The organism is Alteromonas sp. OM2203 (genome assembly GCF_048517045.1).
GTDB classification, from domain to species: domain Bacteria; phylum Pseudomonadota; class Gammaproteobacteria; order Enterobacterales; family Alteromonadaceae; genus Alteromonas; species Alteromonas gracilis.
Genome location: NZ_CP183209.1, coordinates 1,209,134 through 1,266,804, shown reverse-complemented (window position 1 = coordinate 1,266,804; position 57,671 = coordinate 1,209,134). Strand labels below are relative to the sequence as shown.

The window sequence follows — 57,671 nt, the reverse complement described above, 5'->3', positions numbered from 1 at the left end:
CATTGTAGATTTTAAGGTTTTCTGTCTCATCTACTGTTTGACGATACTCAACAAGTAGTTCTTGAGACTGTTCAAACAACGTGTTGATTTTTTCTTGAGATTTCGCTGCAGCCGCGTGGATTTTCGCTTCTTCTTTATGAAGATCTTCAAGCGTATCTGCAGAGACTGCACTACCTGTTAGTGCGAATGCACCCATAACAGTAGAAGCAATAAGAGTTCTCTTGCTCATTTTGGACATAGTTCCCAACCAAATTTCTTATTTGAATCCTCGCCGATAAGGAAAATATTCGGGCAAGGGGCGTATAAAACTTTCACAATTTTGTTTCAGGGATGTAGCGCTGACGTCAATAGTCAGTACTACGAACGTAGTATACTCACATGGAATGTTACGTTTAGTCAAGTAACTCCCTATTTACACTTAACAGTTAGACTGCTATCTGCTGGTTTTACAATCATTTTTCAGCGAAGTTACAATTGAGAGGGATTGTAAACATCCGTATATTACTTAATCGATTAATATAAAACTTTCGCTATTTCACTGTCGTTCTGATAAAAACCGGTGTGTTAAATTGCTTTAAACCAACCTGTTAGGGCATAACGCGGTTGCTGAGCGAAAGGGGTAACATAACTCACGCTGTGAATGTGTTTAACGTCAAAAAGACTTAATGTGTTGAATTCTGGAGCCCAACTTTCAGTGGTCGTACCATCATCTTCGTAAAATTGTAACAAACCTCCCCAGTCTGGATGCCATTGTGGTGCCAAATTAACCACATAAGCAAGGCGGCGTTGCTCTCGTTCAACTACATCTTGATGGCGAGTAAGAAATTGGCCTGGTGTATAGCGGGTTGCTTGGACACTTGCTGTACGAATATCGTCGAAGCCACTAAGCTCTCTCGCCCATTGAAGTACTGCTTCACTATTAATCCAGTCGTAAAACTTACTCATTGCGGCAATACGTTCTGTTGACGTTACTAGATGTCGCCCGTACACAAAGCCAATACCTCTAGCCGCATTAGACATTACTTCTGTATTTACTGCCTGTTTTGCTTGGTTATCCATTGCCTTCCAAGCGCTTTGAGAGATTGACTCGTAGCGACCACCGCGTACCAACGCCATCTCAAAGGGTACGTCGTTCGTTAAGCTCAATAAAAGCTGTTCGGCATGCTCCTGCGTTAAGAAGCTTTTTACTCGTACTTTTCTTTCTTTGTCGAAAGAGGCTTTTATATCAGCTTGAAGTAGCTGACTATTCATACCGTCAATCATCGATTTTCCTGTTTCATTTTGAACTGTTACGCATTTCTTGCGAAGCGTTTTTTCTTACGATAGCGTTGGATTGTACAACACAATTTGATATTAATGACGCCATAGTCTCATAGAAATAGAATTAACAACAATATCATGGCAAAACCAACTTACAGTCATCACGTAGATGAGAAACCAATATGGGTTTTCGATAATTTATGTTCGAAAAATGAAGCAACTACTGTGTTTAAGGGTCTTGAAGCCAGTGCATTTCGTCTTAACGAAGTCGCACGGCCAGATACAGCAGAATATAAACATTGGGCCGTAGGGTTAAGCGAACCACAGATAGCAGGTTTGCCCGTTTACCAGCGTGCTATGGCGCAAATAGCTGAAACAACAGGGAAAAAATATAGAGCTTATCGAGAATTTGTTAATTTGGCACAATATCAAAAGCTACAGTCATTCTCTGACTTTCAGTCTCAATGGGGTTGGTCCCATGCCATAGGTATGAGGGAAAGAAAACAACGGTACCAGCCTCTGGTTTAATCGCATAATCTTCATCCATAGCAACGCCGTTTATATCAGGGCGACCAAAGCATAGCCATCCATTGCCCCCTTGATTAACTTCTTCAGGAACGTCGACATAAAGCACGCCACTCAACCAGCCCTCAGAATGATAATGAGATTTGTGAAAACCCGACCGACGAAGGCGTACAGACCAGCTTCCTATAAAATTTAGATTATCACTTAATCGAGAAAGAAAGGGGTGTTTCTTCTCGGATTTCAAACTGCCTATAAATTCCTGCGCCCTTTCTTCTAGAACGCGTCTTAACGTTTGCAATAATTGATGTTTGCTGTCTAACAAATTCTCGAACGTTTGCGAGCCGTTTCTTAAAGATTGCCCAATTGGGTGTCTTTCGTTGTTATGTAACGTTGAAAGGTAGTCCTTCAGGTCCTGTACAAAGCTATTATTTGCTGCGCTGTCTGTCAGAAGCTTAGTAGCGTGGACAAAGCGCTGATAATCACACAGATTTTTGTATTTGTTACTATTGCCGTTCGCCTTGTACGCTGTAGAAAGCAGTGTCCAGTACCCTTGATTGAGTGGGGTCATACGACAAACCTTTTCAAATACTACAATTGCTTCTTTGTATTTTCTTAAGCTTAATAGCGCGTATCCTTTTTCAACGAGAAGTGCGACGTTGTCGCCTTGTGTCTCTTTCAATTTGCTTTCACTTAACGTTATTGCAGCTTCAAATTCGCCTAAATCTCTAAGGGCACTACTTAATTGAGCAGTTGCAGCAATGCTAATACTCTTATCTGTATGGCCTACTAACTTTTCAAGCCAATAACGCGCTTTTGATGGTTCGCCAATACGTAACATCAACTCACAATATACGAGTACAAGTTCTGCATTTTCGACCGACAATTGTTCTTCGAAAAAAGCAAAAGGCGAAGAAACGTTCTTTATCCAGGCAAAATGAGCATATTGTTTGTTCAATTCGCTGTCGGTGGGAAAACGCGACAGCCCTTTTTGGTACACCGCTAATGATGAATCAGTATCACCATTGAGCCCCATAACCGCAGCTAAGTTCTGATAAATGAGTGGTGTATCGGCATTGGCCTGAACCGCATGTGTTAGCGCTAGCTCGTAATGGCTAATTGCTTCCACGAGTTTTCCCTGCCCTCGCTTCAGGTTGCCTAAATTATTCAGGGCTGTGACATTACGGTTATCGATATTGAGAACTGAAATTAAATAGGCTTCGGCATTGTCTATGTTGCCTAGTTCAACCTGAATAGCAGCTAGTAGGATACGTAATGAAATATGGTTCAAACGGACCTCTAATAGTTGCTGTCCTAGTTGCAAGGCCTCACGGTATTTCTTTTCAGCATAAAGGGATCTTGCAAGATTGTATCTATAATCGAAAGACGACGCATTTATGCTGCTCGCCTTTCTAAAAAGCTGTGAGGCTTTTACTGCATTGCCGCTGTCTAAGAGAAAGTTACCAAAGCTATTCATTAGGTCAGTAGATGAAGGATACTTTTTTAACCCTTTCTCAAAAACTTTCGCTGCTTTCTCATGCTCTGCCAGTTTGCGCAGCGAGCCACCGTATAATTGAACGACGACAGGATCCACATTAACAAGCGCTGGCGATGCTTCTACGGCCTTAACAATGTTTGCAAAGTCCCCTTGCTTAAATGCATTAATAAGCTGGGGAATCATAATATTAGGTTGGCCTTGCATGATGTTAGTAAAACCTCTTATCCAAAACTGCTAGCGCACCAAAATGTGCGGACCAATTTGCATATTCGCGCATCAGCATTTGTATGTCTTGCTTTTCTACTTTGGTCAAATGGGGGTTCCAAATATCGATGATCAATACCGCTCGTGCTTCGTCAGCTGGATTCTCCGCACTATGTACAAAGCTATCGTCAAACAGTAAAGCTTCTGTTCCTGCCTCCCACATTCTTTTCTCGCCAGCGACGTCTAAATAAGCATTGTCGTTAACAACAAGCGGGATATGGAGTGTCCACTTTATATTCGAGATACCGTAATGGGGAGGAATATAGGCTTTTGGCTTTAAAACCGAAATCACGACTTCAGGTGCGTGCGTTGGGCAATGTGCTAACAAAGGCGAATTAAACAAGGACACAACGTCGTGCGGGAGACGTTTGGCATGTTCTGTAAAGTGACCTCCTTTCATCAAATGCATGGAAGACCAATTTTCACTCAGTTTTTTCCAATCATCGGACGTAGGAACCTCTCCTATCTCATGAACATAGTTATCGTTTGCATGTTTTACACAAGAGAGAAAGGCTTCCTTAGATGAAGATAGCTTATTAACTAAATCTTGAAGCCCATCCACTTCGCTAATTTCAGAAAATGGCGATGAGGGTAAATCAGGTATAAAGAGAAAGCTTGGCTTTTGTGCTTTGTGTTGATAAACCTTTCTTTCAACGCCACACAACATATTCACCGCCTGCTTTATTCTGGACGTGCTCCCTATGTGATGGCAAGCATTGTACAGTGCCCTACGAGACAAGTTGGCAGCGTTATGGATATGAGTGGCCCTCGACTTCGTGAGAAGCTCTTTATTTTTGGGAGCTAAAAATTCGGGGTATTGTTTGAAAACAGACGCATAGGCCGAAAGCGCTGAATCATAATCAGCTTTATCAACCATTGTTGCAATGCTTTCAATTAATTGAGTGATGTGATTATTGTTGTTATTCATATAAAAATGGGAAGTGTTTTGCTTCCCATACTAACCTTACAAAGTCTTGAATTACTGGTCGCCACCGCCAGTTTCATTTCGACCCTGCATACGAGTCCAAGCTTCTCTGCCCGCTTCACGCATTTGCTCGCGCTCTTCAACTGAGTAACAAACACGTTGCATTCGGTTTGAACCAATTTTTTTCTCTAACTTACATACCATGCCATCGTCTTCAGCATTGGTATCAGCTTTTGCATACTGAGAACTTTGATTGCTGGTTGAACCACATGCACCTAGTGTTAAAGCAAGGCTTGATGCAATAATTATTTTTGTTACTTTTTTCATCCGTGTTATCCCTTAGTATGAATACCGTAAACTACGTTACCATAAATGGTTGTACATTCTCTAATCCATTTTGTAACTAACCATTTATTTTCTGAAATAGATGGCGCACCAGCATGATAGCTGTTTAACAATAGCTCTCCATGCTCGTCCGTGTTAGAAAAAACAACCATATTTCCGATTGTTGGCGCTATGCTAATATCTAGTTTTGGAAAGAGGGTTTCTCCACCCTCTTTGACCGTGTTTAAATAAATAAGCGCAGTCTGTATGCGCTGTTTGCCATCTTTAAACATTAGCGCATCGTTTTTTTCGTTTAATCCGTCATAGTGGGGTTTGTACTGCTGACCCGGTTCATACCTCAACAAATTCAATGCTTCACCATTACACCTTGGTGTGTTCGTTACCTGTGATATTACTTTGTCTAGCTTGCGGGTAATCCAGTCGCAATGGTTAGGTGCTATTATCGCTACATAACTTGTTCTGACACTATCAACCCTACCCTCTCCCGTTAAAGGATCTACAACCATTGAAGGTTGCAGCAGCGCGCTAAACTTCGTGATCAAATAGTGACATTCGTATTCAGATAGTATGCCTTCGTACATTTCAATAGGTAAGGATTTATCTAACACTTTTGAAGGCTTATTTTCTCTATCAAGCGATTCGGACAATTCCTCAATGACTTGCTGGTCAATGTCTTTGTCAATTTCACCTTGCGTTGGTAAAGCCAGATTAAGCTGTTTACTGATATTCGGTGCTAGGTGACACACCTTGCCTGCAATGTAAGAAAATGTAGCGCTTTTTATCGATAGGTAAGATAGCGCAACTAAGTAAGCCTCAATAACACCTTTGTTGCCAAGTGTAAGTAGCGTCTTAGCAACTTCACTGGTATTCGTTGTCACTTCACCAAAATAGCCAATCTGCAATTTATGAAATTTAACAACGGGGTTGTCTGCACAACTTACACCATCTAAGAACTCCACCGATTCAGCTGGGTTCTCCCCTGACTTAAAATAGGCATAGTCTAGTGCCGCATTAAGATCTCCCAAGCTACCTGCTTGCTTTAGCCATCTCATCGCCTCATCGGTATTCCCCGACGAGTGGGCTTCGTTAGCATTCTTGATGCACTGTCCTATATTCATTTCTTGTTGTCCACACAGCAAAAAAGCCTCCGAGGAGGCTTTTTGTTAGTTCATTCTACACTTCTATTAGAAGGTCACGTTTACGCGTGAGTAGAAGAATTGTCCAGGGATTTCATACATAGACGGGTCGAAGCTGTTAGCAAACGTCGAGTAAGAAACTTCTGGATCAGTATCGAACAAGTTGTTCACACCTACAGTAATGCGAAGGTTATCATTAACTGCATAGCCTAACGATACATCGTGATAAGCCATTGCTTCTAGCTCGTTGAAGCTATCGCCTTCTTCTGCAGTTGGATCAACCGGATCACTACATAGCTGCTGGTCAAGTGCACCGCCGTCGATTTGACATAGCTCAGTCGTGTTACCGATGTAACGCACTAACCAGTTAGCTGTGAAATCGTCGTAGTTCCAAGTAAGTGCCAAGTTAGTACGTAGACGTGGAACAACGTCACGGTCACCCGCTTGACCTGCATCGTTAAAGGTCTCTGAAGTACCGCTTACTGGGTCAACAACAATCAGTGAACGCTCATCAATGTATGTACCATCCCAGTTTATACGGAAATCACCGTATTCAGTTTCGAAGTTGTACGCTACGTTGTAATCGAAACCAGAAGTCGTTTGACCACCTAGGTTGATTTGACCGTTAAATAGGTCAACAACGTTACCGCCAGCACCACGAGTGATTAGTGAACAGAGTGTTTCACCTGTCTCAGCACACGCGTTAAGGATAGTTTGCGCACCTACTGAAGATACAGCCCGGTCAACTTCAATATCGAACACGTCAAACGTGATTGATAAACCTTCAATTTGCGCAGGTGAGTAAACGAAACCATAAGTAAAGCTTTCAGCTTCTTCAGCCTGTAAGTTCGCGTTACCACCAACGGTGATACGAATCTGTGAGTTAGGCTGAACATAACTTGCTGGAATACCCGCACAACCAGGAAGGTTAGGGTTACCCGCTGCACCGCCGTTACATGGATCCGTTAGTGGTGGGAATGCATCGCTGTTACCGCTAAACAACTCGTCGATAGAAGGTGCACGGAACGCTTCAGACCATGTACCACGTACAAGTAGATCTTCGTTAATACGCCACTTCAAACCAACTTTAGAGTTCGTTGTATCACCGAAGTTGCTGTAGTCAGAGTAACGAGTCGCTAGTTCTAGGTCTAGTTGCTCTACACCAGGCATATCTGAAAGTAGAGGAACTGCAAGTTCTAGATAAGCTTCCTCAACACTGAACGCACCAGAGGTAGGTAGGCGCGCGTTACCAGAAGTGATACCCGCAGCAATGATTGCATCAGGCTGATCGTAACCTGACTGCCAGCGCTTCTCGTAACCCGCAGCAAATGCTAGGTAGCCCGCTGGTAGTTCGAATACTTCACCAGAGATGTTTGCAGAGTAGCTCTCAAGTGATGAGTTAAGCTCATCTTGTGCAGTAAAGGTAATGTAATCAAGCATTTCTTGCGTGATTGTGCCTTCACCGATAACTTCAGGTGCACCGCCAAATAAGTTCAATGGAACGCATTCGCCAGTACAATTAGCAGGGTCACCAAGTGCGCTTCTAACGCGGTCCATGTTAAGTAGGCCGTCGGTAGATGTGTTCTGAGTGATATCTGCATAAGTATAGTTTACATCCCAGAAGAACTCTCTGTCAGCAAACTCAAATACACCTTCAAAACCACCGTTGAACTGGAACTGGTCAACGTTTTGCCTGAAGCTACGGAAACCCGCTTCCATCATACGACGACCGAACAAAAACATCTCTGATGCATTTGGATCATAAAGCGTTGGGTCAAGACCTAGCGTGTCGTAATTCGGCGTAGTTTCTGGATTCGTGAAATACGAAGCGTCTGTCGTGATTCTGCGGTTAAACGGATTGAACGGGTGATTAGCGGCCAAAGTAGCATTTTCAGCAAACGCGGTACCCAAAAACAGTGGCGTTGGTGCTAGTGCCTGCTCTGACTTACGATTGCCGTAGAAGCCCGTTACGTTAACAGATACGTTATCTGTAAGCTCATAACGTGCCTGAGTATAGATGTTAGTACGTTCTTGCGGCGTAGAAAGATAGTTAAACGGCGCGAAGTTGAATCGGCTAGTTGGTTCAACCCATGGCGCTAGTCCACCATTGCTATCCCCTTCGTTATTGTTAGAAAGGAATTGAGCCGAGTCTTCGTCTAGCGGATCAAAATTTGGATTTTGGTCAAAAACGTGGAAACGACCTTGAGGAGGAGCCGATGAACCACCAAAACCTGCAGGCGTACCGAAAACTGGTACTGAAGAAATCTCACGGTCGCCCGCTAATGTAGGCTCTTCTTCAACGTAAGAGATGTTGAAGTATACGTTACCTTTATCGTTAGCTGTACCGAAACCAATGTCCCACTGCTCTTTATTACCGTCGCCTTCACCCCACTGACCGATGTAGCCAGACGCTTGAACGCCTTCGAAGTCTTGACGAGTAATGATGTTTACAACACCCGCAATCGCATCAGAACCGTATACCGCAGAAGCACCATCTTTTAGTACTTCGATACGCTCGATGATTGCAGCTGGAATGTTGTTAAGGTCAACAGAACCGCCAATACCTGGGGCCCAACGCTTGCCGTTAACAAGAACTAGTGTACGGTTTGAACCAATACCACGGATGTTAATAGTAGTTGTACCATTACCGCCGTTGTTATTGTTGGTGTTGATAGCAGAACCTGCAGAAGGAATTGCTTGAAGAACGTCACCGATTGATGTAACACCGAACTTTTCAATATCAACACGTGACATCACTGTAACTGGGTTGGCACCTTCGATATCGGTACGACGGATACGAGAACCCGTTACTTCGATTTTTTCTACTGCGTCCGCTGCTTCTTCGGTTTCCTGTGCGTTAACTGCACCAGTGAAGCCGATAGTTGATGCAGCACCGAATGCGCAAGCTAACTTCACTGACTTAGCCAGCTTAGAGTTTGTAAACATGTATTGTCTCCCTGGACCACTAAAACTCTTAGTGTGTGTTTCTTAAATCGTTTATATAACGAATTATTATTAGTAAGGTCAAAGCCTCACTTTGATAATAACCACATCCTAAGCACAGGGTCAACTGGGATCAGACGGGTGTTCCCTAAAAGTTCAATTTTTTTTTGTCTTTCAGCCTTCTTTTGTAAATATTAACTTACATTTAACACTTTAAGCACAAAAGCCGACCTTGCCAGTTCACTTTTTGTGCTGCTTATTAAAAAGGGCGATGTTTACCACTTCAGTATACTCTCGCCGTACCCTAAGTTTTCGTTTTACCCGTTCTTTGGAACGTTTAATTCACCATAAACAATTTCATTTCCTCTGTTTTTTACTGTAAATAAAATCCTAGCTGCTTCCGCACTGATTCGGGCAAGTCAGGCAAAGCACTCTTAGGTAATAAAAACGTTGCCATGTTAAAAAAGTCCAAATAAATGCGATTAGATTCTGTGGTTTTTTTCAGATAATGATGGCCTGATGATCCCCCCGTTCCTATCTTTGTTCCCAGCATTCGCTGAACCATCATCGCGTGGCGATAGCGCCAAATAGTGAGCTGTTCGTCGATTTCGGTCAGGGAAGTGATGAGCTGAAAAGGAAGGTTAAAAATGGGTTCTTCTGAGTACTGCTTGATAAATAGCGCCGAAAGCAATGCTTTATGACTTAAACGAAATTTATCTTCGCCCCTCAGTTTTTCAAATTTAGCGTCGTCAAACAGAGCATCGAAGTTCTCCTTAGTCGCTTTCAAATCTTTTAACTCTTGGCGCATCTCTGTCTCAGATAACATGTCGTTGGTTGAAATGGTATGATGATCATCATTTAACATTTCGTCTGTCGCATTTTTATAATATTGCCAGAAGTCGAACCCCTCGGTTTTTAAAAGTGGCATTCTCGACAGCCATTTATCTACTAGCTCAAACAAACTAGGCTTACTTTCAAGGTTTTCGAGTAGTGCCCTATCTTTGTCTGTAAGGCGGTTATAGAAGCTTTGTTTATCGAAGTCGATTCTAAAGTCTCGTTTTAAGCCGAGCGAAATCTCTAAACGTTTAAACTGGATACTTTGGAACCCAGATGCAGGGACAAGGTAATCTCGAAACGACAGAAACTGCTGCGGTGTCATGGTTTCCATGATGGCAATTTGATCGTTCATTAGTTTTTGAATTTGTATGACTCTATGTAGTCTATGCACAACCAAGGTCAACTGCTGATCTTTCACCGTTTCTTGATTGAAGGTATCAATAACCGCATTGAGCTCGTGAAGTACCTGTTTGAACCATAGTTCATAAACTTGATGGACGATAATGAACAACATCTCCTCGTGCGCCGCATTGCCGTATTTTTCACTTTGGAGGTCTTGCGCCCCCAGTATTTTATCTAACTGGAGGTAGTCGCCGTAGTAGCAGGGCTCTATATTCTTTTTCATGTCGTTCTCGCCTTTTTGCGCTTATTTAAGTCTCGCTGAGTGGGTGATTATCTATGCGGACTGGTAGTAATTCTATTATCGTCACCTCGACATCCACAGAATACAAGCTATACATTATAAGGACATACATCCAAATGCTGTGTTATACCACTGTGTGCGTATAAAAATGTGTCCATAGCTAAAAATGGATGCTGCATCTGATAAAAATTACTGTAGCTTAGGTCAAAACGACAACATTAGAGCGCTGTCAGATTTATATGGGGAAGAATCATGAAGCTAGATGACGACATTCATAATTATTATGAGCACCTGGTATTAGAACGAATTACCAAGTTAGGATTGGATACAACCAAAAGCCCTGACTACCTAGCCGACTTGTGTTGTTTGGCATTAAATCAAGTCCCACCTCGTTATATTCGATATGAGGTAGATATGGCTTTTTATTTACCGCAAAGCGAGCGTAATCAAATGGAAATGAACGTGGAGCACGCCATTAGTAAAGCACTGAAATACTTGGATGAAACAGAGAAGAATAAGAAAAGCGAAAGAACTTAAGAATAGAGGATTTTGGGTGGCAGGCCTCCAGCCACATCCCGGCACATGAGTCGTCTGCTGCGGCTGCTCCCTTCCAGGCCTGACCGAGTTCACAGAGTATCATTGCGGGAGGACCAAAAGCCCACCATAGAAAATCGCATTCAGTGCAGAGCCATTCGCCCCTGCTTGAGTGCGGGGCGCATTATGACTACTTGGCCGAGAGTTTTCAACCCTTTATAGTAAATCTCTCTTCTGCAATGACATTTGCAACGCGGTTGGTTGCTGCGCCGTCCTGCTCTGCACGCTCATAAATTTCTTTGAGCGTATCGCCAATTTGCTCTATGTGTGCGCGCAACGCTTCATTGGAACTTGATTCCATTCGCTGATGGAAAATATCAATAACACCACCTGCATTAATCACATAGTCAGGCGCGTACAGAATTCCACGCTGCTGAAGTAGCTCTCCCATGTCTTCACGGGCAAGTTGGTTATTCGCAGCGCCGGCAATGACTTTTGCCTTTATTGCCGGTAAGGTCTGGTCGTTGATAGCTGCTCCCAATGCACAAGGTGCGAGTACATCAACATCTAAGCTTAATATTTCTTCCGGTGCCACAGCTGTCGCACCAAACTCAGCAACTGCTTTCTCCACACCTTCTGGGTAAATGTCAGCAACGTAGAGTTTAGCCCCGTGTTCGTGCAGATGTTTCGCCAAACGATAGCCCACATGGCCCATACCTTGAATAGCAACGCTCACACCATCCAAGCTTCGCTTCAAACCATATTCTACCGTCGCTTTTAACCCTACAAACACCCCGTAAGCAGTTGAGGGCGCAGGGTTGCCATCAGGCACTTCGCCTGAGTAATGATATTTTGCATTAACGCCAGCGATATAATCAGATTCAGTCGCCATTGTCTGTAAATCAGTTACCGATATACCTGAATCTTCCGCGGTGAAGTATTTGCCCCCAAGAGACTCTACAAACTTACCCATCGCCTTCATCATTTCAGGCGTTTTTGCTTTTCTCGGATCACCGATAATTACAGATTTACCACCACCAAGCGCAAGGTTAGCCATTGCCGCTTTATAGGTCATGCCTTTAGATAATCTCAACACATCAGTTAAAGCCTCACTACTATTTACGTAGGGCCACATGCGACAACCACCGAGTGCTGGTCCCAAATTGGTGTTGTGCACAGCAATAATGGCACTTAAGCCCGCTTTTTCATCGTGATAGAACGCAACATGTTCGTGTTTATCGAACTCTGGGTGATCAAAAACTGACATATATTCCCTATTAAAACCGTGATGAGTTGAAACCTACCCAATATGATGCTGTCACGAAAAGTACACGCTTCCAGATTGGGCTGATATGAGAGTGTGATGACATTTTGCGTTACACTTACCGGCCACGCGAGGTTCATCAACATTTTACAAAGTGTATCCGATAATTCAGAGGACAGGCCTTGCAAAGTTTGTTAATGAAATTTACAAACTGAAACGCAATAGAATTGAATACAATTTTTCTAGGATGGCTATCCTAGATTTTTTTTTGATATATAATAAACATCATAAAAACGACGGAAACAGTGTTAATGAAATTGGATAAATTTGACCGTGAGATTTTACGCGTTCTTCAACAAGACGCCACGGTGTCAATGGCTGACTTGAGCCAACGTGTAGGCTTGTCTCATACTCCATGTTGGAGGCGGGTAAAACGAATGGAAGCTGATGGCATTATTCTTGGTAAAGTCACTCTTCTTAACAGTAAAAAGCTTAACTTGGGTGTGTCGGTTTTTATTTATGTGACGCTCAAAAACCACGACGGTGACTCGTTAACCGATTTTGAAAATGCCGTGCAGAACATCGACGAAATAGTGGAGTGTCATACCACAAGCGGCGAAAAAGATTACTTATTGAAAGTCATCGTGGAGAGTATTGAAGAATACGAGTTTTTACTGAAGACGAAATTGACACATCTTCCTTTGGTAGACCATATAAGCTCTACGTTTGCACTGAAGCAAGTTAAGAATACGACTGAACTACCAATAAAACGCCAGTAATCAAAATTATAGGGTCAGAGTACATTACTACTCTGACTCAACTATTTAAATCGCGTCGATTTGACTCTCGGGCTTAGCCAATTCAAATTCACTCAACTCGTTACAGTTTTTTGCTATTTTGCTGATCAGCGGATAGCGACTCATATCTACATTAAACCGCTGCGCATTGTAAACTTGCGGTACTAAACAAATATCAGCAAGCGTCACATCAAAATCAAAGCAATACTTACCAGCTTGGGTTTGAAGTCGTTTTTCAATTCCGTCAAAACCCAGTGTTATCCAATGGGCCGCCCATCTTTCAGCATCCTCTTGTGTTGCTTCAAAGTTTCCTTTTAAAGCGTTTAATACGCGAAGGTTTCCTATTGGCTGAATGTCACAGGCTATATCTTGCGCCAGCGCTCTTACCCTTGCTCTTTCTATGCGGTGCTCTGGAATAAGTTGATAATCGCTTTCATATCTTTCATCAAGATATTCAATAATCGATAGAGACTGATTCAGAATGATATCTTCATCTTCGTCAACGAAGGTAGGTACCAAGTGTGCGGGATTAAGACGGCTGTATTCGCTGCTATGCTGCTCGCCGCCGTTATTTACAAGATGTATCGGCACGTATTCATACTCGACGCCTTTTAAGTTAAGCGCAATGCGAACTCGATAAGACGCAGTTGAGCGCCAGTAGCCGTAAAGTTTAATACTCATGAAATAACAACACCTGTCATTGATTACACGTTAATTACAGTGCTTTAAACAATGTTACGTTTGCCTGATAAACGACTCCATTGCCTAAGCATAATCTGTCAAATCGCCGAGAAATAGCGATAGACCAGCAGTATTGAAAAAGCCTTTTGGAAACTGCCCCAGCTAAAAATATAGACTTGCCAATGCTGAGGTAGTTTCCACATGTAAAACTAACTAAGCGGTTTTACCTGCTGTTCGATAGCACCAAAAACCGAGTTTCCTTCTTTATCCAGCATTTCTATACGAATGCGATCGCCAAATTGCATGAACGGTGTAGATGGCTTTCCGTCTCTGATTGTTTCAATCATGCGTACTTCAGCTATGCAGGAATATCCCACACCGCCTTCAGCAATCGCTGAGCCATGGTCAGTGCCTTGTTTATTCGACACGGTACCTGAACCAATTATAGCTCCCGCACCTAAATTCCTACTCTTAGCTGCATGTGCTACAAGTTGACCAAAATCAAAAGTCATATCTTGCCCAGCTTCAGGCTTTCCAAACAATTCACCGTTATAGGTGGAACGTAAAGGCAAATGTACTTTGCTCTCTTTCCATGCATCGCCTAGTTCATCTGGTGTTACAGCAACAGGTGAAAAGCTCGATGCGGGTTTAGACTGAAAGAAACCAAAACCCTTTGCTAATTCGCCAGGAATCAACCCTCTAAGCGACACGTCATTGACTAACATAATTAGTCGAATTTGTTCTGAAGCCTGCTCAGGTGTGCAAGCCATCGGCACGTCGTCAGTGACCACCGCAACTTCACCTTCAAAGTCAATTCCCCAATCATCGCTAGGTAAAATAATGTCGTCTTTTGGTCCAATAAAATCATCTGAACCACCCTGATACATTAGCGGGTCAGTCCAGAAGCTTTCGGGCATTTCTGCATTGCGCGCCTTTCTTACTAGCTCTACGTGGTTAACATACGCGCTTCCGTCTGCCCACTGATAGGCTCTTGGCAGCGGTGACTCACAGCGAGATTCATCAAACGGCACGCTGTCGCAGCTATTATCGTTAAGCGCTTGATACTTCATCTGTAGCTGAGGCGCTATTTCCTTCCAGTTATCCAAAGCATCTTGCATTGTCAGTGCAATATCTTGCGCGCTGCACGCTCGAGAAAGATCCTTCGACACCACCATAAGGCAGCCGTCTCGTGTTTCATTTTTATAGGTGGCTAGTTTCATTAAAATTCCCTCGAAGATTGTCGTTCAATTGGCCTTTGCGTTTTCTTAAAGCGGCTTAGTCGATTGAGAAGTACACACTATTCAAAAGGGCCAACGAGCAACTATATTTACATAGGTATAGTTATGCCATTAGTTGATACACATTGAGAAGCATTCAATGTACGAAGTTTTATTTAGCTGTAATAAAGGGTGTACGCTGTAAGTTCGCGTAATACTCTTGCAGCCATATTGGGCAGGCGTCGAGCAGGATGTAAATTTTTCGTAACAGGAATACGAGGCGTTCGTGAGGGACTGCTAGCAAGAGGCAGGCGCGCTTTTTTTAGTGTGATATTTAAACACTAGAAAAAGCGCGGCGCGTCGTCTGCGAAAATTTATAACTTTACCGTCGCTTTGTTTATGCCGTACTCACGCAGTTTATTAGCAATAGCTGTATGACTAAGCCCAAGTTTTTTAGCCAACTGCCGTGTGCTTGGATAGGAAGGATAAAGACGCTTTAACAAGTCCTTCTCAAATTTTTTCACTTCTTCGTCTAATGTACCTTCAAAGTTTTCATCAATGTAGGTAACACTCGGTGCGCAACTTGGAAGCTGGATATCTTCTTTTGTAATTTCTTTTCCGTCCAGCAGTGACAAAGCACGATACAAGGCGTTCTGTAACTGCCTTACGTTGCCAGGCCACGGATACTGCTGAAGAAAATCAACGCATGACTTGCTCAGTTTTGCTGGGCGTCGCCCTAATTTAGTGCTGTGCTGAACGATAAAAGACTCAGCTAATGGCACAATGTCTTGCCTGCGGTCTTTTAAAGACGGCATAACCAGACTGAGCACGTTTAGGCGATAATACAACTCTTTTCTAAATCGTCCCTCTTCTACAAGTTGACCAAGGTCGCGACATGTCGTGCAGATAAATCGAACGTCTACTTTTACTGGCTCGGAGTCTCCCACTCTTCTGAATTCACCATCTTCTAAAACCCGAAGTAACTTAGCTTGCAGCTGAGAAGACATGTCGGCTATTTCATCCAGTAAAAGTGTGCCGCCTTTGGCCTGCTCTAACAGTCCTATTTTTGCATTCGGTTGATTGAAGGCACCTGCCGCATAACCAAAGAGCTCGGTCTCAGCCACACTATCCGGTAACGAAGCGCAATTTAACGCTAAAAATGCCCCTTCACTGCGACGGCTAGACTGATGGCAGGCTCGGGCTATCATTTCTTTTCCCGTACCGGTTTCCCCAAATATGAGTACTGGAGCGTCTAAGTCAGCAATTTGCTTCGCTTCATGAACCACGCGCTTCATTAACGGTGATTGAGCAACGAAACGATCAAAACTATCTGTTGGCGACTGGTGAAACGCAGTGAACTGTTGACCTAGTCGCATTTCAGATTTCAATATGACCACAGCGCCTGCCATGATCATGTTTTGATCGCCATCAGGTACGGTAATAGGAAGCATATCGGCAAGATAATCCTGCTGAATGAACTTTACTTTTGAAGATTGCGGCCCCGGAGATTTGCCGTCCATCCATTTAGTAAAGTTAAATCCCTTCACTACCTCGCCTATCTCGGTGCCCTCAATTTCACTGTATGGAATTTCAAGTCCTGCACATACGGCTTCATTGCAAAGTAAAATGTTACCTTTAGCATCGATAGAAAAAACAGGATCTGGCAAGGTGCGTAAAATAGCAGATAGCTGATTCTTCTCTCGCTCTCCTGGCATGAAAAGCGTGGTCTTAACATCATCAATTCCATCTATTCGACGAATTTGGGGCATGAGGTGTTGAAAATCGGCAAACTCAATGTTGGGAAAATTTAGGAAAATTTTTCCCGCCGGATCGATTTCTATACCGCGCAAATCAATTTCTTTATTAACGAGAATATCTAATACATCTTGAGTGATCCCAAGACGGTCCTGACAACTTATTTCTAGACGCATAGGGTGCTAAGGCTACTTTGTAAACATATATGTACAGAGTATCATACTTTTACAAAAAGATAACAAGAGAAATGTTACAGAAGTTTAAATTTTAAGGAACCAAGGCGCTAAAGCTTTTAAAGGCAAGTAAATTAGGGTCACTGAACATCAGAAACAAAGATGCCGCTCTTCTGACGCGGCATCCTATACAAAACACATTTTTTTAACAATAGTGCTAGCTTGCTTTTTGTTCTTTCGGAGGGAAAAGCGGGGAAAATAACCCAAGAGACTTTGCTTTTTCTACAAGTGCCATAATATCCATTTCGGCAAGTTCAAAAAGATAATCAAACTCAGGCAATACGTAATAAAGCGGCTGCATAATATCAATGCGATATGGAGTGCGAAGCGCGTCGATTGCGCTAAGCGGATTGCGCAAAGGCGTATCGCTGTCTAACGCATAAATTGTCTCACCAGGGGAGGATAGAATGCCGCCGCCATATATCTTCAGTTCATCTCTAGCTCTCACTAAACCGAACTCTACGGTGAACCAGTAAAGACGTGCTAGGTATACTCTGTCTTCTTTGCTCGCAGCAAGGCCTAATTTTCCGTAGGTGTGTGTGAAGTGCGCGAACGCAGGGTTCGTTAACAACGGACAATGGCCAAATACCTCGTGAAAGATGTCCGGCTCCTGAAGATAGTCAAACTCTTTTCTCGTGCGAATAAATGTTGCTACTGGAAACTGTTTGTTAGCCAGCAACCTAAAGAATTCCCCGAAATTAATCAACGCTGGAACTTCAGCGGTTTGCCAACCTGTTTGCTCCATCAATACTTTGTTGATATCCGGTAGTTGAGGAATTGCTTTTTCGTCGAGTTTTAGTAAATCAAGCCCGTCAAGATACTGCTGGCACGCTCTTTCTTTTACTAATGGTATTTGTCTGGCATAAAGTTCGGACCAGATTTGATTCTCTTCATCTGACCAATGAATGATGCCATTGTCATCCGATTGTCTCGACTGATATTGCGTAGCTTTTGGCATAACTTCTTTAACCAATAAGTGTTGTGTAACTTGGATATCAGTGTAATGAAATTCCGGACGGCGAAAAGCAGCCGGCCTAATGTGGCTTATGATTTAGCTGTAACAAGAGTTTTACAATGCAGATTTAAGGTATTGTTTTACATACTAAAAAGCCGCTTCAAAGAAGCGGCTTAAATGCGTTTAGCTTGCGAGATTTAAGACAAAATTAAAGGCGACTTATCTCTTTGTTAAGCTGATATTCTCGAGAGGTCACATATGTTTCCATTTTACGAAGACGTACTTCAGCTTTTTCAAAACGATTGCGTATGTCATGGAACGCTTGTTTCGGAGGCTCTCCAGCCTGCCACACTTTGGTCTTTACCTCTACCTTGGCGCTTTTTACCTGACCGGCGTTTGGGTTTGTCCAACCTTTCCCTTTTGAGAATACTGGCGCTGCCGCGTTACTCTGCAATCCCGCTGGTTTTTTATCGAGAATAAACCACGCGGCGATATAGGCGACAAATATGAAAGGTCCGGCTAGTAGAAAGAATCCGGTAACAACTAAAATCCTTACTAACCACGTTTCTAAACCAAAATATTCGGCAACACCTGAACACACCCCAGCTATTCGCGCATTCTCTGGATTACGATAGAGCTGCTTACCGTTTCTCATGCTCTATTCCTCCACTCAGGCGCCTCACTGTCTAGAATTGCCTCTAGCGTCTCGATGCGTTCACTCATCTTTTCAGCTTTTTCAGCTAGATCCTGTAAAGCGGCGTGCTCTTCTACACTTAGTCCTTGATTAACTTGTTTTTTACTGCGGTAGTGCAAAATAAGCCAAATCGGAGCAACAAATATTGAGAACACCACAAGGGGCATAACCAACACTGCTATTGTACCTTCATCCATCTCAATCTCTCCTACAAACTCTGATGTACTTACCCTCCTGTAAATCGAACATCAGGAGGGCCCACCCTATTCTTTTTATTCTGATTTTTCAGTGCTTTTACTTGCACCTTTTACTTTCGCTTTAAGTGCTGCAAGTTCGTCTTCTACTTTGTCGCTAGCTTCTAGCTCAGCGAACTCATCCTGCAATGTCTTTTTCCCTAAATCGTAGGCTTCGACTTGCGACTCAAGGTCATCAATTTTGCGCTCGTATTGTTCGAAACGCCCCATTGCATTATCTACTTTAGTGCTATCTAGCGTCTTTTTCACCTCAAGACGAGAACTCGCCGTCTTTTGGCGCATAATAATCGTTTTTTGACGACTCTTCGCATCGGCCAGCTTTTCTTGAAGTTGACCAATTTCATCCTGAAGCTTGCTTATTTGTTCATCGACAATTGCCAACTCTTTGCTCAATACTTCGGCAGCTTCAGCGGACTTTTTCTTTTCTTGCAGTGCAGCACGCGCCAGGTCATCCCTATCCTTACTTAACGCTAGTTCAGCTTTCGCTTCCCAGTCGCTTGCGTCGCTTTCGTACTTTGAAATCTGATTGACGATTTCTTTCTTATTGGCCAATGTCTTCGCAGATGCTGAGCGTACCTCAACCAATGTGTCTTCCATTTCCTGAATGATTAATCTAACCATTTTCTCAGGATCTTCCGCCTTGTCTAAAAGCGCATTAATATTTGAATTCACAATATCTGTAAAACGCGAGAAGATACCCATAATAATTACCTCTTGCTAAAAATAGTCAGTGTTAAAAACACCACTCGTGATAAATAGATTTCTCTTGGTATTGATAGTATTCAATATACTTGCCAACTTTACTCTCGCGCTAACCTTCTATTTTAAATAGATTTTTTTATATTCAAATAATACTCGTTTATCAATAATTTTTGCTCTACACTATTAATTGGTCGAAATGACTAACTTTTGAGGGATTTAATGAGTAGGTATCGACAACAAGATAATTTGCTTGGCCAAGCGAATAGTTTTTTAGAAGTTCTGGAGCAAATTTCACAAATTGCACCGCTCGATAAACCGGTACTCGTTATTGGCGAAAGAGGCACGGGTAAAGAACTCATTGCAGCGCGTCTGCATTTTCTATCCAAGCGCTGGGATCAGAACTACATCAAACTCAATTGTGCAGCGCTGAACGAAAGCCTGCTCGAAAGTGAACTTTTCGGCTATGAGGCGGGCGCGTTTACTGGTGCATCAAAACGCCGTGAAGGTCGCTTTGAGGTAGCCCACAACGGCACACTCTTCTTAGATGAGTTAGCAAACACATCTGGGCTTATTCAAGAAAAACTTCTCCGGGTGGTTGAGTACGGAGAGTTTGAACGCGTAGGTGGCAGTAAATCAGTAAAAACTGATGTCCGCCTTATTGCAGCCACTAACGAAGACTTGCCCGCGCTTGCTGAAGCAGGGGAGTTTCGCGCTGATCTTCTCGACAGACTTGCCTTCGACGTGATTACTATTCCCCCTCTTCGCGAACGTCGCGAAGATATCATGATGTTGGCTGAAAATTTCGCTATCAATATGGCACGTGAAATGGAGATGGAGTTATTTAGCGGTTTTACGGAAAAAGCAAAACGAACGCTTCTAGAATACGACTGGCCAGGTAATATCCGAGAACTTAAAAACGTGGTCGAACGAGCAGTATATAGAACCAATAACCCTCATTTACCTGTGCATGAAATTATTTTGGATCCTTTTGAATCTGCATTTCGCCCTAAAGGTCGAGTAAAGACCAATGACAGAGTGAAAAGCGCTGAATTGCCCCAGCACGATACCCAAACCGACACACCTATAGCAAATGCTGTTGTTGAAAAAGCTGATGTTTCTCCTCTAGCACCCAATAATCAGCAAGAAATCGTCGAATATCCCATAGATTTGAAAGAACGCTCTCAACAATATGAGATAGATATGATAAAACAGGCTCTTGCAGACAGTCAGTTTAATCAAAAGAAAACGGCTGAGAAATTGAGCCTGACATACCATCAGCTCCGAGGCTATCTCAAGAAATATAACTTACTAGATTCTTCCGCTGAAAACGTCGAGGCGTAAAGCATGTCCTATGGTTTGGTGAAGCGTTTGTCATTATGTTTGTGTACGGCGCTTGTCGTTGCATCCTGCGCTAAACAGAATAAACAAGCGTTCTACAATACGGGAATTATTTACTGCTCGGAAAGCAACCCAGTTACATTCAACCCTCAATTAGATACCTCAAGCACAACATCAGATGCCTCGTCCCATCAACTCTACGACCGTCTGCTTGACTTTGACCCGGAGACTGGACGGATAGTGCCAAGTTTAGCGAGCAGTTGGCTAGTGACTAACGACGGCCTGACCTACGCATTTCAACTAAGAAAAGATGTGTGGTTTCACAGCACTGATTACTTTACGCCGACAAGAAATTTTAACGCTGATGACGTTCTTTTTAGTATAGACAGGTGGAGACTCACATCTCATCCCTATCACTATATATCAGGCGGGCGCTATCCGTATTTTGAAAGCATTGGCCTTGCACAAAACATTGAGTCAGTGGAGCGCGTAAATGGCTACCGGGTAGAAATTACGCTTAAGCGCCGCGATAGCTCTTTTCTGGCTAATCTAGCCACTGATTTTGCGGTGATCCTTTCGGAAGAATATGCCAGCCAGCTATCGCAAGCCGGTAGCCCAAGTAAAATTGATGAACTGCCTGTTGGAACAGGCCCATTTAAGTTTGAAAGCTATCGAAAAGATCACTTTATAAAGTATCGTCGCCACGAAGATTATTGGCGTTTGTCTTTATCCTCAGAGGACAGTGAAAACGCGTCTGAACAAACTAATACTGAAATTAGCAAAGAACCTGAGAATGCCTCGCCCCCCGCATCTTCTAGCTTTCAGTCAAATGGGGGCGAATACTCGGCCGTAGAACAGCTTATTTTTGATATTACGCCTCGAAGCTCACTTCGACTAGCTAAGTTAATGACCGGTGAGTGTGATGCCACCGCCTTTCCGGCGCAAACCGAACTTGAAGTTATTCGTGCGAAGGAAGACCTGATTCTGGCAGAGAAACCGGGGTTGAATATCGGGTTTTGGGCGTTTAATACTCAACGCCCTCCTTTTAACAACCCAGATGTAAGGCGTGCGCTGGCAGCGGCTATCGATAAAAATACTTTGTTAGAGGCCGTGTACTTTGACAGTGCTATTCGGGCAAAAACTTTGTTACCCGCGGCCAGTTGGGCATTTCAAAATGATGCTGACGACACCGCCTACAACCCTGTATTAGCCCGCAAACTGCTTGCTGACGCAGGAATAGAACCCGGCTTTTCAATGACTATCTGGGCCATGCCGGTAGAGCGCGCATATAACCCTAATGCAACAAAAATGGCAGAACTGATCCAGCGATATCTAAGAGATGTGGGCGTTGAAGCAACGATTGTAAGTTACGACTGGGCTACGTTTAGGCGGCACTTACGAGAAGGGTTACACGACTCTGTGCTAATAGGTTGGTCCGCAGACAACGGTGACCCCGATAACTTCTACCGCCCATTATTGAGCTGCGGCGCTATTCCCTCTGGCACTAACAGAGCCATGTGGTGTAACCCAGATTATGATAAATTAATTAACGATGCCCTTAAGACTGATGATATTGAAGCGCGCAAAGCCATTTATCGACAAGTAAACCGACTGCTGTATGAACGTTTACCGCTGGTACCCATCGCCCATGCTTATCGTTATCAGGCGTATAGAAGCGAACTGGAGGGGTTAACTATAAATCCCTTTGGCGGCGTGCGCTTTGGTGGAGTAGAAAAAACACTGTGACCCAGATTCTCGTTAGATATTGCACGCTATTTATATTAACGCTTCTTGTATTAGCGATTATTTCGTTTTCTTTGGCCTACCTGTTTCCAGGCGACGTTTTAGAAAATCTGACAGGCTTGGTACCGCAAAATGAAATTCAACGCGCCGCGTTAGAAAAGCAGTTTAAATTAGACCAATCCTACGTACATCAGTTCTTTTACTATGTAAGCAATTTACTAACAGGTGACTGGGGGTATAGTTTTACTTCAGGCCTACCGCTAAGAGATGAGGTGGGAATAGCGATGCCAGCCACAATAGAGTTGGCAACATACGCAATGCTAATGGCATTATTTATTGGGATACCGATGGGGTATTACGCAGGAATTCGTTGTTACTCAACTTCAGATTATTTAATCAACAGCGCCAGTATCACGATTTATTCGTTCCCGGTTTTTTGGTTTGCGCTACTGCTCATCCTTGTATTCAGCTTACAGATGGACGTGGCTCCATTATCTGGCCGTATCAGCCTGCTGTATAACATTGAGCCTGTTTCAGGCTTTATTCTTGTCGATATATTATTTGCAGATATCGAAAACAAATCCTTGGCATTAAAAGATGCGCTTTCACACATAGCATTGCCCACCTTTGCTATTGGCGCAATTGCTACAGCGTCTATGGCTAGAATAACAAGGCGTTCTGTTATCGATGTGAGGCATCGCCCTTATATTGCTGCAGCAATTTCTAGAGGCCTTTCAAGCTGGCAAATATTCTTTCGCCACATTTTGCGCAACGCCTTACTGCCAATTTTGCCGTTGATGGCGATTCAGATTACCACCCTCATAACAAATGCTATGATCGTGGAGACCTTATTTTCGTGGCCCGGTATTGGTAACTGGCTAATTCAAGCCATTTATCAGCGTGACTACCCTGCCCTACGGATAGGAATGATGGCGGTTTCTACCGTTGTCATAACATTAACCATTCTCGTCGATTTGTTTAACCGAGTCATTGACCCTAGTAGAGAGAAATACGAACGTGCCGCAGTTTAGTCTATACGACGAAGAGTTCCATCCGTCGCCGTGGCAGCGGACATGGGCATCATTTAGAGCTAGCCACATTTCTATGCTAGGCCTAATTATGTTGGCGCTTTTCGTTGTATTTGCGCTGTTTGCCCCTTTGATCACGCCCTATGATGCGCTAGAGCAAAACATCGATGGTCTGCTGATACCGCCTAGCTGGATGGCAAATGGTTCCATTTCTTACCTGTTTGGTACCGACGCGCTTGGGCGTGACCTATTTACGCGGATAATATATGGCTGTCGTGTAACGCTAGGTTCGGCATTTATCACCGTCGTTCTTGCTATGTTAATGGGCGTTAGTTTGGGCGCATTTGCCGGCATGCTGCGGGGTGTTCGCTCTAGCGTAGCCAACCACCTTTTAGATGCGTTAATGGCTATTCCAACACTGCTTATTGCTATTATCATAGTAGCGATTTTAGGTACTGGCTTGGTCAATAGCATGTGGGCGATTACGCTGGCGTTGATCCCTCAGTTTGTTCATCACACACGCAGCTTCGTACGCGCTGAAATGAAGAAGGAATACATCATAGCGTCAAAACTGGATGGCGCGAGCAAATGGCAGCTTTTTGTACATTCCATTTTACCCAATATGACTGAAATGCTCGTTGTACAGGGTACGCTTGCCCTTTCCATTGCGGTTATCGACATCTCAGCATTAGGGTTTCTTAACTTAGGCGCCCAATCCCCCCTGCCCGAATTAGGCGTAATTCTAGCTGATGGTTTAGATGTTACTTATTTGGCTCCTTGGAATGTCGCAGTTCCGGGCATGGCAATATTTTTCATGGTCTTATCAGTCAACATTGTGGGCGATGGTTTGCGTTCTGCACTGAGAAAAAGAGTGAGTCATTAATATGCCGATGCTTGATATTAAAAATCTCACGCTAGAAATGCAGAGTAGTGAAGGCACGATTAAAGCCTTAGATAAAGTGAATTTATCTGTAAGTACTGGGGAGATTCGTGCATTAGTCGGTGAATCGGGCTCAGGCAAAAGCCTTATTGTGTCAGCAATTTGTGGTGCCCTTCCCAATCAGTGGCATTTAACCGCCGACAGGATGAGCTGGAATGGTGAGAACCTTTTAGGCATGTCTTCACAACAGCGTCGTGAAGTAATGCGCCGTGAAATCGCGGTAGTATTTCAAAACCCTCAGGCAAGTTTGGACCCCTCAGCCACGCTAGGAGAGCAGCTAGAAGAAAGTATTCCCGATGAGTTTGTGGAGGGCAGTTGGTTTTGGCAAAGAGCTCAGCATCGTAAAAAAATTGCTATTAGCACCGTTCACAAAGTAGGGATTAAACACCACAAACACTACTTAAGTGCTTTCCCGCATCAAATACCCGCGGATATAGGTCAGAAGTTCATGATTGCCATGGCGTTAGTATCTCAGCCTAAATTACTGATTGCCGACGATCCTACCCGCGGTATGGAGCCGACGACCAAAACTCAAATTTTGAAGCTTTTTACTCGCTTGAACCAAACCCGTTCTTTGTCGATATTGTTTGTTAGTCATGACTTGTTAGCCATTGCCAGTATGTCCCACTCAATGACGGTGCTTTATGCGGGTCAAACCGTCGAATCGGGAAAAATGAAACACATTAAAAAGCGCCCGCTTCACCCTTACACTAAAGCGTTACTCGACAGTGCTCCGAGTTTCAGGAAAGACTTACCGCCAAAATCCCTTTTGCCTACGTTGAGCGGCTCTATTCCTACACTTCAGCATTTACCTATTGGCTGTAGATTGGGTCCTCGCTGCCCTCGCGCACAAAGAGCATGCGTTCAAACACCTGCCGTACGAAAGATTCATGATCACAGTTATAGCTGCCACTACCCGTTACACATGGAGAAGCTGTGATGGATATTATGGAGGTAAGAAACCTCACTTTTATTCACAACGAGAAAAAGCGCTGGTTAAAACGCCCAGAAGTGTTTCAACTCGGTCCGGTAAACCTGAGTGTAAAGCGTGGAGAAACAATCGCTATTATCGGTGAAAACCGTTCTGGAAAATCGTTGCTTGCAAAACTTTTGGTTGGCGCCTTACCCGCCGATGCTGGTGAAATTGAAATTAACACACACAAGTATTTAGCGAAGTATCAGTCGAAAGACAACAAGCAAAAACGCACCCACGATATTCGAATGATCTTGCAACATAGCAGTGAATCCATGAACCCCGCTGTGCCTGTAGGAAAGATTTTAGATGAACCGTTGCGACTAAATACTGGGCTGTCTGAAGCCGAACGAAAACCAATCATAGAAGACATGTTGGTGAAAGTGGGTCTACTAAGAGAGCACTACTATTTTTACCGCCACATGCTGTCCGATGGACAACAGCAAAGGGTTGCCCTTGCCAGAGCGATTGTATTAAAACCTAAGGTGCTAGTGGCCGATGAACCCTTTGCTGCGCTTGACCCTTCAATACGCTCTCAAACGGTAAATTTGATTTTGCAGCTACAACAAGAACTCGGTTTAGCTTTCGTATTTATAAGCCATAACCTTGGTATTGTGAGGCATATCGCCGATAAGATCATTGTAATGGAGAACGGTGAAATTGTAGAAGAAGGCAAAACAGAAACTATTTTCAGGTGGCCGCAGCACATTCGCACCAAGAAATTAGTTACGGCTTATCAATCTCTTGTTCCTCAACAAACCCTTCGATAAGCCTAAAGATAGCAGAAAGGGGCTAACGCGCCCCTCTCTATAATTAACGTTTAAATAGTCAGGTCGATCTTAACCAGATTTGTGACTAGCCTACTAGCGCCAATAAGATCCCTGCAGCTACAGCACTCCCCAATACACCCGCGACATTAGGTCCCATTGCATGCATTAACAAGAAGTTGTGGGGATTGGCCTCTAGGCCAACTTTGTTTACCACTCGCGCAGCCATAGGTACCGCAGACACACCCGCAGCACCAATGAGTGGATTGATGCTCCCACCTGAAAGTTTGCTCATTAGCTTGGCCATAAGTACTCCAGCGGCGGTACCAATACCAAATGCGATAGCACCAAGGCCCAGGATACCTAAAGTTTCAACGGTAAGGAATGCTTCGGCTGATAGCTTTGAACCAACCGCCAAACCGAGAAATATCGTAACCGTATTTATAAGTTCGTTCTGAGCAGTTTTGCTAAGCCTATCAACAACACCGCACTCTTTCATTAGGTTACCAAAACAGAACATGCCCACAAGCGGTGTAGCAGCTGGTAGGAACAAGATAGTCATAAACAACACAGCTAAAGGAAAAATGATTTTTTCGCGCTTTGATACTGGTCGAAGCTGCCCCATTTTTATCTCGCGCTCTTCTTTTGTCGTCAGAGCTCTCATAATTGGTGGCTGGATAATAGGCACTAATGCCATATAGGAATAGGCGGCTACGGCAATAGCACCAAGCAAGTCGGGAGCAAGCCTCGAAGCTAAGAAAATCGCCGTAGGCCCATCTGCGCCGCCTATAATAGCAATAGCGCTTGCATCCTTTAACGTAAACTCGAAACCTGGGATCAGGTTTAAAGCGATAGCGCCAAACAAGGTTGCAAAAATCCCAAACTGCGCCGCTGCGCCAAGTAACAACATTTTAGGGTTTGCAATAAGTGCACTGAAATCCGTCATTGCGCCGACACCCATAAAAATGAGTAGCGGAAATACGCCGGTATCAATGCCGATTTTATAGATGTAATGAAGCAAACCACCCGCTTCAGAAAACCCAGCAATCGGAATATTCGTCAACAACGCACCGAAACCGATGGGCAATAAAAGCAATGGCTCGAACTTTTTCACAATGGCTAGGTACAGTAAACCAAAGCCTACGGCCATCATTATTAGCTGGCCCGCTTCAAAATGCGCAAGCGCGGTACTATCCCAAAGTACCATTAACTTATCCATGCATTACCCCAATAAGATTAACGGTTGGCCACTTGTTACAGCATCACCTTCACCTACGACAATGTCGGTAACTGTCCCGGTGTATGCTGAACGAATCTCAGTCTCCATCTTCATGGCTTCGAGGATCATCACCACATCACCTTCTGATACGCTGTCACCGTTTCTTACCAAGATTTTAAACACGTTACCCGCTAATGGCGCATCAATAGACTCTGACGAGGCTGCAGCAGCTGGTGCTGCGCTACTCGCTGGAACTTGGGGCTGCGTATTTCCACCGCTAGCAGGAGTCACACTTGTTAAGGTACCAGAAGGAGCAACTTCGACGCGATACACCTTACCATCTACATTGACATCATAAGTTTCTGACGAGTTAGATGCCTTTACGTTTGACGTGGCTTTAACCGGCTGCGATGGACTAGAGCTTGCTGAGTCTTGTTCACCAGGCGCTGGTTCAAATGCATCTGGATTACCGCGATTTTCAATAAACTTAAGGCCGATTTGGGGAAACAATGCGTAAGTAAGCACATCATCAATTTTATCCTCTGCCAGAGAAAGTTGCTTTTTCTCTGCCAAAGCATCAAGTTCTTTACTAAGCGTATCAAGTTCTGGTGCAATGTTATCAGCAGGACGACACGTTATTGGCTCTGCGCCATCAAGCACACGTTCCTGCAATGCTTTGTTGACCGGAGCAGCCGTAGCACCGTACTCGCCTTTCAGTACGCCAGCCGTTTCTTTTGTGATACTTTTGTAGCGCTCGCCAGTAAGCACGTTAAGTACCGACTGTGTGCCCACAATTTGTGATGTTGGAGTGACAAGCGGGATGAACCCCAAATCTTCGCGCACTCTAGGAATTTCCTTAAGTACCTCCTCAAACTTATCCTCAGCGCCTTGCTCTTTAAGCTGACTTTCCATATTGGTTAGCATTCCGCCTGGCACTTGCGCTAAGAGAATTCGCGCATCAACGCCTTTAAGGCTGCCTTCAAACTGGCTATATTTCTTTCTCACCTCTCTGAAATAGCTAGCAATATCCTCAAGCTCAGGTAGCGATATGCCGGTATCGCGCTCAGTGCCCTCTACAATAGACACCATAGTTTCTGTTGCGCTGTGGCCATACGTCATGCTCATTGAAGAGATTGCCGTGTCCAGCATATCAATCCCCGCATCAATCGCTTTTTGGTACGTTGCCGTACTAAGCCCCGTTGTTGCGTGACACTGCATAGCAATAGGCACGCTCACCGTCTCTTTTAAGCCAGTAATCAATGCTTCACATTCATAAGGCTTTAGAAGCCCGGCCATGTCTTTTACGCAAATAGAGTGAACACCTAAATCTTCAAGCTGTTTTGCCATGTCTAACCAAAGCTTAAGGTTATGAACTGGACTGACAGTATAAGAGATAGTGCCCTGAGCATGTGCGCCGCTGTCTATCGTTGCTTTGATCGCTGTTTTTAAATTACGAATGTCGTTCATGGCATCGAAGATCCTGAACACGTCAACGCCGCTTTCGTGGGCTCGTTCGACAAAACGTGTCACTACATCGTCAGCGTAATGGCGATATCCCAGCAGGTTTTGCCCGCGAAGGAGCATTTGTTGTTTAGTGTTAGGCATTGCCGCTTTAAGCTTTCTAATCCGTTCCCAAGGGTCTTCGCCTAGGTAACGAATACATGCATCAAAAGTAGCACCTCCCCATGACTCTACCGACCAAAAGCCAGCTTTATCTAATTTTTCCGCTATGGGAAGCATATCCTCGATACGCATACGCGTAGCAAGAAGCGATTGATGGGCATCACGCAGGACTAGCTCGGTAAGGGCCAGAGGCTTTGACATGGTAACTCCTGATTAGGCTTATTTTTTTGAATTGTGACGATGGGTATGGATGGCTGCGGAAATAGCTGCGATAACATTTCCGTCTATTCCAGGTTGTACCGCTTGATTGTTTCTTTTTACATTAACTGAGGGCTCTTCTATTTCCCCAGGGAACGCTTCGCAAAACCGCGCTATTAAGTGTATACCTACGATAAGAAGCCCGAGAAATGAGAAAACGAACACCATTCCAATGAGCATTAATGAACCCGCTTCAACAAGCAAGCTACTGACGGATCCCGAATTCATATTCAATCCTGTTTGTATATTGGTATTTGAATAAGTATCACGAGGTTTTTTAAAAAACAACAAAACAGCATAAAAAACCAATAAAAACCCTACAGAACGCCACCATATGAAATTTAATGCATTTTTACTTAATAAAATTGCAACAAAGACTCTATAAGCTATCAGTAACTGAATTTAGGTCTCGCCCATCAATCGCTCATTTTGTAAGGCATAATCTAATGAAAGCCTATATTGTCTGAGAAGTCACTATCTAACTGCTTTGCAAAATCTTTTGCGTGCATGGCTACTAACTCGAGCTGCATGTGCCGCTCGTCTTCCGGTATGTAGGCAGGAACGTTGGCCGGTTTACCATCGCAATCTACCGCCATAAAAGTGATAAAACAGCGATTTGCCACCGTCGTTGTGTCTGCGGTCGCATCGCCAGATTTCACCACAACGTAAATATGCATGCTTGATGCGCCTGTATGAACTAAAGACGCTGTAATCTCTATTAGTTGACCAACTTTAATAGGCTTAATGAATCGGATTCCGTTAGCTGAAACCGTAACACAATAGCATTTAGACCATTGAGCTGCACACGCGTAGGCAGCTTGGTCTATCCATTTCATAACGATACCGCCGTGAACGTTCCCACCAAAGTTAACATCTGTAGGTTCTGCTAAAAATCGAAAAGTAGTGGATGGGTGTGACATAAGTTGCCTCGCTGATTACTGCTCAATTAACAGTTAAAGCTTAGCTTACTTTTTAAACAATGCACTTATAGAGGTGTTAACAAAGAAAGATAGTAATAAACAGAAATGAAAAAGCCCACCTTAAAGGTGGGCTTCTCAATATGGCGCGTGTGGAAGGATTCGAACCTCCGACCGCCTGGTTCGTAGCCAGGTACTCTATCCAGCTGAGCTACACACGCGTTAACTTGTATACTTTCGAATTTCACTCCGAAAGGTGACGCTTTTAAATTAAGTGGCGCGTGTGGAAGGATTCGAACCTCCGACCGCCTGGTTCGTAGCCAGGTACTCTATCCAGCTGAGCTACACACGCGCAAAAACTTGTTGTCGACCGTCACTACCAACGAATGATAATGGCGGAGAGGGAGGGATTCGAACCCTCGATACGCGTAATGCGTATGGTTCCTTAGCAGGGAACTGGTTTCAGCCACTCACCCACCTCTCCTTGACTGCGGGGTGCATTTTACGGATTCGTTGGCGTGAGTCAAACCTTTTTTATAAAGAAAGTGTTCGCTCGCTGTCATTTTAAACGATTCGAGCAAAAAACCAGTAATCTGCTCACAATACAAGCAATTAAATAAAATGCCCGTTGCTTTTTCTCGGCTCTTCCTAAAGTCAGATACTAAAAATTATCAATCGCTCTTCAAATTATAGCTGATGATAAACGCTTTATATCTCTTTTTATCTATTATTGCGCAATATTATCCCTTTGCGCTAACAACGAACGTCAGAAGTGAGCGAGCAACGGGCTTTAAGTCTTTATAACTCAACGCCAACAAATTAAACGCGACACACCATCGGCTGCCGCACCAAAAAACACAATGACTATTAGAAAACCATCACCGGAATAAACAGTAAAAAACAAAAAAGGCCAGCGTAATAGCTGACCTTTTCCGATGAAGCGTATAATGCAATTATTCGGCTGAACCCGGCTGACCGCCCTTTTCTGCTTGAATGCGCATGTATATTTCTTCACGGTGCACAGAAACTTCTTTTGGTGCGTTAACACCGATACGTACCTGATTCCCTTTTACGCCAAGAACAGTGACAGTTACATCGTCACCAACCATAAGCGTTTCACCAACTCGACGAGTCAAAATAAGCATTCTCTTGCTCCTGTTCCTTAATACTGAACGTCATCCCTAAGATTTACCAACCCACCAGCACGACCCGATGGGGGCGACGGTGATTCCATGTTTTTGCGTCACTTCAAAAACTCACCGTTATATACGTAAATAATTATAGCTTATCTTGTAACCAAGCGTTAACCGAATCGAGTGCTTGCTGCAAGTTTTCTGGGTTGTCGCCGCCGGCTTGTGCCATATCTGGACGACCGCCACCTTTTCCACCGACCTGAGATGCAACAAAGTTAACCAATTCACCAGCTTTAACCTTATTGATTAGATTCTTCGTAACGCCCGCAATCAAATTAACCTTTGATTCATTCGCTACACCTAATACTACGATCCCCTCGCCAATTCGGTTCTTTATATCGTCCATCATTGAGCGTAGTGACTTAGCTTCAACGCCCTCTAAATTCGCTATAAGAACTTTAACGCCATTTATTTCTACTGCATTACTAAGCATATCAGCACCTTGCTGACTCGCCAGTTTTTGTTTCGCAGAATTGAGCGCTTTTTCTAGTTCTTTAGTCTGATTTTGTAGAGAAACTACGCGTTCGACTACATTTTGGCTGTCTGTTTTCAATAATGCAGACAATGAAGACAGTGTGGCTTGTTGCGTTTGCACGACTTCAAGTGCGTGTTCGCCAGTGACTGCTTCGATGCGTCGAACGCCAGATGCAATACCTGCCTCACTCGTAATTTTAAACAAACCAATATCACCAGTTCGGGTAACATGAGTACCACCACATAGCTCAACAGAGAATGGACCCATAGTTACCACACGAACTTTTTCGTCGTACTTCTCTCCAAATAGTGCCATTGCGCCTGAAGCTTTGGCTTCGTCTAAGTCCATAAGTTCAGTGGCTAGCGTGTGATTTGCTCGTATTTCTTGGTTAACTCGTCGCTCAATCTCCACAAGCTGCTGTGCCGTTACCGCTTCAAAATGAGAGAAATCAAAACGCATTCGTGGCGCTTCAACCAATGAACCTTTCTGCGTTACGTGCTCACCTAGAATTTCACGCAATGCTGCATGAAGTAAGTGCGTAGCACTGTGGTTCTTTTTAATTGCTTCGCGGTTAGCGAGGTCTATAGCAGCTGTTGCCGTGTCGCCTTTAGTAACCTTTCCTTTCACTACACCTTTATGTGCAAACGCATTGCCCATTTTCTGAGTGTCGGTTACAACAAACTCCCCGTTAGCTACGCGAAGTACGCCTTTATCGCCGGCTTGACCACCACTTTCTGCGTAGAACGGCGTGCTGTCTAATACCACAACACCTTCTTGACCATCTTCTAGCGTATCAACAAATGCATTGTCGGCAATAAGCTCAACAACATTTGCCTGACCTTCTACATCGGTGTACCCGGTGAATGATGTCGTGTGATCGATGGCGAGTTTGCTATTGTAGTCTGCGCCAAAGTTGCTTGCCTGCTGTGCTCGGGCACGCTGCGCCTGCATGGCAGCTTCAAACCCTTCTTCATCAATTTTGAGGTCGTGCTCACGCGCCACATCATTTGTTAAGTCAGTAGGGAAGCCGTAGGTGTCGTAAAGCTTAAACACCACATCTCCGGGCACGGTATCGCCTTCTAGAGTTTCCAGCGTATCGTTTAGAATCGCCATGCCTCGGGCTAACGTTTTGCTAAACTGCTCTTCTTCCACACGAAGTACTTTTTCAATTACCGGCAACTGGTCTACAAGTTCTGGATACGCCTCACCCATTTCTTTGGCAAGTGATGCAACAAGTTTGTAAAAGAAGATATCGTTTGCGCCAAGCTGGTAGCCATGACGAACCGCACGACGAATGATACGACGTAAAACGTATCCGCGGCCTTCATTCGATGGCATAACGCCATCGCAAATTAAGAAGCTGCATGAACGAATGTGGTCAGCAATAACACGAAGTGATTTGTTTTCCAAATCTTCGCTACCAACAATTGATGCTGCCGATTTAATCAAGTTTTGGAACAGGTCAATCTCGTAGTTACTGTGCACGTTCTGCAAGATAGCTGAAATACGCTCAAGGCCCATGCCCGTATCGATAGAAGGCTTAGGAAGTGGCTCCATGGTACCGTCAGCTTGTTTGTTAAACTGCATGAATACCAAGTTCCAAATTTCGATAAAACGGTCACCGTCTTCTTCAGGTGTTCCTGGAGGACCACCCCAAATGTGCGCACCGTGGTCGTAGAAGATTTCAGAACAAGGGCCACATGGGCCGGTATCGCCCATAGACCAGAAGTTATCTGACGTGCTGATGCGAATAATCTTTTCTTTTGGCACGCCAATATGGTTTTCCCATATATCAAAAGCTTCGTCATCTTCAGAGTAAACGGTAACCAGCAGCTTTTCTTTTGGCAGACCAATTTCTTTGGTAAGGAAATTCCACGCAAACTCTATTGCTTCTTTTTTGAAATAATCGCCAAAGCTAAAGTTGCCCAGCATTTCAAAAAAGGTGTGGTGACGAGCAGTGTAGCCTACGTTCTCAAGGTCATTATGTTTACCACCAGCACGAACGCAGCGCTGAGACGATACCGCACGGGTATAACTGCGCTTCTCTGCGCCTAAGAAGCAGTCTTTAAACTGGTTCATGCCCGCGTTGGTAAAAAGAAGTGTGGGATCATCTGCCGGTACCAGTGACGAGCTTGCCACCGCTTGGTGGCCATGGCTTTTAAAATAATCGATAAACTTGTTACGTAAGTCAGCAGTTGATAATGTCATTGAAAACCTAACTTCCTTTATTCTATTAACGACGAGTGCTATTTGCCTGTTTTACTGAGCGTTATAATCAGGGCGTTTGCCATTACGCAATGTGCAATGCCGCATTACAATTCTCTGAATAAATTAAAATGCACACAAATTTGCGCAACAATACCACGGAAAGCGCGTTTTTGTTAAGTGGAACAAGAACAAGATAGGAACAAAACTCACTTATTCTCGACATACAAAAATGACATTATAATGTTAAGAGGCGAAAGGCTGGTATTTGGAGAGGTTGAGCGCTAGTCGTGGTCGTTTGCGCTTACAGCGTAGTCTATATGCTCTTGATAAAAACCTCGGTATTGCAGGAATTGCTTTTGCTTTTGCCTTAACGCAAATTCAGTTTCATAAAACCCGCCAAATTTCTTTTCTTTAACCTTTTTAGCGCTTTCAAACCAATCAGCCTCAATCTCTTGCAGAGCTTGCTCCGCAACAGTTTCATCTATACCGTATTGCTGCAAATCTAGCTTAATTAACCGCGGACCTTTTCCCTTTAGATACAGTGCGCGCGCACGACTTTCAGCGAAACGCACGTCACTTTGAATATCTGCATTCCTAAATTCTTCTAAAATTGGGATAAAAGCATTGCTCTCTATGCCCTTTTGCTGAAGCTTTCGAATTATCTCGCTGAAGCTATGCTCTCGTCGTGCTAGCATGCGAGTAATCGCTTCGGTAATGATTTTTCGATCAAAATCTGACATTTTTGAAATCGACTATCCTGTATAAAACGTAGAAATCTCGTTATTTTAACGCTAAATATTTGCAAATAGCGATTATTTCAGCATAAACACATTAATTTCTACATGATGTAAATTGCATGACAGCACAAAACGTTCGCATAAGAATTATAGACTCCATTGAACAGCTATCTAAAACGCGCTGGCAGCAACTTTCGCGGGGGGCAGGCCCATTTCTTTCCTATGAATTCTTACACGCGCTAGAAAACAGCGAGTCTTGTACTAACGAGTCCGGCTGGCAGCCTTGTCACATCGCTATATTGCAAAATCAAGACGATAACGTTAGCGCTATCATTCCCGGATATTTGAAAACGCACAGCTACGGGGAATATATATTCGACCATGCTTGGGCCAACGCCTACGTGCAGCATGGTTTGGATTACTACCCTAAATGGATATCCGCAATACCCTTTACTCCTGTAACGGGCCCTCGCTTATTAAGCGACGGTCAATTTCTTTTAACCCCCGAACTTGTAAACGAAGTTGAGCTTGCACTTGTTGAGCACGCCAAGAAAGAGTTCGATGAAGTCCTGTCTTCATTTCATTGGCTTTTCCCTAGTGATGCAACATCTACACAACTAACACAGTCTCATGAAACACTGCCTCATTACCTTACACGATACACGGTTCAATTTCAGTGGCATAACTATGGCTACAGAGACTTTGACGACTTTCTAAACGCGCTAACATCACGCAAAAGGAAGGATATAAAGAAAACTCGACGAAAGCTTAGTGAACGAGGCGTTCATTTTACGTACTATACTGGAGATGAAATTAGCCCTGAAACACTTCGCTTTTTTACAAAGTGTTACAAAGCGACCTATTTAAAACGAAGCGGTCACGTGGGATATTTGAATGACGCCTTCTTTGAACAACTTGTAGAAAGCATTAGCGATAAGATGCTTATTGTTACTGCGAGCGAAAATGACGTAGCTGTAGCAAGTGCCCTTTTCTTCTATGATGAAACGGGACTTTATGGCAGATACTGGGGAGCACTCAAAGAAATAGACGGCCTCCATTTTGCCTGCTGTTATTTTGAAGGCATTGAATTTGCCATTGCGAAGAAGCTTCCGCTTTTTAATCCCGGAACTCAAGGTGAACATAAAATACTTCGAGGATTCGAACCCATTTACTGCCGTTCACATCACAAATTACAACATGCGTCGTTTCATAGTGCTGTAGCAGACTTTTTACAGCGTGAAACGCCGCATATCGCTAACTATTTTAATCAGGCACGGAATGCTTTACCGTTTAACAAGGAATTTGTGCCTACTTTAAAAACAACCAGTGTCAATTTACCTAACGACGACACCTACAATCAAAACGAGAAAAACGATGAAATATAAACTTCTAGCCGTAGCGATTGCGGCATCTTTAGGCCTTGCAGGCTGTGGACAGCCTGAACAGGCGCAAGATCAGACGAGTAAAGTTGAAGCACCTGAAGTGAAAGGTGAAGCTGAATTAGGTTCGTTCGGCGTAGACCTCACTGCGCGTAATGAAGCAGTAAAACCCGGCGACGATTTCTTTATGTACGCAAGTGGCACGTGGTATGACAACTATGAGTTGCCTGCCGATAAAACACGTTATGGTGCCTTTACCGGTCTTGCCGAGCGCAGTGAAGAGCAAGTTAAAAACATTATTGATGGGCTAATGGAAAAGTCTTCGCTAAATGCAGAAGAGAAGCTTGTTCACGACTTTTTTGTTGCTTACATGGATACTGATACCATCAACGAAAAAGGTATTGAGCCAATCAAAGACGTACTAACGTCTATTGATAGCATTGAAAATAAAACTGACCTAACCAAAGCATTTGGCAATAGCTGGTTAGTAGGTTCTAACACGCCAATTGGCGGCGGTATGTGGTACAACCGCTTAGACCCGAATGAATACCAGTTAAGCGTTGGTGTGGGTGGTTTAGGTCTTCCAGATCGTGACTATTACCTTAGCGATAGCGAACGTTTCGTTAAAATCCGTGAAGCCTACGTAGCACACATAGAGCAGATGTTAAATTTTGCAGGCGAAGAAAACGCAGCGGAAAAAGCAGCCAACATTCTTGCCCTTGAAACACAAATTGCAGAAATTCAGTGGCCGCGCGAAAAACGCCGTGACCGCGACCTTACTCTTAATCAAATTGAGCGTAGCAAGCTGTCTGACGAATACCCTGGCTTTGACTGGGACACGTATTTTGCTCAAACCGGCTATAAAGTGCCTGAGCTGAATATTACGCAGCCTGAGCCAGTAAAAGACGTTATTAAGATTATCAACGAAGCTGACTTAGCCGATTGGAAGTCGTACTTGAAGTACCACACTATTTCAAACAATGCAGGTTTCTTATCTGAAGATATCTACCTAGCCAACTTTGACTTCTTTGGTCGTACACTAAGCGGTCAGCAAGAGCCTCGTCCTCGCTGGAAGCGCGCAGTGAGTCAAATGTCTGGCACAGAGTCTCTTGGTTTTGCCATCGGTAAGATTTACGTAAATGAATACTTCCCAGAAAGTTCAAAAGAGCAGATGGCAGAACTGGTTGAGAATTTGCGTACAGCACTAGGTGAGCGTATTGAAAACCTAGATTGGATGAGCGAAGAAACCAAGGTAAATGCGAAAGAAAAGCTAATGGCATTTAACCCTAAAATTGGCTATCCGGACGAATGGCAGTCTTTCGACAGCGTAACTATTAGCGACAAGGACTTAGTAGGCAACGTTCGTAATCTTCGCACATTCTTCCAAGACCAGTCGATAGAACGTGAGCTGGAGAAGACCGACCGCAATCGCTGGGGTATGACACCGCAGCGCGTTAATGCCTACTACAATAGCTCGTTCAATGAAATTGTATTCCCAGCGGCTATTTTGCAACCACCATTCTTTGATCCAAACGCCGACGCAGCAGTTAACTACGGTGCAATCGGTGCGGTAATTGGTCACGAAATGGGACATGGTTTTGACGATCAAGGCTCGAAGTCAGATGCAAACGGTATTCAGCGCAACTGGTGGACCGATGCTGACCGCGCAGCGTTTGAAGAAAAAGCAGATATGCTAGCCGAGCAATACAGCCAGTACGAGCCTATCGAAGGTAACTTCGTAAATGGTCGCAACAGCTTGGGTGAAAACATTGGTGACGTGGGTGGTCTAGCCATGGCTTACCACGCCTACAAACTTAGCCTTAACGGCAAAGAAGCGCCGGTAATTGACGGCCTAACAGGCGATCAGCGTTTCTTCCTTGCATGGGCACAAGTGTGGAAAGAAAAACGCACTGAAGAAAGTATGCTGAATCAACTTCGCGCAGGTACACACGCGCCAGGTCGTTATCGTGCACAAGCTCCAAGAAACCATGATGCATGGTATGAAGCGTTTGACGTGAAACCAGGTGATGCACTTTATCTTGCGCCAGAAGAGCGCGTAAGAATTTGGTAATGGATTAGCTTATTTATTTGATAGCCTTTGACGCCGGATAGCGACAGCCGCTCGGCGTTTATCGGCAGTACTTAATGCTCACAACATAAGTGCCCAGCAATTAAATCTAAGCAGGTAAAAAGGGCGGTACGAAGGATTTCTTACCGCCCTTTTTTAATTTATTGTCAGCGTTGATTCGGCCCAGCAAATGCTCACTTACTTCCCATATTGCGCTACTACGTCACGGACATATTGCTTACAGCGCGTTACAGCCTCTGAAAAGTCGCCATTACCTACGCTTCCCATAGAATAACGTAGCCAGTAGCCGTCTATGAGTGCCGCGGTAGAAGCGGCTATGTTCTTAACCTGGTCTGAGCGGATCAGTTCGCGATAGCTATAAGCAAGATTTCGCTCTAGACGCTTATGATTTATGCACTGCAAACGATGCAGTCCTTCATTATGTAGTGACAGCGCCCAGAAGTTGAACCAGGTATTGGTAGCGGAACTCGCCCCTTGCGTTTGTGAAAAGTTATTTTCAATAATGAAATCAATTCGCTCTAGGGGATCGTCAATACGCTGCGTGATTTTTAGCGCATCGAGAAGGTGGCGCATCGTAGCTTCAATTAAGCCTTGCTTGTCACCAAAATAGTGACTGATTATTCCTGATGAAAGCCCCGCTCTTTTACTAATTAAGCTAATCGTTGTTCCGTGATAGCCAACTTCTGCCATCACTTCTAGCGTTGCTTCTATTAATTGCTTCTTGCGAACTGGCTCCATTCCCACCTTGGGCATGCTACAACTCCAAACCTAAAATCAAATAAACACTCTGCGGCAGTGCTTAACTGCCGCAGATATGATATCACGATTAAAAGGTTAAGCGTGCGTTCACTGCTACAGCGCGAGGCGCACCAATCCAAAAAGCACCTGGGGCAATAGTAGACGCGTAATCTTCGTCAAACAAGTTGTTTACTGTAAGGCGAACTTCAAGCTCTTCTATACTCGGACCAAGATTTTCTATAAACCCACCTACATAGAAGTCACTTACTATGTAGTCGTCAACTTCTGCAGCATTATAGATATCAAGATAGCGGCCATCTACGTACTTCGTTGATAGGCCAGCAAAATAATTATCACGAGCCCAGTCGAAGCTCACTACTGCCATAGTATCCGGCGTTCCGATAACCGTATTACCTTCGATGGCCACCAAAGACATTTCAGGGTTATTGGGGTCAGCAATGGCGGCTTGAGCATCAGCTAAAGTCTCGTAAACCGTTCCTGAACTTCCCACTGTCGCCACATACTCAGACTCGCTTAGCGTAATCGATGTGAACAAAGAAAGTTCTTCGGTGAGCGTTATATCTGCTGAAATCTCAAAACCACTTGATTCAATACCACCTACGTTTTTGTATCCACCAGCAGCCGCTTCAAGAAAGTCTATTCCCTCTCGCGTTTCGTTACTGGTAAATTGAATACGGTCGTTAAATTCAATGTTGTAGTAAGTCACGCTGGCATTGAAGCCTGGTGATGCGTAGCGGAAACCAACATCGATGTTATCGGCCGTTTCTGGTTTGATAAAACGAAGATCAGTATCATTTCGCTCAAGTTGAGCATCTTTGATAGCCGCAAAGTTTTCGCCATAGCCAGCAAAGACCTCTAAGCCATCAATAGGTAAAGGTGCAACGATACCGGCTGAAAACAGCGTATCTGAATCAGTATTCACTGCTAAGTCATTGGCTGAGTCGAAGTTGTCAGTTTTCTCGATATCGACGTTAAACTTCTTAGCACCCGCGCGAATTCGGGCAAAGCCTAAATCAAGCTCGTCTTCCACATAATACATCAAGGTATCAACTGGGAAAGTTCTGTCGTACTGCACCCAGTAAGGCACGTTGTCATAATCGACACTAATGGCAGAGTTCGTAACTTTGTGCCAGTCACGCGACTCATCACGGTCGTAGTCTTCCCACCAAACACCAAAGCGTAAAGTATTGTCAAAATCGCCAACCTTAGTGTACCAAACGGCATCAGCGTTAAGGCCTATACGCTGTTTGGCATAATGTGTATGGCGGTATGATCCGACAGGAATTGCACCTTGTTCATGACAACCCGGGTCATACTCTGGCCCAGCCCCTCCGTAAGGGAAAGTTAACGAGCTTTGACAACCTTCGATTGGGCTAAGCTGGTTGCCTTGTCTATCGACAAAGTAAATTTGTCCTAGCTCTTGACCACCGAATACTGTATTGCCTACAACGAGTTCTGAATGTCCTTGCGCGCCATCATCGGTAATATCGACAATGTATGGTGGTACCCATTCGCCGCGACCTTCGTTGTCGTGATAATAAGCGTTTGTCATAAAATCGACCTGGCCAATTGTGAATTCAGCCTGCAGGTAGGCGAAAAGATTTTCGCGTAATGTAGACCAACCTCGACGATAAGCCTGATCCTGATAAGGTACACCAGTCCACTCGTCTGTTAACTGGTCCCAATCAGGGTTTTGCGCATATTGTGCTAATCCATAAATACGCTGGTAGTTGTCTTCATGAGTATCGTCGTAAGAAAGATAACCAGTAAGAGACACATCGTTGACAGTAGATATAAACTTCATTGCCAAATGGTCACGTGTATTCTCTGCCGCCTGCTGCATAAAGTCAGAGCTTTCTTGGCTTGAAAGGCTTATCCACGCATAGGTATCTTTAAAAATTTCGCCCGTTTCATAACGCACATAATATTTTGCTGCGTCAAACTCGCCCGCAGTCACACTCGCTACTAAACCTTGCTCCATAGACGGGTCAATGGTTGTAAAATTAAGCGTGCCGCCTAAGGCCTCATGTGAGCGTGAGGCTATATCTGCTGTGCCCTGAGATACTTCAACGCCTTTAACGTTTTCAGTATCGATATAGCGGTTTGCTTTCGCACCACCGCCGTAATTTGAATTACCATTGGCAATTCCGTCTACCGTCATACCAATTTGTTGTTCATTGAGGTTTACCTGAAAGCCACGAATAACGATAGATGTAGACCAGTCATCCGCACCAAAGGTATCGCCTTCGTTAATCAATACACCAGGTAGATTATCCACTGCGGCTAGCACGCTACTAAGATTAGCTTGCTGCTTGAACATATCTTCGCTTGTGGCGTTATTTGCGTATGAAACGCTTCGTCCAACAACGGTAATTTCTTCTATGCGTTCTTCTTCTGCGCCTGCTGCTTCTTCTGCCATTGCAGAAGACGGTGCACTTAGGGCAGCCATTGATGAAAGTGCAGCAAGCACCGCTAAAGAGAGTTTATTGTGTGATTTCATGTATTTCCCAGTAGTTTGTATTATTTGTGCACTACTTTAGGGGTGGATTGTTACAGTTGCGTTAAGTTTAATTGAACATTCAATTAATAAAATAAATAAGTCCCGTCGGAAGATAGAATTATGCTTAAACATACCTATACAAATAAGTTAGCGATGGGGTCTGTTATCTTTCCAATATATCCGTTAACTTTCTTTGCCCGTTTTTACTTTTCTAGCACTAGCATATGAGAGTAGGCAATTATCTGTGCGGAATAGTATTAGATTTAAAAGTTGGAGTGGCGTCTATTAAGGCATAAAAAAGCCCTCACGAAAGAGGGCTAAAAAGGGAAAAGCGTGTATTGATTGTGTCTTACTTTAAGACTGCGCTGCGGCTTGATAGCTAGTGTCTTCGCCTTTAGTGCCGCCTACTTGCTTTTTTGCGTAAAGCAATGCGTCGTGTAGTGTCTCAAAATTAGGAATACCCGGGTGAGCTTCGTTAACACCTTCAAGTACCTTGTTCACTTCTGCATTAGCACCGCAAATGACCAACTGACGTCCCGCAGCAAGCGCATCTGACGTTACTGTGTCCACTGCCATCGCAGCAGATACGTCCATCAGCGGCACACGGGAGAAATCAAGAATGGTTACTTTAGAACCAGCTTTAACTCGCTCTCTCACATGGTGACCTAAATCTGCAGCAGCGCCGAAGCTTAGTGGACCGCCAAAGCTAAAGATTGAAACCTTATCTTTAAGCGACTCTAAAAGCTCGTTCTCTTTAGGATCATTAAGCGAATCAGGGATCTTCTTAAGCTCTTCAATTTGTAGCTGTGCAATTTGCTTAACGTAAGCAAGAGCAGCAAATACTACACCTACACCTACCGCAGTGATCAGATCTACAAATACCGTTAGTGCCAGTACCATGAGCATCAGACCAAAGTCCCAACGAGGGCCTTTGTGAGCGCGCTTCAGGTAGCTCCAGTCAATAATATCAAGGCCAACTTTAACCAAAATACCTGCAAGAACCGCGTGAGGAATTTGCGCCGCTAGCGGGCTAAGGCCGAGCACTATTGCAAGTAGCACCAACGCGTGAACCATACCCGAAACGTTGTATTTACCGCCACTGCGAATATTTACAACTGTACGCATAGTCGCACCAGCACCTGCGATACCACCAATAAGACCTGCAAACGTGTTGCCAATGCCTTGGCCGATAAGTTCTTTGTTACTGTCATGACGAGTACGCGTCATATTGTCAGCTACCAGCGATGTAAGCAGGCTGTCTATCGCGCCTAGTACCGCAAGAATGAATGCAGCCTCAAGAATAAGCAACGCTTTGCTCTGCTCAAAAACAGGTAGGTGCAAACTTGGTAGACCGGTAGGGATATCGCCTAAGACAGGTACTGTAAAAGCTAAGCTTACTAGCGTACCAATAATGAGCGCCGCAAGTGCTCCAGGCACAAACTTCCCTAGCTGTGGAGGCCACTTATAGGCAATAACGAGTGTACCTAGGCCAAGTGCTAAGGTAGCAAAGTCGATATCTGCAAGTGCGGTCGGTAAATAAGACAAAGCGCCAATTGTACCGCCCGGAGGCTCGTGTCCCAGCAAGCGGCCAATTTGCAAAATAATAATAATTGCGCCGATGCCCGACATGAAGCCCGATATTACTGGATAAGGCACTAACCGAATGTACTGGCCTACACCTAACACACCGAACACAATCTGGAATATACCCGCTAATATAACCGCCGTAAATATCAGGCTAGCGTCGCCCGAAAGACTTGCAAACAAGCCTGCAAGGACAACGACCATTGGCCCTGTGGGGCCAGAAATCTGGGCAGGTGTTCCGCCGAAAAGCGCCGCAAAGAAACCGACAGCGATAGCGCCGTAAAGACCCGCCATTGGGCCTAAGCCTGAGGCTACACCTAGGGCAAGCGCCAGTGGTAAAGCAACAATACCGGCAGTCAAACCACCGGTAAAATCACCACGTAAATTAGAAAAATTAACTTTCACCATACTAAAGAGCCTTATTCGGCGCGCGCAAGCTGCGCTTCTGCTGTAGACTCATCCATTACGTCGAATTCACCTGATTCAGTGTTGTAATAGAGTACATCCCCTGAACCAATGTTATACACCCAACCGTGAAGTTTAACCTGTCCAGTCGCTAGTTTTGCTGCAACAGCTGGATGTGTGCGAAGGTGCTGAATTTGTTGCACTACATTCTCTTTAGTCACCGCTTCTAGGTCGTCAATTGAAAGCTCTGAATGGCCACAGCGCTCTTTTACCACTTCGGTTGCCACACGGCAGTGACCTAGCCACTCTTTTACATGGGGCAGAGAGTCAAGGCCTGCAGGGTTAATAGCTCCCTTCATTGCACCACAGTCAGTGTGACCGCAAACAACAATATGTGAAACGCCTAATGCCGCAACAGCAAATTCGATAGAAGCAGTCATTCCGCCAGTTTGGTTGCTGTGAGGAGGTACAATATTGCCCGCATTGCGGCAAATGAAAAGCTCACCTGGGTCAGTCTGAGTAACAAGATTCGGGTCGATGCGAGAATCTGAGCACGTGATAAAAAGCACTTCAGGATTTTGGCCGTTTGCAAGCTTTTGAAACGTAGCTTTCTTGCCCGGATAAACTTCCTTCTGGAATTTAGCAACACCTGAGATAACGTGATCCATATAGAACTCCCAATTTTTTAATAATTGTAATGATTATGTAATTACGTCAGTTTCACTTGATAGATTAATAGTTTAATATACCAACTCGCGATAGCTAAATACTATCACCACAGTTTCAGTGGTAACCTTAAGTTTAGTAAAAGAAGATATTTCCCACCATGCAATTCAACGGAAAGACGCCGTCAATAAATCAAATACGCTACTTTGTAGCAGTAGCGAAATACCTAAGCTTCAGGCAGGCCGCGGGGATACTTGGAATTAGCCAGCCTACTCTGACCAGTCAAATTAGTGCGCTAGAAAACCTCTTAGGCTTAACATTGTTTGAACGTTCCCGCACCGGCACACTGTTGTCGCCTCAAGGTAAAGCACTGCTTGATGCAGCGGAAGAGGTTTTACAATCGTCGCAGAGGTTCAGTGAGATTGCCCGTGACTTATCTGAAGGTGAAGTAGTTACTTATCGCTTAGGTATTCCTCCCACCCTCGGGCCATACTTACTACCTTTCGTGCTTCCTGATTTGCATAAGAGAAAACCTGGACTTCGATTTTATGTTCGAGAAGGCGCACCCAATGCGCTTCAACATGGTTTATTGCGTGGGGAGTACGACCTCATTCTCTCTCCGCTATCAGGAGAAAATTCACAGTTAATCAAGCATCCGCTTTTTAATGAACCCTTAAAGTTTGTCACGCCTTCTGATCACAAATTAGCAGGAAAAGCGTTCGTTAACCCCAAAGAGATCGCCGGTGAAAAAATACTTACCCTTGAAGATAAACATCATTTTCATCATCAAGTGCAGCGCATTTGTGATGAAATTGGCGCAGACTTACAACGTGACTATGAAGGCACAAGTTTGGATACACTGCGTCAAATGGTGGTAATGGGCATGGGCGTGGCATTTCTACCTGGTCTCTATATCCACTCTGAATTGCACAAACCTGAAGCACTGCATGTATGTGAGATTGCGAATATGCCAATTGAACGTCAGCATTCTCTGGCGTGGAGAAACACCGCGCCAGGTAGAAAAACTTTCAGAGATATTTCAATTATCATAAAAGAAATAATAGAAACTCGTCTCTCCGATGCGGTAACAATCGTCAGTACGACGTCAGGTTCTGTTTAAAAAATTCTAAACCATATGTGAGCGTTATGATTGATAGGCAACATTTGCGAATTATAAGAGCGATTGATGCAGAAGGCTCGATGACAGAAGCGGCGAAGTCGCTTTTTCTCACGCAATCGGCGTTAAGCCACGCAATGAAAAAGTTAGAAGCCCATTTCAATGTACCATTGTGGAACAAAGATGGTAGAAGACTTACACTCACGCAGGCAGGTCAAAGCGTACTGGGCTTGGCACATCGGGTTTTACCTCAGTTTGAGCATACTGAAGCACAACTGCGACGGTTTGCTGATGGCAAGCAGGGAATATTGCGCATCGGTATGGAGTGCTATCCTTGCTTTGAATGGCTGCTAAAAGTCGTCGCACCTTTTCTGAAAGCGTTTCCTGACGTCGATGTAGATGTCCGCAGAGCATTCTCCTTCGGTGGTCTTCAAGCGCTACACGGTTACGATATAGATATTTTGCTTACCCCAGATCCGCTCTCACTCGATACGATCACCTACACCCCTGTATTTGAATATGAACAAGTATTGGTAATGGATAAGCATCACCCTTTGGTAGAGAAACCCTTTATAACACCGAAAGATTTAAGCAACGAAACTCTCATTACCTACCCCGTAGAGCTAAGCCGACTGGACGTTTTCACTCATTTTTTGACGCCTGCCAATTGCACGGTGAGGCAGCATAAAACGATTGAAACCACTGAGATCATCTTACAAATGGTAGCTGCCGGGCGCGGTGTTACTGCACTACCTAAATGGTTAATTGATGAATCAAAAGAAAGCGAACTTCTGGCTTGTCGCTCGCTTGGAGAGCAAGGCGTATCAAAAACCTTGTATTTAGGCCATAGAAAAGCGCAGGACGTATTGGGGTTTGTAGATGATTTCATTTCTCTTTCTCAAACCCACAAACCATAACCCTTCTAAGCTTTATGGTGGAGATGCCATTGCTTTTCAGGAGTGGATGAATCGCTTGCCATATAAAATGGCAAGCGGGAAACCACTATTTTTACATGCAACTGAGTGCGCAGTACATTCAGCCACGAGAGGCACTAAATCTTAAATTGCCCCACCAGCTCTTTTAAGTCACCAGAGACAGTACTGAGCTGCGTCGCTTCCACCGCTAACTCTTCAGCGTGTTGACTAGTTTTGTCACTTAAGCTTGTGATTGCCACGAGCGACTTATTAATATCTTGCGCCACCTCCGTTTGCTGCTCTGTCGCAAGTGCTATGTGAGTACTTTGCCCGTGAACCAAACCTATAGACTGGGTAATGTCTTTAAGCGTTTCGACAACTTTTTCTGTCTTATCGACACCAGATTGAGAACGGGTTTGTCCTTCCTGCATAACACTGTTGGTCTGCTCAGACATCGCCTGCAATCGCTCTACCATTTTTCGTATATCAGTCGTCGATTCTTGTGTACGACTTGCTAATGAGCGAACTTCATCTGCAACAACGGCAAAGCCGCGCCCCTGTTCACCGGCTCTCGCCGCTTCAATAGCTGCGTTTAATGCAAGTAGATTAGTTTGTTCAGCGATGCTGTTAATGACGTCGACTACAGCACCGATGCTATCTGACTCTTTGCTCAATCCGCCCACAACTTCAACACCCTGACTGATGGCGTCAGCCAACGCGCGAATTTCCCTCATGGCATCTTGCACTTGCTCACTGCCGGCTTGTACCAATTCATCTGCTTTAGTCGCAGCGTCACTGGACTGTGCCGCATTTCTTGAAATCTCAACAACGGTAGCGGCCATCTGCGTGACCGCCGCAGACACGTTGTCCACTTGGCTGCGCTCTTGATTAATTTCTTTGCTGGTGGCGTGACTTACGTCTCGAAGATGGTCAGCCGCATCAGAAACGGCCTTAGTGTTAGCGGCAGTATCTTTAAGTAGCGACCTCAGTTTATCGGTAAAGGTATTAAACTCTATGGCTAGTGCACCGATCTCGTCGTTGCTTTTAACTTCCAAACGCTTGGTTAAATCACCGTCGCCATGTGCTATTTCTGCCATTGCATTGCGCATTTCCACCAAAGGCTGAGTTACTTTCGCACTCGCCAAATAGGTAATAAGTGCTATTAATCCAATGATAACAATGGCGACGATAATTGCCGTAGTAATGGCACTATTTATTGGGCTATCTATGATGCTTGCAGGAACAAGAATACCCAGCGACCAGTTCATTTGTGGGTTGGTCAACTTAGCATGCTCAAAAACCGCAACATAGTCTCTTCCCTTCCAAGTTAGGGGCACAATACCAGATTCATTGGCTGCGATAATACCCGCCAACTTGCCAAAACCTTCGGTATCATCAAATACACTGTCGAAGTTTTGAATAGAAGAACTTAATGGTAGCGCTTTGCTCTGTTTTGGAAAGTAAACAATGTTTTGGTTTTCATCGAGTAAAAACGCCGTGCCTTGTTCTTCATAGCGAATGGCATCTATGACTTTACCGACCGTGCTAATAAGAATATCGACACCGCCAACGCCTAGTAACGTTCCGTTTTTATAAATCGGTGTTTGTACTACCGCAGATACGCTTCCATCTTGGGAGTCGACAGCAGGCGGCGTAACATATAACTTTCCTTTTTCAACGGCAGTGGTAAACCACGGTCGCTTAGTAGCAAAATAACCGGCGTTAGGATTGCCGGCATCAGGGCCTGACGTTTCGACGCCGACTCGCCCTTCCTCATAAAAATACTCACCTGTTTTGGCTGAACCAAAGAAAGCAGATTTAATAATGGGATCTTGGCTGCTAATGCCCTTAAAAGTGGCATAGATATCCTTGGATTGAGCCAGTTGGCTCTCGGGTGCTCCTCGCGTGCTATGACGCGCGAAAAAATCCTGTAGAAAAGGACTACTCAAAAACGCGCTAGCAACACCGCCATAGGTTGCGAAAAAGCCTTCGACATCATTTGCTTCACGGGCGACAAGGGATTTGACCTCTTTTTCTACACGACTGCGGGTGTTGTCTGCAACGGTATTGACCAAGAAAAACGCAGTGATAAGTAACATTAAAGCTATGCTACCACCAACGATAAGCATGAACTTTTTTTGGAGTGATATGGATTTCATTTGTACTTCTCATTGTGTACTAAACGCCACAACGTGTGAAAAGTGTATTCCAGCACTAGGGCCTGTTGACCTTTGTTGTACATTTTTGCAGCGGTCTTTGTGCCATCTAGACAAGGCGGATGTTTGACGGTTTAGTGGTTCTAAGTCGAAAACATTCAACGCAGTATAGATGGCACAAAGACGCTGCCCGAAGGGGTCGTTATGGAAGCCTTTTACTCTTTGTCACAGCCCTTTAACCTAGCCCACTAGGCTTGCAGGACTGTTTCGCGATTAAAAGGCTTCCATTTAGACCAAAATTCGTACATCAAAGGTCAACAGGCCCTTATAATTCGCACACATTACAAGTTTAGTTTTATTAGTATTAGGCGTGCAAGTGAGACTAGCTCGCCAGCACGTCTAATACTTTGAGATATACAGAGAAATTTTACAACCTCTGAAAGTCAATTCTACGAAAGTTTACATACAGAGTGAATTGAACGCTTTTAAGAATTAGCTGTAAAAGCAAAGATATGCGGTAGGCGTTGACACTTTTACATCGAAAGATTCGTTAGCAGGTACATTAAAACTAGTGCCAGTAACAAACGCCTGCCACTCTTCGCTTCCTGGTAACTTAACAACTAACTCGCCTTCGACCACTTTCATTAGCTCTTTTTGTGATGTAGAAAAGGTATATTCACCCGGCGACATAACCCCAGACGTACATGGTCCATTTGCAGACTCAAACCCAATCGAGCTTACTTTGTTGTCGAAATAATGGTTTACTTTAAAGCTCATAGCTACTCCTTTGATTAGGGGGCTGTTGATATTCACCAAGGTAGTTTTAGCAAAACGTTCAGCCCCTTGGGCTTATTCAGCGTTTCTGCCAAATAAGCATATGGTTATTGGCGGGCATGTCGATAATTTCGTTTAAGCTTAACTCGCCTGCCCAAGCAGTGAGCTCATTGATATCGCGGTAACCTCCATAGCCTCTTTCTAAAAGCGAGGTATGGAATGCCTGATTACTTTCAGATGTGAATTCACCACCATGAGTAAAAGGGCCATACTGGCAGAAAACGCCCCCTTTGGGTAAGTGCAACGCTACTGATTCAATGAGTAGCTTCGCCTCTTCTTTTTGCATGATATGCGCGGTGTTTGCCGTAAAAATGCCGTCTATGTCGAGGTTGGGAAAGTCATCTTGCCCAACGGTGAATGCAATGGGAGGTTTCACATTCCCCGTATTTGAATCACTCAGCCACGCGGCAATGCCTTCGTGATAATGTGGTTGGTCGCTTGTGTGCCAAATAAGATGGGGCAAATGCTCAGCCAAAAATACGGCGTGCTGACCTGTTCCACTCCCTATCTCTAATACCTGTCGGCAATTGGCAAATTTACGTTCAAGCACGCTCAAAATGGCGCGCTTGTTGTTTTCACAGGCCTGACTAAAAGGCTTTTCGATTTGCATACACGTTACCTGCCTAATCAGCATTAATCACTTAAGTTTGGACCCAACCACTTTTCAGCCTCTTCTAAGGTCCAGCCTTTACGTGTGGCGTAATCTTCTACTTGGTCAGCCTGGATTTTAGCTACGGCAAAATATTTAGCCTCAGGGTGTGCAAAATACCACCCCGATACCGATGCGCCCGGCCACATAGCGTAGCTCTCGGTCAGCTTCATCCCGGTGTGCTGCTCTGCAGATAACAAATCCCAAATTAGCTGCTTTTCGGTGTGCTCAGGACAAGCCGCATAGCCTGGCGCCGGACGAATACCTTGATACTTTTCGCGAATTAATTCTTCATTACTTAGTGATTCGTCTGCGGCATAGCCCCAGTAGTGCTTGCGCACTTGCTCATGTAGGTACTCAGCAAAAGCTTCAGCTAGTCTGTCGGCCACAGCTTTAACCATAATGCCATTGTAATCGTCGCCGGCTTTTATGAAGCTATCAGCCAGTTCGTCTTCGCCAATACCGCCTGTTACCGCGAATGCGCCTATATAGTCCTCGATACCGCTAGATTTATCGGCGACAAAATCTGCCAAACAATAGTTAGCAAATTTGTCTTTTAAGGTTTGCTGACGCAGATGGTGAGCAACGCCTTGGACCTCATTTCTCGACTCATCGCTGTAAATTTCTACATCGTCATTAACGCGATTTGCAGGAAATAGACCGATAACGCCTTTCGCTTGAAGGGTGTTATCAGCAATAATTTTATCTAACATAGCGTTAGCGTCACTGTATAGCGACTTAGCCTCATCACCCACAACTTCATCTTCAAGGATCCGTGGGTATTTTCCGGCCAAAGACCAGGTTAGAAAGAAAGGAGTCCAGTCGATGTACTTGCGAAGCGTTGCTAAATTAGCGGTAACAGGGGTAACACCCAAGTTCGCGGGCTTAACTGGCAAGGTAGTAAAGTCAGGCTTAAAGGCGTTTTCTCTGGCCTGTGCTAGCGTCACTGGCTTACTACGAGGCTTTTTACGTGCATGTTGTTCGCGTACGGTATCGTACTCTTTAGCAAGTTCTTGCGCGTAGATATCACGAGACGCTTTGTTGAGTAAGCGCTGACATACGCCAACAGCCCTACTCGCATTAGGCACATACGCAACAGGTGAATGGTAATTCTGTTCAATTTTTACCGCAGTGTGGGCTTTCGATGTGGTCGCACCGCCGATAAGTAATGGAATTTCGAAACCTTGACGTTCCATTTCTTTAGCAACGTGAACCATCTCATCAAGGGAAGGTGTGATGAGACCAGACAAACCAATCATGTCTACGTTTTCATCTTTGGCCGTTTGCAAAATTGTTGCCGCTGGCACCATTACGCCCAAATCGATCACTTCGAAGTTGTTACACTGAAGTACCACACCCACAATATTCTTACCAATATCGTGAACGTCACCTTTTACGGTAGCTAAAAGAATTTTACCGTTACTTTTAGCATCATCAGACTTTTCTTCTTCGATGTACGGCTGTAAGTGTGCCACCGCCTTTTTCATCACTCGGGCCGACTTGACCACCTGAGGGAGAAACATTTTTCCTTCGCCGAACAAATCACCCACCACGTTCATGCCGTCCATTAACGGCCCTTCAATAACGTGTAGCGGACGCTCGGCCTGCTGGCGAGCTTCTTCAGTGTCTTCAACGATGTAGTCGGTAATTCCTTTAACTAGAGCATGTTCTAAGCGCTTATTAACGTCTTGCTCACGCCAGCTTAAGTCTTCTTTTGCTGCAGCTTTGCCGTCACCTTGATAGTTAGGTGCAATGTCTAACAAACGCTCAGTAGCATCGCTTCTGCGATTCAGGATCACGTCTTCAACGGCTTCACGAAGTTCAGCTGGAATTTCGTCATACACCTCTAGCTGACCAGCATTTACGATAGCCATATCCATACCAGCGCGTATGGCGTGATACAAAAATACCGAGTGCATCGCCTCACGCACGGGATTGTTTCCCCTGAACGAGAAAGAGATATTAGAGAGCCCGCCAGAAATATGGGAGTGCGGGCAGGTCTGACGTATTTCGCGGGTAGCTTCAATGAAATCTACTGCATAATTATCATGCTCTTCAATCCCCGTTGCTACGGCAAAAATATTGGGGTCAAAAATAATGTCTTCAGGTGGAAAACCGATTTCCTCTGTCAGCAGCTTGTAGCTGCGCTGACATATTTCTACTTTGCGCTGCTGCGTGTCGGCCTGCCCTTTCTCGTCAAAGGCCATCACCACGGTTGCGGCACCGTAGCGTTTGATGAGCTTTGCTTGATTTAAGAAAAGTGCTTCACCTTCTTTTAAACTAATTGAATTAACAATGGCTTTGCCTTGGACGCATTTAAGCCCAGCTTCAATCACTTCCCATTTAGACGAATCAATCATAATGGGTACGCGGCTGATATCCGGCTCAGAGGCAATAAGATTCATGAAGGTGATCATGGCCTGCTTGGAATCAAGCATAGCCTCATCCATATTGATATCGATGATTTGCGCGCCGTTTTCGACTTGCTGTCTTGCAACATCAAGCGCGGCTTCATAATCACCATCAAGGATAAGACGTTTGAAGCGAGCCGAACCCGTAACATTGGTTCGCTCACCTATATTAATAAATGTGGAAAATTCTGCGCTCATAATGCCCTCCTAGTGTACAAACGGCTCTAGGCCTGACAAACGCATTTTAGGTTCAAATTGAGGCACTTTTCGTGGCGCGATACCCTCAACAGCATTTGCAATATCGCGGATATGCTCTGGCGTACTGCCGCAGCAGCCACCCACAATATTGACAAGTCCCGACTGGGCCCACTCTTTGATATGTTCCGCCATTTCGGGGCCTTCCATATCGTACTCGCCAAATTCATTGGGTAATCCAGCATTGGGATGAGCAGAAATAAGGCACTCGCTAACCGCGGCAACTTCATCGACATATTGTCGCAGAAGGTCTGGACCTAAAGCGCAGTTTAACCCGAAAGAGAAAGGGCTGATGTGGCGCATTGAGTAATAAAACGCCTCAGCGGTTTGCCCCGATAGCGTACGCCCTGAGGCATCGGTAATTGTCCCCGATACCATCACGGGTAAAAACTTGCCTAATTTTTCGAATACAGACTCCACGGCAAACGCCGCCGCCTTCGCATTTAGCGTGTCGAAAATAGTCTCTAGCATGATCAAGTCTACACCACCCTCGATAAGTGCCTCGGTCGACTCGCTATAGGCTTCAACTAACTCGTCAAAGGTTACGTTTCGTTTACCAGGGTCATTTACATCTGGTGATATTGACGCCGTGCGATTTGTTGGCCCTAGTACACCCGCTACGAATCTTGGTTTATTTGGTGTTTTTGCCGTGAATTCATCGGCTGCTTTACGCGCTAACTTTGCTGCAGCAAGGTTAATATCACGAGAATGCGCCTGCATGTCGTAATCAGCCATAGCAATGGTTGTCGCGTTAAACGTGTTGGTTTCGATAATGTCTGCGCCAGCGTCAAAGTAATCGCAATGAATCTGGTAAATAATATCAGGCTGGGTAATCACCAGCATATCGTTATTACCTTTTACGTCGCAGTGCCAATCTGCGAACTGGGTTCCGCGATAATCGGCTTCTTCTAGTTTGTGGCGCTGGATCATTGTGCCCATCGCACCATCAAGTATAAGAATACGTTGTTTAGCGGCTTCTGTAAGCGTTGCCTGCGCGCTTGAATTTGTTCTTTGGCTCACGTGCTACCTCTTTGGCTGTGACTTTTCAGCAAGCTGACTTAAATCGTAAGGAGTGGTCTGATAGACATAGTAATTCAGCCAGTTTGTAAACAACAGGCTACCGTGTGAGCGCCACTGTACAATGGGAGACTTGGCTGGATCATCTCCTTCAAAATAATTTTTTGGAATTGCAGGGGTTTGCCCTGCTGATAGATCTCTAAAGTATTCGTCTTTGAGTGTATCAGGATCATACTCTGGATGACCGGTTACGAATACCATCCGTTTATCATCTGAAGCGACAATATACGCACCTACATCATCTGACTCTGCCACTACGTTTAGGCCATCTACACTGTTGTATTGCGATGTTTGAATGTGACCATACCGAGAATGAGGGGCAAAGAATGTTGGATCAAAACCTCTTAATAACTCGTTATTAGGATCATTGACGTGATGTTTAAATACGCCTGAAAACTTTTCGTCTCTTATTTCTCGGGTAATGCCATAAAAGTGATACATAGCAGCGTGAGCAGCCCAACAAAGATATAGCGTTGAGTTAACATGACGCTGTGCCCACTCTAAAATTGTGGTCATAGTGTCCCAATACTTCACTTCTTCATAATCAATTAGAGCAAGAGGCGCTCCTGTTACAATGAGACCATCGTACTTCTTGTTCGCTACGGCAGAGAAGTCGTGATAAAAAGCGTCCATATGCGACTGCGGCGTGTTTTTTGGCGCTTGATTGTCAATACGAATAAGGTCCACATTGATTTGAAGCGGTGTATTTGAGAGCAAACGAAGTAGCTGTACTTCCGTTTCGATCTTATTCGGCATTAAATTAAGAATACCAACCTCAAGAGGACGAATATCCTGATTGGCCGCCCTGTCCATGTCCATGGTAAAAATGTTTTCACCTAGTAGTACATTCTGTGCAGGCAATTGCTCAGGAATACGAATTGGCATAGAGGGCTCCAGTGATAAATTACGATATCTGTATTGTGTCTATAACTGGGAATATGTCAACATCTTTACGTCTAGACGTCTAAACGTTTTTCTTTTCAGATTTGTAGAACTGTTTTGTTAATTACCTTGTTTGTGCACCATAACCAGCATTTCCGCCTCTGCTCTTGGTATATCACAGGCTTCAATAATCTCGTCAATGCTTGCCCCTTGCTTCACAAGCTCTGCTGCTCGCTGATAAAGGCGTAAAGAAGGATCTTGTAACCTAAGCTCGCGAAGCTCATTTTCAATGCTTATCTGCTTTTCATCTAGCTCTTTGAGGTGTCGAGTGATAACTATAGTTCTAGCCTGCGCTTCAGACTGCTGATTATTCGCGTTGTTTGCCAACGCTTCTACTCGGGCGAGCGCTCCAATATGCTCAGCTTGGCTAGTTTCTATAGAAGTACGCAGCTTACGAACGTGCGAGTACAACAGCCCAACCGTCACGGCAAGTACAACCACTAACACAATCAAAACTAGTTCTAACAAGGTAGGTGCAGCAAGCTGCCAATCCATGGACGTAACCCTTGGGGAAATGCAGGCAGTACTAAATAATACTGCACAGTCATTTATTTAGATATTGCTAAGCTCATCCCACTCTTCATCGCTTAGCAATTTATTAAGGTCAACAAGAATGAGTAATTCGCCATCGCGGTTACTAACGCCCTGAATAAACTTGGCGCTTTCCTCTGTGCCCACGTTAGGTGCACTGTCAATCTCTGAAGACTTCAAGTAAACCACCTCGGCCACGCTATCAACCAAAATTCCAACAACTTGCTCGTCAGACTCAATAATTACAATACGTGTGTTGTCTGTTATCTCTGTTGGCGGCAAACCAAATCGTGCACGAGTATCAATCACCGTTACCACGTTACCACGCAGATTGATAATACCTAATACATAATCGGGCGCACCGGGAACCGGAGCTATCTCGGTATAACGCAACACTTCTTGAACTTGCATTACGTTAATACCATATGTTTCATCACCTAGGCGATACGTAACCCATTGAAGGACTTCGTCATTGCTGTCGGTGGCATTACTACTTGTTCTTTCGTCGGTCATGAACCTGGCTCCCAATACTATGGCGTCTGGTCGTTACTGCTTAAGCCTTTGTTAAGCATAGATATTAATTCTTCAACGTCAATTAACGCGCACATTTTTTCTTTAACCATCCCCGCTAACCAGGGACGTTTTCCTGTGGACTCGCGCCATTTAACATCATCTGTAGTCAAATTGACCGTATTAACAAGCTTTTCACTTGCCAACCCCCACAAACTTTCTCCTAACATAATAAGATATCGGTAGTTGAGCGATTGTGCGAGGTTTTCATCATATTTTTCTGGCATTACCCACTTTGCTGAATCCACAACATTGAGTTTAGACTCTCTGTGCAGCATTACACCCATAAACCAATCAGGTTTTCCGAAAAGTGGCCCAATTTTCTCAATTTGATGAATTCCGCCTAGGGTAGTTAACGGTACCGCTAGCGTTAAACCCGCCACTTCAAAGAATAGCGCTTGAAAACGAAAACCGAGAGTATCCTTTAGTGGTACTTTCGATTTAATTTCAGTGTCTAAAAGCCTATTTTCCTGACTCTCGGTTTGAGCTACTGGGTTTCGCTTATTATCCTCAACAGAGTTAAGCGTCGACGTCTCTATAATCGACGTTACCTTTTCTGCGATCGCCTCTTCTTTGTGCTGGGTAGAATCTTGCTCTTCAACGCCTAATAGGGTTGTTTCCGCTATTTGTTGAGACGCTTGCTCAAGCAACTTAGCCGTGCGCGCAGTAACATCTTCCGGTGTTTCAGGCTCTTTGAGAAGGCTATCTAAGTAGGCCTCCATCACTTCTTCACGGGCAAAGGGTGATTGCTTGCTCATTATTTTATTACTTCTCCAACACGGCTAATAGCTTCGCATAAGCAGACACACCACGAGTTTTAGGATAAGCAGATGAAATAGGCAACTGCACTAAACTGGCATCTCTAAAGTGAGTATCTACGGGGATTACCCCTTCCCACACGCGCTCACCATAATCGCTTAATAACTTTTTACGTGATGCTAGCGCAGCGTTCGTTCGCTTATCAAACATAGTTGGAATTATCACTGTATCGAAGGTTTTATTTAACGAACGCCCCATAATTTCCATGGTCCGAATCATTCTGTCTAACCCCTTTAGTGCCAAATATTCTGTTTGCGTGGGTACAATTACTTTGTCGCATGCTGCTAGTGCATTGACCATAAGTACCCCTAAAACTGGTGGGCAATCAATAATCGCCACATCAAATTCATCAGCAATTTTAGCCAGGGCCTTTTTAAGGACTAACCCCATTCCTTGCTCACTCCCCATCGTCCTATCAAGGGTGGCTAACGCCATTGTGGCAGGCAGCACATACAGATTGTCTAACTTCGTTGGACTTAAGCAATCCATAACGTTATCGGCAGAAAGTGAACTAGACTGAATAAAAATATCGTAGACTGAATGACTCGTTGCTTCAGCGTCAATACCGAAATAATAACTCAGAGATGCATGAGGGTCGGTATCTATCATAAGTACACGCTTTCCCTGCTCTGCAAGCAAACCACCAAGGCTCACCGTAGTGGTTGTTTTCCCCACTCCGCCTTTTTGATTTGCTACAGTCCACACTTTCATGATGTTTATTCCGTTAGAGTCCAACGCGCTAGCGCATCTCGGTTTGAACGCAACTACCTATATCGTCAATATTAATGTTCTTGCTCGATATATTAGCAACCGCTACAGCTTGCGGCATGCCATATACAACACAAGAATCTTGATCTTGGGCCCAAATGGTTGCGCCTTTGTCTTTCAACAATCGACAGCCTTCCCGACCGTCTGCACCCATTCCCGTCAAGATAATACCTAAAACATCACCACCAAAAGCTTTAGCCAATGAACCAAACGTAAGGTCTACGCTAGGTTTATAATTGACCTTTTCCGACGCGCTTGCATCGGTTATTACTATGCTTTTGCTCAGGCCAATATTTTCTATCAACATTTGCTTGCCACCCGGAGCCAGATAGGCGTGACCCGGTTTTAATACGTCGCCATGCTCAGCC

At 44.4% G+C, this 57,671-nt stretch carries 50 protein-coding genes, 3 tRNA genes and 1 other RNA gene (2 of these 54 running past the window's edge); 12 read left to right on the top strand and 42 right to left on the bottom strand.

The window, feature by feature from the left end; genetic code table 11:
- The 8 genes from ACM0P2_RS05640 to ACM0P2_RS05605 form a co-directional block, all read right to left on the bottom strand.
- On the bottom strand, nucleotides 1–229 hold the beginning of the coding sequence (locus ACM0P2_RS05640; protein WP_105931773.1) for a DUF3450 domain-containing protein. The gene continues 533 nt to the left of window position 1, outside the view; 229 of the gene's 762 nt are visible here — the first part of the coding sequence; the start codon lies at nucleotides 227–229; its stop codon lies off the left edge, out of view.
- Between the two features lie 335 nt (nucleotides 230–564).
- On the bottom strand, nucleotides 565–1,263 hold the full coding sequence (locus ACM0P2_RS05635; RefSeq protein ID WP_419227404.1) for a 2OG-Fe(II) oxygenase: 699 nt from the start codon (nucleotides 1,261–1,263) through the stop codon (nucleotides 565–567).
- A 409-nt stretch (nucleotides 1,264–1,672) separates the two neighbouring features.
- Nucleotides 1,673–3,484, bottom strand: a complete 1,812-nt coding sequence (locus ACM0P2_RS05630; RefSeq protein ID WP_419227403.1) for a tetratricopeptide repeat protein — start codon at nucleotides 3,482–3,484, stop codon at nucleotides 1,673–1,675.
- A gap of 4 nt (nucleotides 3,485–3,488) precedes the next feature.
- Nucleotides 3,489–4,421 carry an aspartyl/asparaginyl beta-hydroxylase domain-containing protein gene (locus tag ACM0P2_RS05625; RefSeq protein ID WP_419227402.1) on the bottom strand — a complete coding sequence of 311 codons (933 nt, stop codon included), beginning with the start codon at nucleotides 4,419–4,421 and terminating at the stop codon, nucleotides 3,489–3,491.
- A 102-nt stretch (nucleotides 4,422–4,523) separates the two neighbouring features.
- A complete protein-coding gene (locus tag ACM0P2_RS05620) occupies nucleotides 4,524–4,796 on the bottom strand; it encodes a hypothetical protein (RefSeq protein WP_198813401.1) in 273 nt (90 codons plus the stop codon).
- A gap of 5 nt (nucleotides 4,797–4,801) precedes the next feature.
- A complete protein-coding gene (locus ACM0P2_RS05615) occupies nucleotides 4,802–5,932 on the bottom strand; it encodes a prolyl hydroxylase family protein (protein ID WP_419227401.1) in 1,131 nt (376 codons plus the stop codon).
- Between the two features lie 66 nt (nucleotides 5,933–5,998).
- Nucleotides 5,999–8,896 carry a TonB-dependent receptor domain-containing protein gene (locus tag ACM0P2_RS05610; RefSeq protein WP_419227400.1) on the bottom strand — a complete coding sequence of 966 codons (2,898 nt, stop codon included), beginning with the start codon at nucleotides 8,894–8,896 and terminating at the stop codon, nucleotides 5,999–6,001.
- 370 nt (nucleotides 8,897–9,266) lie between these two features.
- Nucleotides 9,267–10,355: a tryptophan 2,3-dioxygenase family protein gene (locus ACM0P2_RS05605; RefSeq protein WP_419227399.1), complete on the bottom strand. Its 1,089-nt coding sequence runs from the start codon at nucleotides 10,353–10,355 to the stop codon at nucleotides 9,267–9,269.
- A gap of 270 nt (nucleotides 10,356–10,625) precedes the next feature.
- Here ACM0P2_RS05605 and ACM0P2_RS05600 point away from each other — a divergent pair, with 270 nt between their 5' ends.
- Nucleotides 10,626–10,910, top strand: coding sequence for a late competence development ComFB family protein (locus ACM0P2_RS05600; RefSeq protein ID WP_159119472.1), 285 nt, complete (start codon nucleotides 10,626–10,628; stop codon nucleotides 10,908–10,910).
- A gap of 22 nt (nucleotides 10,911–10,932) precedes the next feature.
- Here the strand turns inward: ACM0P2_RS05600 and ffs are convergent.
- Nucleotides 10,933–11,029, bottom strand: an RNA gene (gene ffs, locus ACM0P2_RS05595) — signal recognition particle sRNA small type.
- 86 nt (nucleotides 11,030–11,115) lie between these two features.
- Nucleotides 11,116–12,174, bottom strand: coding sequence for a Glu/Leu/Phe/Val dehydrogenase dimerization domain-containing protein (locus ACM0P2_RS05590; protein WP_159119471.1), 1,059 nt, complete (start codon nucleotides 12,172–12,174; stop codon nucleotides 11,116–11,118).
- A gap of 308 nt (nucleotides 12,175–12,482) precedes the next feature.
- On the opposite strand from ACM0P2_RS05590, the gene ACM0P2_RS05585 reads away from it, so the two are divergent.
- Nucleotides 12,483–12,950, top strand: a complete 468-nt coding sequence (locus tag ACM0P2_RS05585; protein ID WP_071817410.1) for an Lrp/AsnC family transcriptional regulator — start codon at nucleotides 12,483–12,485, stop codon at nucleotides 12,948–12,950.
- 45 nt (nucleotides 12,951–12,995) lie between these two features.
- Here the strand turns inward: ACM0P2_RS05585 and maiA are convergent, their stop codons facing one another.
- From maiA to pspA, 7 genes are all read right to left on the bottom strand, one after another.
- On the bottom strand, nucleotides 12,996–13,649 hold the full coding sequence (gene maiA / locus ACM0P2_RS05580; protein WP_173359465.1) for a maleylacetoacetate isomerase: 654 nt from the start codon (nucleotides 13,647–13,649) through the stop codon (nucleotides 12,996–12,998).
- A 209-nt stretch (nucleotides 13,650–13,858) separates the two neighbouring features.
- The gene (locus tag ACM0P2_RS05575; RefSeq protein WP_159119469.1) at nucleotides 13,859–14,869 is read right to left on the bottom strand and encodes a fumarylacetoacetate hydrolase family protein; all 1,011 of its coding nucleotides are present in this window, start codon (nucleotides 14,867–14,869) and stop codon (nucleotides 13,859–13,861) included.
- A 371-nt stretch (nucleotides 14,870–15,240) separates the two neighbouring features.
- A complete protein-coding gene (tyrR, locus tag ACM0P2_RS05570) occupies nucleotides 15,241–16,797 on the bottom strand; it encodes a transcriptional regulator TyrR (RefSeq protein WP_105930154.1) in 1,557 nt (518 codons plus the stop codon).
- 214 nt (nucleotides 16,798–17,011) lie between these two features.
- Nucleotides 17,012–17,812, bottom strand: coding sequence for a phenylalanine 4-monooxygenase (gene phhA / locus ACM0P2_RS05565; protein ID WP_419227398.1), 801 nt, complete (start codon nucleotides 17,810–17,812; stop codon nucleotides 17,012–17,014).
- Nucleotides 17,813–18,017: 205 nt separating this feature from the next.
- Entirely contained in the window at nucleotides 18,018–18,464 is a 447-nt protein-coding gene (gene pspC, locus ACM0P2_RS05560; RefSeq protein ID WP_105930156.1) for an envelope stress response membrane protein PspC, read from the bottom strand.
- Nucleotides 18,461–18,700, bottom strand: a complete 240-nt coding sequence (pspB, locus tag ACM0P2_RS05555) for an envelope stress response membrane protein PspB (RefSeq protein WP_105930157.1) — start codon at nucleotides 18,698–18,700, stop codon at nucleotides 18,461–18,463. Before pspB ends, pspC begins: the two co-directional genes overlap by 4 nt.
- 75 nt (nucleotides 18,701–18,775) lie before the next feature.
- Nucleotides 18,776–19,459, bottom strand: coding sequence for a phage shock protein PspA (gene pspA / locus ACM0P2_RS05550; protein ID WP_159119468.1), 684 nt, complete (start codon nucleotides 19,457–19,459; stop codon nucleotides 18,776–18,778).
- Nucleotides 19,460–19,678: 219 nt separating this feature from the next.
- Here pspA and pspF point away from each other — a divergent pair, with 219 nt between their 5' ends.
- The 6 genes from pspF to ACM0P2_RS05520 are packed head-to-tail and all read left to right on the top strand — an operon-like array spanning nucleotide 19,679 to nucleotide 26,251.
- Nucleotides 19,679–20,800, top strand: coding sequence for a phage shock protein operon transcriptional activator (gene pspF, locus ACM0P2_RS05545; RefSeq protein ID WP_159119467.1), 1,122 nt, complete (start codon nucleotides 19,679–19,681; stop codon nucleotides 20,798–20,800).
- 3 nt (nucleotides 20,801–20,803) lie between these two features.
- On the top strand, nucleotides 20,804–22,543 hold the full coding sequence (locus ACM0P2_RS05540; protein WP_159119466.1) for an ABC transporter substrate-binding protein: 1,740 nt from the start codon (nucleotides 20,804–20,806) through the stop codon (nucleotides 22,541–22,543).
- A complete protein-coding gene (locus tag ACM0P2_RS05535; RefSeq protein WP_173359461.1) occupies nucleotides 22,540–23,571 on the top strand; it encodes an ABC transporter permease in 1,032 nt (343 codons plus the stop codon). Before ACM0P2_RS05540 ends, ACM0P2_RS05535 begins: the two co-directional genes overlap by 4 nt.
- Nucleotides 23,558–24,451: an ABC transporter permease subunit gene (locus ACM0P2_RS05530; RefSeq protein WP_159119465.1), complete on the top strand. Its 894-nt coding sequence runs from the start codon at nucleotides 23,558–23,560 to the stop codon at nucleotides 24,449–24,451. The genes ACM0P2_RS05535 and ACM0P2_RS05530 overlap by 14 nt, the downstream gene beginning before the upstream one ends.
- A 1-nt stretch (nucleotide 24,452) precedes the next feature.
- Complete coding sequence (locus tag ACM0P2_RS05525; RefSeq protein ID WP_105930162.1) at nucleotides 24,453–25,448, top strand: oligopeptide/dipeptide ABC transporter ATP-binding protein; 996 nt, start codon at nucleotides 24,453–24,455, stop codon at nucleotides 25,446–25,448.
- Nucleotides 25,448–26,251 carry an ATP-binding cassette domain-containing protein gene (locus ACM0P2_RS05520; protein WP_159119493.1) on the top strand — a complete coding sequence of 268 codons (804 nt, stop codon included), beginning with the start codon at nucleotides 25,448–25,450 and terminating at the stop codon, nucleotides 26,249–26,251. Before ACM0P2_RS05525 ends, ACM0P2_RS05520 begins: the two co-directional genes overlap by 1 nt.
- Before the next feature lie 85 nt (nucleotides 26,252–26,336).
- Here the strand turns inward: ACM0P2_RS05520 and ACM0P2_RS05515 are convergent, their stop codons facing one another.
- The 10 genes from ACM0P2_RS05515 to ACM0P2_RS05470 all read right to left on the bottom strand — a co-directional run bounded on the left by ACM0P2_RS05515 (nucleotide 26,337) and on the right by ACM0P2_RS05470 (nucleotide 34,881).
- Complete coding sequence (locus ACM0P2_RS05515) at nucleotides 26,337–27,467, bottom strand: sodium ion-translocating decarboxylase subunit beta (RefSeq protein WP_159119464.1); 1,131 nt, start codon at nucleotides 27,465–27,467, stop codon at nucleotides 26,337–26,339.
- 3 nt (nucleotides 27,468–27,470) lie between these two features.
- On the bottom strand, nucleotides 27,471–29,291 hold the full coding sequence (gene oadA, locus ACM0P2_RS05510) for a sodium-extruding oxaloacetate decarboxylase subunit alpha (RefSeq protein WP_173359460.1): 1,821 nt from the start codon (nucleotides 29,289–29,291) through the stop codon (nucleotides 27,471–27,473).
- A gap of 18 nt (nucleotides 29,292–29,309) precedes the next feature.
- Nucleotides 29,310–29,576 carry an OadG family protein gene (locus tag ACM0P2_RS05505; protein ID WP_105930268.1) on the bottom strand — a complete coding sequence of 89 codons (267 nt, stop codon included), beginning with the start codon at nucleotides 29,574–29,576 and terminating at the stop codon, nucleotides 29,310–29,312.
- Between the two features lie 215 nt (nucleotides 29,577–29,791).
- Nucleotides 29,792–30,268, bottom strand: coding sequence for an acyl-CoA thioesterase (locus ACM0P2_RS05500; RefSeq protein WP_159119462.1), 477 nt, complete (start codon nucleotides 30,266–30,268; stop codon nucleotides 29,792–29,794).
- 141 nt (nucleotides 30,269–30,409) lie between these two features.
- Nucleotides 30,410–30,486: transfer RNA gene (locus ACM0P2_RS05495), tRNA-Arg, on the bottom strand.
- Nucleotides 30,487–30,540: 54 nt separating this feature from the next.
- Nucleotides 30,541–30,617 (bottom strand) — tRNA-Arg (locus ACM0P2_RS05490).
- 41 nt (nucleotides 30,618–30,658) lie between these two features.
- Nucleotides 30,659–30,749 (bottom strand) — tRNA-Ser (locus ACM0P2_RS05485).
- A gap of 469 nt (nucleotides 30,750–31,218) precedes the next feature.
- A complete protein-coding gene (csrA, locus tag ACM0P2_RS05480; RefSeq protein ID WP_012517705.1) occupies nucleotides 31,219–31,410 on the bottom strand; it encodes a carbon storage regulator CsrA in 192 nt (63 codons plus the stop codon).
- A gap of 133 nt (nucleotides 31,411–31,543) precedes the next feature.
- Nucleotides 31,544–34,141 carry an alanine--tRNA ligase gene (gene alaS, locus ACM0P2_RS05475; RefSeq protein ID WP_159119461.1) on the bottom strand — a complete coding sequence of 866 codons (2,598 nt, stop codon included), beginning with the start codon at nucleotides 34,139–34,141 and terminating at the stop codon, nucleotides 31,544–31,546.
- 281 nt (nucleotides 34,142–34,422) lie between these two features.
- Nucleotides 34,423–34,881: a regulatory protein RecX gene (locus ACM0P2_RS05470; protein ID WP_159119460.1), complete on the bottom strand. Its 459-nt coding sequence runs from the start codon at nucleotides 34,879–34,881 to the stop codon at nucleotides 34,423–34,425.
- Between the two features lie 116 nt (nucleotides 34,882–34,997).
- Here ACM0P2_RS05470 and ACM0P2_RS05465 point away from each other — a divergent pair, with 116 nt between their 5' ends.
- Entirely contained in the window at nucleotides 34,998–36,263 is a 1,266-nt protein-coding gene (locus ACM0P2_RS05465; RefSeq protein WP_159119459.1) for a GNAT family N-acetyltransferase, read from the top strand.
- The gene (locus ACM0P2_RS05460) at nucleotides 36,253–38,328 is read left to right on the top strand and encodes a M13 family metallopeptidase (RefSeq protein ID WP_173359456.1); all 2,076 of its coding nucleotides are present in this window, start codon (nucleotides 36,253–36,255) and stop codon (nucleotides 38,326–38,328) included. The genes ACM0P2_RS05465 and ACM0P2_RS05460 overlap by 11 nt, the downstream gene beginning before the upstream one ends.
- A gap of 195 nt (nucleotides 38,329–38,523) precedes the next feature.
- Here ACM0P2_RS05460 and betI read toward each other — a convergent pair whose 3' ends face one another.
- From betI to ACM0P2_RS05440, 4 genes are all read right to left on the bottom strand, one after another.
- Nucleotides 38,524–39,099: a transcriptional regulator BetI gene (betI, locus tag ACM0P2_RS05455; RefSeq protein ID WP_268891139.1), complete on the bottom strand. Its 576-nt coding sequence runs from the start codon at nucleotides 39,097–39,099 to the stop codon at nucleotides 38,524–38,526.
- Nucleotides 39,100–39,172: 73 nt separating this feature from the next.
- Nucleotides 39,173–41,605: a TonB-dependent receptor domain-containing protein gene (locus ACM0P2_RS05450; protein ID WP_159119457.1), complete on the bottom strand. Its 2,433-nt coding sequence runs from the start codon at nucleotides 41,603–41,605 to the stop codon at nucleotides 39,173–39,175.
- 354 nt (nucleotides 41,606–41,959) lie between these two features.
- The gene (locus ACM0P2_RS05445; RefSeq protein ID WP_159119456.1) at nucleotides 41,960–43,597 is read right to left on the bottom strand and encodes a SulP family inorganic anion transporter; all 1,638 of its coding nucleotides are present in this window, start codon (nucleotides 43,595–43,597) and stop codon (nucleotides 41,960–41,962) included.
- Nucleotides 43,598–43,608: 11 nt separating this feature from the next.
- The gene (locus ACM0P2_RS05440; RefSeq protein WP_159119455.1) at nucleotides 43,609–44,262 is read right to left on the bottom strand and encodes a carbonic anhydrase; all 654 of its coding nucleotides are present in this window, start codon (nucleotides 44,260–44,262) and stop codon (nucleotides 43,609–43,611) included.
- A 158-nt stretch (nucleotides 44,263–44,420) separates the two neighbouring features.
- On the opposite strand from ACM0P2_RS05440, the gene ACM0P2_RS05435 reads away from it, so the two are divergent.
- Together ACM0P2_RS05435 and ACM0P2_RS05430 are read left to right on the top strand one after the other, a co-directional pair.
- Nucleotides 44,421–45,380 (top strand): hydrogen peroxide-inducible genes activator, encoded by a 960-nt coding sequence (locus ACM0P2_RS05435; protein ID WP_159119454.1) that lies wholly within the window; start codon nucleotides 44,421–44,423, stop codon nucleotides 45,378–45,380.
- 80 nt (nucleotides 45,381–45,460) lie between these two features.
- Entirely contained in the window at nucleotides 45,461–46,294 is an 834-nt protein-coding gene (locus tag ACM0P2_RS05430; protein ID WP_419227689.1) for a LysR substrate-binding domain-containing protein, read from the top strand.
- Between the two features lie 134 nt (nucleotides 46,295–46,428).
- Here ACM0P2_RS05430 and ACM0P2_RS05425 read toward each other — a convergent pair whose 3' ends face one another.
- From ACM0P2_RS05425 to ACM0P2_RS05375, 11 genes are all read right to left on the bottom strand, one after another.
- Entirely contained in the window at nucleotides 46,429–48,450 is a 2,022-nt protein-coding gene (locus tag ACM0P2_RS05425) for a methyl-accepting chemotaxis protein (RefSeq protein WP_419227396.1), read from the bottom strand.
- A gap of 489 nt (nucleotides 48,451–48,939) precedes the next feature.
- The gene (locus ACM0P2_RS05420) at nucleotides 48,940–49,224 is read right to left on the bottom strand and encodes a pyrimidine/purine nucleoside phosphorylase (RefSeq protein ID WP_159119451.1); all 285 of its coding nucleotides are present in this window, start codon (nucleotides 49,222–49,224) and stop codon (nucleotides 48,940–48,942) included.
- 76 nt (nucleotides 49,225–49,300) lie between these two features.
- Nucleotides 49,301–49,891, bottom strand: a complete 591-nt coding sequence (locus ACM0P2_RS05415) for a DUF938 domain-containing protein (protein ID WP_159119450.1) — start codon at nucleotides 49,889–49,891, stop codon at nucleotides 49,301–49,303.
- Between the two features lie 23 nt (nucleotides 49,892–49,914).
- Entirely contained in the window at nucleotides 49,915–52,539 is a 2,625-nt protein-coding gene (gene metH / locus ACM0P2_RS05410) for a methionine synthase (RefSeq protein ID WP_419227395.1), read from the bottom strand.
- A 9-nt stretch (nucleotides 52,540–52,548) separates the two neighbouring features.
- The gene (locus ACM0P2_RS05405; RefSeq protein ID WP_159119448.1) at nucleotides 52,549–53,616 is read right to left on the bottom strand and encodes a homocysteine S-methyltransferase family protein; all 1,068 of its coding nucleotides are present in this window, start codon (nucleotides 53,614–53,616) and stop codon (nucleotides 52,549–52,551) included.
- 3 nt (nucleotides 53,617–53,619) lie between these two features.
- Complete coding sequence (gene metA / locus ACM0P2_RS05400) at nucleotides 53,620–54,558, bottom strand: homoserine O-acetyltransferase MetA (RefSeq protein ID WP_159119447.1); 939 nt, start codon at nucleotides 54,556–54,558, stop codon at nucleotides 53,620–53,622.
- 117 nt (nucleotides 54,559–54,675) lie between these two features.
- Nucleotides 54,676–55,110 carry a DUF2802 domain-containing protein gene (locus tag ACM0P2_RS05395; RefSeq protein WP_173359452.1) on the bottom strand — a complete coding sequence of 145 codons (435 nt, stop codon included), beginning with the start codon at nucleotides 55,108–55,110 and terminating at the stop codon, nucleotides 54,676–54,678.
- Nucleotides 55,111–55,167: 57 nt separating this feature from the next.
- The gene (locus ACM0P2_RS05390; protein ID WP_105930182.1) at nucleotides 55,168–55,659 is read right to left on the bottom strand and encodes a chemotaxis protein CheW; all 492 of its coding nucleotides are present in this window, start codon (nucleotides 55,657–55,659) and stop codon (nucleotides 55,168–55,170) included.
- A gap of 17 nt (nucleotides 55,660–55,676) precedes the next feature.
- Nucleotides 55,677–56,474, bottom strand: a complete 798-nt coding sequence (locus tag ACM0P2_RS05385) for a chemotaxis protein CheW (RefSeq protein ID WP_159119445.1) — start codon at nucleotides 56,472–56,474, stop codon at nucleotides 55,677–55,679.
- Nucleotides 56,475–56,481: 7 nt separating this feature from the next.
- The gene (locus ACM0P2_RS05380) at nucleotides 56,482–57,246 is read right to left on the bottom strand and encodes a ParA family protein (RefSeq protein ID WP_105930184.1); all 765 of its coding nucleotides are present in this window, start codon (nucleotides 57,244–57,246) and stop codon (nucleotides 56,482–56,484) included.
- Between the two features lie 28 nt (nucleotides 57,247–57,274).
- Nucleotides 57,275–57,671: the end of a protein-glutamate methylesterase/protein-glutamine glutaminase gene (locus tag ACM0P2_RS05375; RefSeq protein WP_419227394.1), read on the bottom strand. The gene runs 734 nt beyond the window's last position; the window shows 397 of its 1,131 coding nt (coding positions 735–1,131); the start codon falls outside the window, past its right edge; its stop codon occupies nucleotides 57,275–57,277.

Bases quoted from the DNA above. Each gene is read 5' to 3' on its own strand.
- ACM0P2_RS05635 (WP_419227404.1), bottom strand. From the start codon at position 1,263: ATGATTGACGGTATGAATAGTCAGCTACTTCAAGCTGATATAAAAGCC.
- ACM0P2_RS05630 (WP_419227403.1), bottom strand. From the start codon at position 3,484: ATGCAAGGCCAACCTAATATTATGATTCCCCAGCTTATTAATGCATTT.
- ACM0P2_RS05625 (WP_419227402.1), bottom strand. From the start codon at position 4,421: ATGGTTGATAAAGCTGATTATGATTCAGCGCTTTCGGCCTATGCGTCT.
- ACM0P2_RS05620 (WP_198813401.1), bottom strand. From the start codon at position 4,796: ATGAAAAAAGTAACAAAAATAATTATTGCATCAAGCCTTGCTTTAACA.
- ACM0P2_RS05615 (WP_419227401.1), bottom strand. From the start codon at position 5,932: ATGAATATAGGACAGTGCATCAAGAATGCTAACGAAGCCCACTCGTCG.
- ACM0P2_RS05610 (WP_419227400.1), bottom strand. From the start codon at position 8,896: ATGTTTACAAACTCTAAGCTGGCTAAGTCAGTGAAGTTAGCTTGCGCA.
- ACM0P2_RS05605 (WP_419227399.1), bottom strand. From the start codon at position 10,355: ATGAAAAAGAATATAGAGCCCTGCTACTACGGCGACTACCTCCAGTTA.
- ACM0P2_RS05600 (WP_159119472.1), top strand. From the start codon at position 10,626: ATGAAGCTAGATGACGACATTCATAATTATTATGAGCACCTGGTATTA.
- ACM0P2_RS05590 (WP_159119471.1), bottom strand. From the start codon at position 12,174: ATGTCAGTTTTTGATCACCCAGAGTTCGATAAACACGAACATGTTGCG.
- ACM0P2_RS05585 (WP_071817410.1), top strand. From the start codon at position 12,483: ATGAAATTGGATAAATTTGACCGTGAGATTTTACGCGTTCTTCAACAA.
- maiA (WP_173359465.1), bottom strand. From the start codon at position 13,649: ATGAGTATTAAACTTTACGGCTACTGGCGCTCAACTGCGTCTTATCGA.
- ACM0P2_RS05575 (WP_159119469.1), bottom strand. From the start codon at position 14,869: ATGAAACTAGCCACCTATAAAAATGAAACACGAGACGGCTGCCTTATG.
- tyrR (WP_105930154.1), bottom strand. From the start codon at position 16,797: ATGCGTCTAGAAATAAGTTGTCAGGACCGTCTTGGGATCACTCAAGAT.
- phhA (WP_419227398.1), bottom strand. From the start codon at position 17,812: ATGCCAAAAGCTACGCAATATCAGTCGAGACAATCGGATGACAATGGC.
- pspC (WP_105930156.1), bottom strand. From the start codon at position 18,464: ATGAGAAACGGTAAGCAGCTCTATCGTAATCCAGAGAATGCGCGAATA.
- pspB (WP_105930157.1), bottom strand. From the start codon at position 18,700: ATGGATGAAGGTACAATAGCAGTGTTGGTTATGCCCCTTGTGGTGTTC.
- pspA (WP_159119468.1), bottom strand. From the start codon at position 19,459: ATGGGTATCTTCTCGCGTTTTACAGATATTGTGAATTCAAATATTAAT.
- pspF (WP_159119467.1), top strand. From the start codon at position 19,679: ATGAGTAGGTATCGACAACAAGATAATTTGCTTGGCCAAGCGAATAGT.
- ACM0P2_RS05540 (WP_159119466.1), top strand. From the start codon at position 20,804: ATGTCCTATGGTTTGGTGAAGCGTTTGTCATTATGTTTGTGTACGGCG.
- ACM0P2_RS05525 (WP_105930162.1), top strand. From the start codon at position 24,453: ATGCCGATGCTTGATATTAAAAATCTCACGCTAGAAATGCAGAGTAGT.
- ACM0P2_RS05520 (WP_159119493.1), top strand. From the start codon at position 25,448: ATGGATATTATGGAGGTAAGAAACCTCACTTTTATTCACAACGAGAAA.
- ACM0P2_RS05515 (WP_159119464.1), bottom strand. From the start codon at position 27,467: ATGGATAAGTTAATGGTACTTTGGGATAGTACCGCGCTTGCGCATTTT.
- oadA (WP_173359460.1), bottom strand. From the start codon at position 29,291: ATGTCAAAGCCTCTGGCCCTTACCGAGCTAGTCCTGCGTGATGCCCAT.
- ACM0P2_RS05505 (WP_105930268.1), bottom strand. From the start codon at position 29,576: ATGAATTCGGGATCCGTCAGTAGCTTGCTTGTTGAAGCGGGTTCATTA.
- ACM0P2_RS05500 (WP_159119462.1), bottom strand. From the start codon at position 30,268: ATGTCACACCCATCCACTACTTTTCGATTTTTAGCAGAACCTACAGAT.
- csrA (WP_012517705.1), bottom strand. From the start codon at position 31,410: ATGCTTATTTTGACTCGTCGAGTTGGTGAAACGCTTATGGTTGGTGAC.
- alaS (WP_159119461.1), bottom strand. From the start codon at position 34,141: ATGACATTATCAACTGCTGACTTACGTAACAAGTTTATCGATTATTTT.
- ACM0P2_RS05470 (WP_159119460.1), bottom strand. From the start codon at position 34,881: ATGTCAGATTTTGATCGAAAAATCATTACCGAAGCGATTACTCGCATG.
- ACM0P2_RS05465 (WP_159119459.1), top strand. From the start codon at position 34,998: ATGACAGCACAAAACGTTCGCATAAGAATTATAGACTCCATTGAACAG.
- ACM0P2_RS05460 (WP_173359456.1), top strand. From the start codon at position 36,253: ATGAAATATAAACTTCTAGCCGTAGCGATTGCGGCATCTTTAGGCCTT.
- betI (WP_268891139.1), bottom strand. From the start codon at position 39,099: ATGCCCAAGGTGGGAATGGAGCCAGTTCGCAAGAAGCAATTAATAGAA.
- ACM0P2_RS05450 (WP_159119457.1), bottom strand. From the start codon at position 41,605: ATGAAATCACACAATAAACTCTCTTTAGCGGTGCTTGCTGCACTTTCA.
- ACM0P2_RS05445 (WP_159119456.1), bottom strand. From the start codon at position 43,597: ATGGTGAAAGTTAATTTTTCTAATTTACGTGGTGATTTTACCGGTGGT.
- ACM0P2_RS05440 (WP_159119455.1), bottom strand. From the start codon at position 44,262: ATGGATCACGTTATCTCAGGTGTTGCTAAATTCCAGAAGGAAGTTTAT.
- ACM0P2_RS05435 (WP_159119454.1), top strand. From the start codon at position 44,421: ATGCAATTCAACGGAAAGACGCCGTCAATAAATCAAATACGCTACTTT.
- ACM0P2_RS05430 (WP_419227689.1), top strand. From the start codon at position 45,461: ATGACAGAAGCGGCGAAGTCGCTTTTTCTCACGCAATCGGCGTTAAGC.
- ACM0P2_RS05425 (WP_419227396.1), bottom strand. From the start codon at position 48,450: ATGAAATCCATATCACTCCAAAAAAAGTTCATGCTTATCGTTGGTGGT.
- ACM0P2_RS05420 (WP_159119451.1), bottom strand. From the start codon at position 49,224: ATGAGCTTTAAAGTAAACCATTATTTCGACAACAAAGTAAGCTCGATT.
- ACM0P2_RS05415 (WP_159119450.1), bottom strand. From the start codon at position 49,891: ATGCAAATCGAAAAGCCTTTTAGTCAGGCCTGTGAAAACAACAAGCGC.
- metH (WP_419227395.1), bottom strand. From the start codon at position 52,539: ATGAGCGCAGAATTTTCCACATTTATTAATATAGGTGAGCGAACCAAT.
- metA (WP_159119447.1), bottom strand. From the start codon at position 54,558: ATGCCAATTCGTATTCCTGAGCAATTGCCTGCACAGAATGTACTACTA.
- ACM0P2_RS05395 (WP_173359452.1), bottom strand. From the start codon at position 55,110: ATGGATTGGCAGCTTGCTGCACCTACCTTGTTAGAACTAGTTTTGATT.
- ACM0P2_RS05390 (WP_105930182.1), bottom strand. From the start codon at position 55,659: ATGACCGACGAAAGAACAAGTAGTAATGCCACCGACAGCAATGACGAA.
- ACM0P2_RS05385 (WP_159119445.1), bottom strand. From the start codon at position 56,474: ATGAGCAAGCAATCACCCTTTGCCCGTGAAGAAGTGATGGAGGCCTAC.
- ACM0P2_RS05380 (WP_105930184.1), bottom strand. From the start codon at position 57,246: ATGAAAGTGTGGACTGTAGCAAATCAAAAAGGCGGAGTGGGGAAAACA.